Consider the following 55,278-nt stretch of genomic DNA (forward strand, 5'->3'; position numbering starts at 1 on the left):
TCGGCGGCGTTCGAGTCCTGCGAGGTGAGGCCGATCGGGTCGGACGCCGGGAAGGTGCCCTCGACGGCGGCGTCGACCAGCGTGTGGTCGGCCGTCGCGTAGTCGGCGAGGTCGTCCTCGAACTGCTCCTTCGCCTCGCTGAGCTCGATGCGGTCCTGCGGACGCTTGGGGCCGGCGATGGAGGGGACGACGGTGCCGAGGTCGAGCTCGAGGTACTCGCTGTACTTCGGCTCGCTGGACGGGTCGTGCCAGAGGCCCTGCTCCTTGGCGTACGCCTCGACGAGCGCGACCTGGTCCTCGCTGCGGCCGGTGAAGCGGAGGTAGTCGAGGGTGACGTCGTCGATCGGGAAGATCGCGGCGGTCGAGCCGAACTCGGGGCTCATGTTGCCGATGGTCGCGCGGTTGGCGAGCGGCACCTCGGCGACGCCCGCGCCGTAGAACTCGACGAACTTGCCGACGACACCGTGCTTGCGGAGCATCTGGGTGATCGTGAGGACGACGTCGGTCGCCGTGACGCCCGCGGGGATCGAGCCGGTCAGCTTGAAGCCGACCACCTTGGGGATGAGCATCGAGACGGGCTGGCCGAGCATGGCGGCCTCGGCCTCAATGCCGCCGACGCCCCAGCCGAGCACGCCGAGACCGTTGACCATCGTCGTGTGCGAGTCGGTGCCGACGAGCGTGTCGGGGTAGGCCTGCAGCGCACCGCGGACCTCGCGGGTGTAGACGACGCGGGCCAGGTACTCGATGTTGACCTGGTGGACGATGCCCGTGCCCGGCGGGACGACCTTGAAGTCGTCGAAGGCGGTCTGGCCCCAGCGGAGGAACTGGTACCGCTCGCCGTTGCGCTGGTACTCGATCTCGACGTTGCGCTCGAAGGCGTCGGGCTGGCCGAACAGGTCGGCGATGACGGAGTGGTCGATGACGAGCTCGGCCGGGGCGAGGGGGTTGATCCGCGTCGGGTCGCCGCCCAGCTCGCCGACCGCCTCGCGCATGGTGGCGAGGTCGACGATGCAGGGGACGCCGGTGAAGTCCTGCATCACGACGCGCGCCGGAGTGAACTGAATCTCGGTGTCGGGCTCGGCCGACGGGTCCCAGGAGCCGAGGGCGCGGATGTGCTCGGCCGTGATGTTCGCGCCGTCCTCGGTGCGCAGCAGGTTCTCGAGGAGGATCTTCAGGCTGTACGGCAGTGCCTGGTGGCCCTCGACCTTGTCGAGCCGGTAGATCTCGTAGTCGGTCCCGCCGACGGAGAGGCTGTCTTTCGCCCCGAAGCTGTTCACCGTGGACATCTCGTCCTCCTCCTCGCGGGCGGCGATCCCGCCCAGGGTCGATTGTCGTCCCGCCGACCTCCCGGTGCCACCCGCGCCAGCGGGAACCCTCCGAGGAGATATCTCGACGTCGAGATAAACCTACCTCAGGACGGCTGCTGCTCCCGCCCCGGCGCGTCGTGCTTGGCGGGGAACGCGGCGCGCACGATGAGCCAGGACACGACGAGCAGCGGGGCGAAGAGCGGGATGCCCATGATCAGCTTGAAGGTGCCGAGCAGCTCGACCTGGCCCGAGTAGTAGAGCGGGACCTGGACGATCAGCCGGAGGGCGAAGAGGCCGACCCAGAGCAGCGTGAGCGCCTGCATCGCGACGAACTTGCGCCGGTCCTTCCGCCACGCGGTCCCCTCCCCCTCGAGGTAGCCGACCGCGACGCCGATGAGGGGCCAGCCCACCAGCACGGACACGAGGAGGACGCCGCCGTACGCGGCGTTCTGGATGAGGCCGAACACGAAGTTGTCCTCGGCGCGGCCGGTGAGGAGCGCGAGGGCGGCGGAGGCGAGGGTCGCCACCAGGCCGCCGACGGCGGGCGAGACGGGGCTGCGCTGTGCGACCCGGAGCACCACGAACACGACCGCGATCGCGACCGACACGCCGAGCGCGATCGGCAGGGACGACGTCGTCGCGAACAGCACGACGAACGCGATGCCCGGGACGAGCGCCTCGAGGATGCCCCGGATGCCGCCCATCGCGCCGAGGAGGGTGGCGCTCGTGATCGGCTGGTCGGCACGGTCGAATCCGGCGCGGCGCGCGGCCGCGGCCATCGCGTCCTGCACGCCGGGCGTGCGCTCCTCGTCCGCCATCAGACGCCGCTGAGCGGCGTGCCGACCGACGGGCCCGCGGCCTGCGCCGGCACGTGCAACGGGATGAGGTCCCGGGGCGGCATCGGGGTGGAGCCGCGGACGACGACGACGCTGCGGAAGAGGTCCTCGATCGCGCCCGCCGCCTCCGGGTTCACGGCGCCCTCGCCGGCGATCACGCCGCGGAGGAACCAGCGCGGGCCGTCGACGCCGATGAACCGGGCGAGCCGCGTGGTCGGCGCCTGGCCGGGCCCGGCGACGACCGGGATCTCCGCGAGCAGCTCGGGGCCGAACGGGCCGGCCGCCTCGCGGGTGGTGCCGCCCTGACGGCGGATCTGGTCCGCGATCTGCGCGCGGATCTCGTGCCACAGGCCGGCCGAGCGCGGCGCCGCGAACGGCTGCACCTGGAGCGTGGAGCCGGCGTAGTCGAGTCCGACGGCGACGACCCGCTTCGTGCCCTCCTCGACCTCGAGGCGCAGGTGGAGTCCCTCCCGCGGCACGATCTTCACCCCGCCGAGGTCGACGTACGGGCGCACCGCGTTCGCCTCGCTCACGTCGAACGGGCCGTTGATCGCCCGGTCGTCGGGTGCCGACTTCGGCTGGGAGAGGTCACCGGAGGTGTCGCTCACGAATGCAGTCCTTCCTTGCCGGCTGCCGCCGGCGTCCCGTAGCCCGTCGAGCCGAAGCCGCCCTCGCCGCGGGCGGTGCCGGGCAGAGAGTCGACCGGCACGAACCGGACCGGGGGCACCGGGAGCACGACGAGCTGGGCGATGCGGTCCCCCGCAGTCACCCGGTACTCCTCGGTCCGGTCGGTGTTGAGCAGGGTCACGCGGATCTCGCCGCGGTAGCCCGCGTCCACGGTTCCCGGGCTGTTGACGATGGTGATGCCGTGCCGAGCGGCGAGCCCGCTGCGCGGCACGACGAAAGCGGCGTAGCCCTGCGGGAGGGCGATCGCGACGCCGGTGCCGACGGTGGCCCGCTCCCCCGGGCCGAGGACCACGTCCTCGGTGGAGACGAGGTCGGCGCCCGCGTCCCCGGGGTGCGCGTAGGCGGGGATCCTGTCCCCGGTGATCAGCACCGGCACGCTCTCGGGCACGGGACGAGGCTAGTCGATCAGGTCTGGTGGAATGAGGTGTGACCTACCGAGAACGGCTCTGGCCCGCCCCGTGGATGTACCTCGCGACCGCACTGCTCATCCCGGGAGCACTGCTCGTGTTCGTGCCCGTCTCCCTGACGGCGGGGATCATCTGCGCCGTGATCCTGTTCGGCGGCGCGGTGCTCGGCCTGCTCCTGTGGAGCCCGGTGCTCGAGGTGCGGGACGGCGTGTTCCGCGTCGGATCCGCGCGGATCCCCCTCGAGCACGTCGGCCCGGCGGAGGGCTTCCGGGGCCCGGACGCGACCGCGGCCCGCGGAGTCGATCTCGACGCCCGGGCCTGGCTCTGCCTCCGCGGCTGGGTCGACCCCGTCGTCCGCGTGCCGATCACGGACCCGCGCGACCCGGCGCCCTACTGGCTCGTGTCGACGCGGCGCCCCGAGGAGCTCGTCGCGGCCCTCGGCGCCGGCCGCTAGTCCCCTACTCCCCCACGAAAGCAGAAACCCCGCCTGGAAAGCAGAAACCCCGCCTGCCACTCGCGTGGCGGCGGGGTTCTCGTGTTCGCTTCGCGAACTCTCATCCGCGATTCAGGCGTTGCACTCCAGGCACACGGGGCCGAGCTTGGTCTCGTGGTCGAGCTGCGAACGGTGCTTCACGAGGAAGCACGACATGCAGGTGAACTCGTCCGCCTGCGGGGGCAGCACGACGACGTCCAGATCGAGGTCCGAGAGGTCGGCGCCCGGGAGATCGAAGCTGCCGGGGTTGTCGGCGTCCTCGACGTCGATGACCGCGGACAGCTTGTCCGGGACCCGCTCCTTCAGGGCTTCGATCGACTCGGAGTCGTCGTCGGTCTTGCGAGGGGCGTCGTAATCGGTCGCCATTCCCATCCACTTCTTCGCTATCCGCCGTGATTGGCGGCGACAGTCTGATCGATCGCACTTCCGATTGCAAACCGTGGGGCGCGAGCGGAAGCCGACACCATTTCAACTCGCGGCACGCCCCACCTATTCCAGGGCAAACGCCCCAGCGGGTGCGATCCTGAAGGCTCTGAACGGAGGCGAATCGGCATGAAAACCCTGAAGGCCGTCGCCGTCGAGAACGGCGCCATCGTGGCGACCGGCGAGGACGGCAATGAGTTCCGTATCCACCTCGACGACGAGCTCCGCGCCAAGCTGCGCGGCACCCCCACGAGCTCGATCCCGACGACCCGTCGCTCGAGCCCGCGGGAGATCCAGACCTACATCCGCGGAGGCATGTCGGCGGAGCAGGTGGCGAAGTTCACCGGCGCTCCGATCGACTACATCGAGCGCTACGAGGGCCCCATCCTGGCCGAGCGCCAGTACATGGTGGAGTCCGCCCTCGGCGTGCCGGTCCTGACCGGCCAGCCCGCCGACGACGTGGACGGCCAGCCGCCCACGTTCGGCACGGTGCTCGAGGAGCGACTCGCCCAGCTGAACGCGAGCGGGTCCCGCTGGGCGAGCTGGAAGGAGCCGGAGGGCGGCTGGATCGTGAAGCTCAACTTCACGGCAGACGGCATCGACCACGACGCCCGCTGGTCCTTCGACGCGAAGAAGCTGCACCTCGCACCGCTGAACGGCGAGGCGGTCGCGCTGTCGCAGCAGAACGAGATCGGCACATCGCTGCTCCCCCGCCTCCGGGCGGTGGCGCCCGAGTCGCCGGACACGTCGCGCTTCGACTCGGGCGCGTTCGAGCTGCCCCCCGAGGACGTCGGCATGCCGGACCCGGTGGTGCACGTCGAGCAGACGCCCACCGGCCGCATCCGCGTGCAGGCGCCGCGCACCGGCACGATCGGCGTCATCCGGGAGGAGCCGCCCGCCGCGCCCACGCCGGCGGACACGAGCGACCTCCTCGAGGCGCTGCGCCGCCGCCGCGGCGAGCGTGAGGCGGCCACCTACGAGGAGGAGCCGCCGCGCACTCCGACGACCGGCACCGTGCGCGTGCTCGAGCGTGTGCGCACCGAGCAGCGGTCGGAGCAGCGGCCCGAGAACCGCGCCGAGCAGGTCGAGACCACCGAGGTGCGTCCGGTCAAGCCGCAGACCGGTCCGGTCCCGACGCGGGGCCGCCGCGGCCGCACGTCGATGCCGTCATGGGACGAGATCGTGTTCGGGGCCCGCCCCGAGGACGACTCCAACCCGGCCTAGCGACGACCTAGGCCGGGAAGCGGAGCAGCGGCACCCGGGTCTCCTCGGGCGTCCACGAGCCGTGCTGGCCGATCATCGCGCGAGCGCCGACCGTCGCGGTGCGGCTGTCGTAGTAGGCCACGGACCCGCGGGCGGCGACCAGGATGTCGCCGATCCGCGGGGCCACCTCAGCGTCGACGGCCGCCCCGAACCAGCCCTCGGCGATCGCCTCGTCGCGTCCGCGGACCCAGGCGCGCTCGCCCTCAGCGGCGCGCCAGCGGTCGAGCAGCGCCGCCCGCTCCACGTCCGGCAGGTCCGGCTCGAAGTAGAGGTGCAGCATCCGGGGCTCCCCGCCCACGTGCCGGACGCCGTCGACGAGCTCGCGGCGTTCGTCGATGAGCACGTGGCGCGACCCGGGCACGTCGACGATGCCATGGTCCGCGGTGACGAGCAGGGCGTTGCCCTTGCCGAGGCGAGGAAGGGCCGCGGTGAGCGCGCCGTCGATCTCCTCGAGCGCGGCCGTCCAGCGGTCCGACTGCCAGCCCTCCGCGTGCGCGGCCTGGTCCGCCTCGGGAATGTAGAGGTAGACGAGCGTTCCCGGCGCCTCGCGCGCAGCCTCGAGGGCGACGTCGAACCGCTCCCCGATCTCGTCGGCGGGCCGGTAGTCGCCGCCGCGGAGGGTCGCCGCGGTGAAGCCGGACGACCGGTACTTCTTCGCGCCGACCGCCACGCCGCGGACCGTCCCACTCTCGAAAATCGTCGGACGGCGCTGCCAGACGAGCGGATCGACGCTGCCGCCCCAGCCGTTCAGCTGGTTGACCACGCGGTCGCCGGCCTCGTCGAGCACGGCGTAGCCGACGACGCCGTGCTGCCCGGGGTCCTCCCCCGTCATCAGGGTGGTCAGGGCCGCGGCCGTCGTGGTCGGCACCCCTGTCGTGATCACCGAGGACGAGGTGAGGGCTCCGGCGAGAGTGCGGGCGTGTCCCCGCCGCGACTTCAGCGCAGAAGCGCCGAGGCCGTCGACCACCACGACGATCACCGAGCGGGCGGCGGGAAGCCCGAGGGGGTTCTTCCTCCCCAGCAGGGCGGCGACACATCCGGGAAGAACCGCGCCGAGATGAGGGCCTGCGCCCGAGGTGGTCGGTACCATGAGGGACACCCGGGTCAGTCTGGCACAGCAGCCCTGACCGTCCCCGAGCCGACCCGACGGCTCCCAGCGCCCCTCCCGAGGGCGGACCGAGCGAACGGCAGAATCAGCATGCGACGAGATCGGCGGCAGCCGTGACCAGCACCGAGGTGCCCCCGAGCGGGGCCGAGCGGATCGAGGACGTCGACGTCTCCTCGGAGATGCAGGGGTCCTTCCTCGAGTACGCCTACTCGGTCATCTACTCCCGGGCGCTCCCGGACGCCCGCGACGGGTTGAAGCCCGTGCAGCGGCGCATCCTCTACATGATGAGCGAGATGGGCCTCCGCCCGGATCGTGGTCATGTGAAGAGCGCGCGCGTCGTCGGCGAGGTGATGGGCAAGCTGCACCCGCACGGCGACTCCGCCATCTACGACGCTCTCGTGCGCCTCGCGCAGCCCTTCACCATGCGCCTGCCCCTCATCGACGGGCACGGCAACTTCGGCTCACTCGACGACGGCCCCGCCGCCTCCCGCTACACGGAGGCGCGGCTCGCGCCCGCCGCGATGGCGATGGTCGAGGACCTGGACGAAGACGTCGTCGACTTCGTCCCCAACTACGACAACCAGCTCACCCAGCCGGAGGTGCTGCCCTCCGCGTTCCCGAACCTCCTCGTCAACGGAGCGAGCGGGATCGCGGTCGGCATGGCCACCAACATGCCGCCCCACAACCTCATCGAGGTCGTCGCCGGCGCCCGGCACCTGATCGACAACCCGGATGCCTCGCTCGAGGACATCATGCGGTTCATCCCCGGGCCCGACCTGCCCGCGGGCGGCACCATCTCGGGTCTCGACGGCATCCGCGACGCGTACGCCACCGGGCGGGGCACCTTCCGCACCCGGGCGCGCGTCTCGATCGAGAACCTCACCGCGCGCAAGGTCGGCCTGGTCGTCACCGAGCTGCCCTACCTCGTCGGGCCCGAGCGGGTCATCGAGAAGATCAAGGACGGCGTCAACGCCAAGAAGATCCAGGGCATCTCGGACGTCAACGATCTGACCGACCGCAAGAACGGCCTGCGGCTCGTCATCGGCATCAAGACCGGCTTCAGCCCCGAGGCGGTGCTCGAGCAGCTGTACCGGCTCACGCCCCTCGAGGAGTCGATGGGCATCAACAACGTTGCGCTCGTCGACGGCGGGCCCCGCACCCTCGGGCTCCTCGAGCTGCTCCGCGTCTACGTCGGCCACCGCGTCGAGGTGGTCACCCGGCGCACCCGCTATCGCCTCGACCGCCGGCGGGAGCGCCTGCACCTCGTCGAGGGCCTCCTCGTCGCGATCCTCGACATCGACGAGGTGATCCAGGTCATCCGGTCGAGCGACGACAGCGAACAGGCGCGCACCCGCCTCATCGACGTCTTCGACCTCGACCAGATCCAGGCCGAGTACATCCTCGAGCTGCGCCTGCGCCGCCTGACCCGGTTCTCCCGGATCGAGCTCGAGGCGGAGCGCGACGCCCTCCGCGAGGAGATCGCGTACCTCGAGGCGCTGCTCGGCAGCGAGCAGCGCATCCGCGAGGTCGTCAGCGAGGAGCTGGAGGCCACCGCGGAGAAGTACGGCACGCCGCGGCGCACCCTCCTCACCGAGGCGCCGCCGTCACTGGCCGGCAGCGCGCGCGGCAAGAAGGCCGCCGCCTCCCTCGAGATCGCCGACGTGCCGTGCGTCGTCGCCCTGTCGACCACGGGCCGTGCCGTCCGCATCGACGTGCCGGACGGCGCCGAGCTCGCGCGCCCCACCCGCCGCAGCAAGCACGACGCCCTGCTCTCGCAGGTCGCCGGCACCAGCCGCGGCGAGCTCGGGGCGCTGACGAGCGCGGGCCGCGTCATCCGGTTCACGCCCGTCGACCTGCCGTCGGTGCCCGCGAACTCGATCCAGCTGGGCGCGGGCGCCCGCATCCGCGACTACCTCGCGCTCGGGAAGGGCGAGAAGGTCGTCGCGCTGGTGTCGCTGACATCGGACCAGCCGATCGCCCTCGGCACGAAGGACGGCGTGGTCAAGCGCGTCGCGACCGGCGCCTACCCGAACCGCCCCGACTTCGAGGTGATCGCCCTCAAGCCGGGCGACGAGGTGATCGGCGCCACCCAGTGCTCCGACGACGCCGAGCTCGTGTTCGTGAGCTCGGAGGCGCAGCTGCTGCACTTCGCCGCGTCCCTCGTCCGCCCCCAGGGCGCGGCGGCCGGCGGCATGGCGGGCATCAACCTGGGCCAGGGCGCGCGCGTCGTCTTCTTCGGCGCCGTCGCGAAGCCGGAGCACGCGGTGGTCGCCACCATCTCGACCGGAGCCGCCACCCTGGAAGGCACCGATCCCGGCCGCGCCAAGGTGTCGCTCTTCGTCGACTTCCCGGCGAAGGGCCGCGCGACCGGCGGAGTCCGCGCCCACTCGTTCCTCAAGGGCGAGGACAGCCTCGCCCTCGCCTGGGTCGGCACCGATCCGGCCCTCGCCGTCGGTCCCGACGGCTCGGCGCGCACGCTGCCCGAGCTCGGCGCGCGCCGGGACGCCTCCGGCACTCCGCTCGAGGGCCTCATCGGCTCGATCGGCTCCGCGCTCGGCGCCTGATCCGGCAACAGCCGCGACATCCGGCAACCGTTCCCGGTTGCCGGATGTCGTATCGGCGTCTCCGCCTCTGGCAGGACTTTCTGCTGTCGGCAGGACATTGCGCCGCAGAAACTCCTGCTGACCGCAGAAAGTCCTGCCGACGGCGGAGGCTGAGAGCCGGCGGGGTCAGGACATGGCGGGCTGCGGCCGACGGGAGCTCGCCCCCAGCCGCTCGGTGAACCAGTCGCGGGCCAGGGCTGCGACCTGGTCGAGCGCGCCCGGCTCCTCGAACAGGTGCGTCGCGTTGGGGACGACCTCGAGAGCCGCCTCCCCCGCCAGCGCATCCCGGGCGCTCCGGTTGAGCCCCAGCACCTCCGGGTCGCGGCCGCCGACGATGAGCAGCACGGGGCAGCGGACGTAGCCGAGTCGCTCGCCCGCGAGGTCCGGGCGCCCGCCGCGCGAGACGACGGCCGCGATCGTCGGGTCCGCCGCGGCGGCGCACAGGGCGGCGCCCGCACCTGTGCTGGCCCCGAAGTAGCCGATCGCCGCGCCCGCTGCGTCCGGGCGGCGGCGCACCCAGGCCGTCGCCGCCTGCAGCCGCTGCGAGAGCATCGGGACGTCGAACACGGCGTGCCGGTCGCCCTCCTCGGCGGGCGTCAGCAGGTCGAGAAGGAGGGTGCCGATGCCGGCGCGCTCGAGCACCGACGCGACCATCCGGTTCCGCGGGCTGGTGCGGCCGGAGCCGCTGCCGCGCGCGAACACCACGACAGCACGGGCGCCGGCGGGCAGCCGGAAGCGCCCCCGCAGCACGACGTGCCCGGCCGGGATGAGGACGTCCTCGCCGCCTTCCGGGTCCTCACCGGCGCTCACGGGCGCCGCCCGCTCGAGCAGTTCGCGGACCTCGTCCTCGCCGACGTCCGGATAGTCCCGGTAGGCGTCCCGCACCTCGGCGAGCTCCTTCGGCACCTCCAGGCTGACGGTCTCGTCCGCGCTGTGCACGAGCCGCAGCCCTTCTGGTGTCGCGATCGGAACGGCGAGCACGACGCGCGCCGCGCCCATCCCCCGCGCCATCGCGCAGGCGGCCTCGGCGCTGACACCGCTCGTCAGGCCGTCGTCGACGACGATCACCGTGCGGCCTGCTATGTCGAGGTGCGGCCGGCCGCCGCGCAGGCGCACGGTGTGGTCGGCGAGAACGGCTCGCTCGCGGCGGGTCGCGAGGGCCAGGTCGAGCGGGGTGACGAGCTCGCGGAGGAACACGGGCGAGTTGAGCACGCGGGTGCCGTCCTCCGCGATCGCGCCCATGGCGACTTCCGGGTGACGCGGCACCCGGAGGCGCCGGGTGACGGCCACGTCGAGCGGCGCGCCGAGAGCCCGCGCGATCTCGGCGGCGACGGGCACTCCTCCCATCGAGAGTCCCAGAACCAGGGGGTTCTCGCCGGCGAGCTTCTCGAGCTCTCGGGCGAGCCGGCGGCCGGCGTCGTTGCGGTCAGCGAAGCGCGCGGCGCGCGACAGGTCCTGCATGCATCCTCCTGGGGGTCCGTTCCAGGCTCACCGAGGATTCGTCGGTTCTCCGGGACGAAGGTCCCGCGTTGCGGCATGCGTCGCCGGCCGGTCGCCTACTCCACGGGTGCGGGCAGCGGCGCGATCCGAAGCGTCCGGGCGACGTGCGCCGCGAACTTGGCGACCGACTTGGTGGTCGAGTCGACCTTCTCGGGCGTCTCCTCGAGGTCCTTGTAGTCGACGCTGCCCATCGCCTCGCCGTTCCAGTAGGTGACGCCCTGGGCGGGGATGGTGAAGCCGATGTCGTTGAGCGCCTGGAACAGCTCGGCCGTGATCTGGTGCGCCCCGTCCTCATTGCCGACGATGGCGGCGACGGCGACCTTGTCGAACATCGAGGGCCGGCCCAGGTCGTCCTTCTCGGACAGCTCGGCGTCGAGCCGCTCGAGCACCCGCTGGGCGACGCTCGTCATGTGGCCCATCCACGTCGGCGTCGCGATCACGAGGATGTCGGCCGCCTGCACCTTCTCGCGGATGGCGGGCCACTCGTCGCCGTCCCCCATGTCCGCCTCGACTCCGGGCTTGACGTCGTGATCGACGACGCGAACGGTGGTGCCGGCCACCCCCTCCGCGGCGAGGGCGGCCATGAGCTGGCCGCCGAGCAGGTCACTGCTCGACTCGGCGGGCGAGGGCTTGAGCGTGCACACGAGGCAGACGGCGGTGAGGTTCGGCTCCATGGGTTTCCTTCCTGTTCTCTGCCACTTTTCCGGACTCGGCTCCGGAAGCGGCTGGGAGCCGGCAGGGGGTTGACGCGCGCACCATTGCAGGGCGGTTGAATCAGCCACCGCCGTCCACCCGGACTACGGCCCGGCTGGAAGACTCGCCGACGGAGGTCACCGGATGAAGACGATAGGGCTGATCGGCGGCATGAGCTGGGAGAGCAGCAGCGAGTACTACCGGCTCGTCAACGAACTGGTGCGCGAGCGGGTGGGAGGCCTCTCCTCAGCGAGGTGCGTGCTCTACTCGGTCGACTTCGCGGAGGTCGAGGCGATGCAGTCCGAGGGCCGGTGGGATGAGGCGGGCCGGCTCCTGGCGGACGTCGCGCGCAGCCTCGAGTCGGCCGGCGCCGACTTCCTCGTGCTCTGCACCAACACGATGCACAAGGTGGCCTCCGCGATCGAGGATGCGGTCGCCGTTCCTCTGCTGCATCTCGGCGACACCACTGCCCGCGCCGTGCTCGCGGAGGGGGTGACGAAGGTCGGCCTGCTGGGCACGGCCTTCACGATGGAGCAGTCGTTCTACCGCGACCGCCTGTCATCGCACGGTCTCGAAGTCATCGTCCCCGAGGCCGAGGACCGTGAGCTCATCCACCGCGTGATCTACGAGGAGCTTTGCCTCGGCATCGTCCGCGAGGAGTCACGCGCCGCGTATCAGGGCGTCGTCGACCGGCTCGTGGAACGGGGCGCCGAGGGCGTCATCCTCGGCTGCACGGAGATCGAGCTGCTCCTACGGCAGGAGGACGTCGCCGTCCCGGCCTTCCCGACCACGCGCCTGCACTCCGAGGCCGCAGTGGCGGCCGCGCTGGCGTCAACCGCCGGCTGACGCGGCGGCCTCTCGTCCCCACCGCCGGGACGCGGCTGCGCTCGGCGCCTCTCAGCCGTGGACGGTCTGATGCTCCGGCCCGCTTCGCCGCGGCACTCCGGCAGCGGCGTACACGTCGATCTCGTCGAGGGTTTCGCGCTCGAGCAGCGCGGCCGCGATCGCGTCCAGCTGGCTGCGATGCTCGCGGATGAGCCGACGGGCGTCCACGTAGCACTCCTCGATCAGCCGGCGAACCTCTTCGTCGACCTTCGCCAGCATCAGGTCCGAGACTCCCGCCGCGCGCGGGTCGCCCTCGCGTGGCAGCACGGAGACCGGCCCGACGGTCTCGGACATCCCCCAGCGTCCCACCATGCCGCGCGCGACCCCGGTCGCCGTCTCCAGGTCGTTCTCGGCGCCGGTCGTGACCGCTTTCAGGACCTCCGCTTCGGCCGCCATGCCTCCGAGCGCCCCGATGATCCGGCCCCGCAGGTAGGAGGCCTCGTACCCATACCGGTCCGTGTCCGGCGTGGAGAGCGTCACACCGAGTGCTCGCCCGCGCGGAATGATCGAGACCTTGCGCACGGGGTCCGCTCCCGGCTGCAGGATGCCGAGCAGCGCGTGGCCGGCCTCGTGATAGGCCGTCCGCCGACGCTCCTCTTCGGGCATGACGATGGTCCGGGCGGTCCCCAGCTGGATCTTCTCCAGCGCGTCGAGCAGGTCACGCTGGAGGATCTGGGGCTGCCCGCGCCGGGCGGCGGCGAAAGCCGCCTCGTTCACCAGGTTGGCGAGCTCAGCCCCGGTCATGCCCGGCGTTGCGCTGGCGAGGCGGCCGAGATCGACGTCGCGCCCGAGCGGCTTGCCCCGGGTGTGCACGGCCAGGATCTGCTCTCGGCCCCTCTGATCGGGCGCGTGCACCGTGATCGTGCGATCGAAGCGTCCAGGACGAAGCAGGGCGGGGTCGAGCACGTCCGGACGGTTGGTGGCGGCGAGAACGACTACCCCTTCCGAACCCGAGAAGCCGTCCATCTCGGTCAGGATCTGGTTCAGGGTCTGCTCTCGCTCGTCGTGACCGCCGACGGCACGGGCACCGCCACGCGCCCGTCCGATGGTGTCGATCTCGTCGATGAAGATGATCGCCGGCGCCACCTTGCGGGCCTCGCCGAACAGCTCGCGCACGCGGCTCGCTCCCACGCCGACGATCATCTCGATGAACTCGGATGCGCTGGCCGAGAAGAAGGGGACGCCCGCCTCGCCCGCAGTCGCCCGGGCGAGCAGTGTCTTGCCGGTTCCCGGAGGGCCGGCGAGGAGGATCCCCTTCGGCGCGCGCGCACCGAGGCGCCGGTACTTGTCCGGGTCCTTGAGGAAGTCGACCACTTCGGCGATCTCCGCCTCGACCTCGTCGATCCCGGCCACATCGCCGAAGGTGACGCGGACACTCTCCGGATCCACCGGCTTCCTCCGGCCGCCTCCGCCGAACAGGGCGCCCATCCCCTGCTGGCGGCGGAGCATCCACCAGTAGAAGCCGATGAGCAGCAGGATCGGCCCGAGCGACAGCAGGAGGTTCCAGAACAGGCCTCGCTCCTGAAGGACGGGCGTCGCGCGGACTGTGGATCCATTGGCCGCCAACTCGGCGAGGAGGTCGTCCTGGGCGAAGGTCGGGCGCTCGGTCGTGAAGCTGGAGTATGTTCCCCCGCTGTCGCCGGGCAGGGGCGCCTCGTTGCGCAGCACTCCCTGGATCGAATCTCCACGGGAGAACACCTCCTCCACGTTGTTGCGCTCCACCTGCCGCGTGAACTCGGTGTACGGGACAGCGGGAGCGCCGGCCATCGTGTCCTGCGCGGTGAACAGCCCGAAGGTCAGGAAGTACGCCAAGCCCACCCAGAGCGCGGTCAGCCACCAGTTCGGCCGCTTCGGCGGCGTCTCCTTCGTCGGCTGGAGACCCTCGGTCCGCCACGGCCGCCCCTGTGGGTCCGGCTGCTCACCTTCGCGGCCCTCCGGCGGCCGCCGCTCGCCGGAGCTCGTATCGCTGCTCACCTCTGTCCGCCTCCTACGCAACGGAAGTGCCGATGGCAGGATTCTAGGAAGGCGTCAGCACGGGATGCGAAGCCTCTGGTCCCCTCGGGACCGCCGGTCAGGCGTCGATCTTGTCGCGGTCGAGGTCCCGTGAGCCGTCGATGATGAACTCCTTGCGGGGCGCGACGTCGTTGCCCATGAGCAGCTCGAAGACCCGCTCGGCCGCAGCGGCGTCGGAGACCCGCACCCGGCGGAGCATCCGGTGGCGCTTGTCCATCGTGGTGAGCGCGAGCTGGTCCGCGTCCATCTCGCCCAGCCCCTTGTAGCGCTGGATCGGGTCGACGTAGCTGCGCTTCTCGCGCTTCAGCTGTGCGAGCAGCCCCTGGAGCTCCTGCTCCGAGTAGGTGTAGATCGTCTCGTTCGGCTTGCTGCCCGGGTTCTTCACCACGACGCGGTGCAGCGGCGGAACGGCGGCGAACACGCGGCCCTCCTCGATGAGCGGGCGCATGTAGCGGAAGAACAGGGTCAGCAGCAGGGTGCGGATGTGCGCGCCGTCCACGTCGGCGTCGCTCATCAGGATCACCTTCCCGTAGCGGGCGAGGTCGAGGTCGAAGGTGCGGCCGGACCCCGCGCCGATCACCTGGATGATCGAGGCGCACTCGCTGTTGCTCAGCATGTCGCTGATCGACGCCTTCTGGACGTTGAGGATCTTGCCTCGAATGGGCAGCAGCGCCTGGTACTCGCTGTCGCGGGCGAGCTTGGCCGTGCCGAGCGCGGAGTCGCCCTCGACGATGAACAACTCGCTGTTGCCGACGTCGTTGCTGCGACAGTCGACGAGCTTCGCCGGCAGCGAGGAGGACTCGAGCGCGTTCTTGCGGCGCTGCGTCTCCTTGTGGGTGCGAGCGGAGATGCGCGCCTTCATCTCGGAGACGACCTTGTCGAGGAGCATCGACGCCTGGGTCTTGTCCTCGCGCTTCGTGGAGGAGAACTTCTCGCCGAGCGTCTTCGCCACCACCGACGAGACGATGCCGCGCACGGCGGGGGTGCCGAGGACCTCCTTGGTCTGGCCCTCGAACTGCGGCTCGGGCAGCCGGACGGTGAGCACCGCGGTCAGACCGGCGAGGACGTCGTCCTTCTCGATCTTCTCGTTCGCACCGACCTTCAGCTTGCGCGCGTTCTGCTCGATCTGGGTGCGCAGCACCTTCAGCAGGCCCTGCTCGAAGCCGGCCTGGTGCGAGCCGCCCTTCGGCGTCGCGATGATGTTGACGTAGCTCCGGAACGTGGTGTCGTAGCCGATGCCCCAGCGGAGCGCGAGGTCGACCTGGCACTCGCGGTCGACCTCCGTCGGCACCATGTGGCCGTTCTCCTGCAGCACCGGCACCGTCTCGGTGAACGTGCCGGTGCCGGTGAGGCGCCACGTGTCGGTGACCGCTCCGTCGGGGGCGAGGAAGTCGACGAACTCGCCGATGCCGCCCTCGTAGCGGAAGCTCTCGGTGGCCGGCTCCCCGCCGCGCTCGTCCTGGATGGCGATGCCGAGGCCCGGCACGAGGAAGGCCGTCTGCCGAGCGCGTGCGACCAGGTCCTCGAGTGAGAAGGTGGCGTCGCGGGAGAAGATCTGCCGGTCGGCCCAGTAACGGACTCGGGTGCCGGTGACGCCCTTCGCGACCTTGCCCACGACCCGTAGCTCGCTGCCGGAGACGAACGGGGTGAAGGCGGCGTCGGGCGACGGTGCGCCCTTGTCGGCGAAGGTGCCCGGTTCGCCGCGGTGGAAGGACATGGCGTAGGTCTTGCCGTTGCGGTCGACCTCGACGTCGAGACGCTCGGAGAGGGCGTTGACGACGGAGGCGCCGACGCCGTGCAGTCCGCCGGACGCCGCGTAGGAGCCGCTGCCGAACTTGCCGCCCGCATGCAGCTTGGTGAAGACGACCTCGACGCCCGTCAGGCCGGTCTTCGGCTCGGTGTCGACCGGGATGCCGCGGGCGCGGTCGCGCACCTCGACGCTGCCGTCGGAGTGCAGCACGACGTCGATCGAGTCGCCGTGACCCGCGAGAGCCTCGTCGACCGAGTTGTCGATGATCTCCCACAGGCAGTGCATGAGACCGCGGGAGTCGGTCGACCCGATGTACATGCCGGGACGCTTGCGGACGGCCTCCAGCCCTTCGAGGACGGAGAGATGCCGAGCCGAGTAATCCTGTGCCACCTGGCCAGGGTAAGCGGCGGTTCCGACACTCCCGGTCAGGTGGGAGGCGCGGCGGCGGTATCGGGCGACCGCGGCCGGGCGCAGGGAGCGGGACCGCAGCCCCGGTCGCGCCCCGTTCGCGGGCTGGACGCCGGGGCGAACAGCGAGGAGGATCCTCTCCGCACCGCGAAAAGTCGATCCTGTAACGATCTCGTACGCGCACAGCGAAACGGTGCGAGGCTGTGACCGAGAGCGGAACAACACCGTGCTTTCATTGTTGAACCCAGTGACGCACCGGACACTCAAGGAGCAGCACACATGTCGAACATCACGTCAGACGCCCTGGAAGCTCCTTCGTACGAACTGACCGCGCTCGACCGCTGCGACAGCTGCGGGGCGCAGGCCTACATCCGGGTGGAGCTGGGCAGCGGCGAGCTGCTGTTCTGCGCCCACCACGGCAAGAAGTACCAGGAGAAGCTTTCGAGCGTCGCCCGCAGCTGGCACGACGAGTCGAGCCGACTCACTCAGGACAACAAGTCCTGATCCCCCTTCAGCTTCGCATCGAGCCGTCCGCACCGCGGGCGGCTCGATGCGGTTAAGGGCCTGCTTCCATCCACCACCCGGTCATCGAGGAGCGGGTCGAAGGCCGGCGTCTCAAGCGCCGGGTGCTGCGACCTCTGCCCGGCGGCGGGTCAGCAGGCGGCGCTCCACCTCGTTGTCGGTGAGGGCCAGCGCCGCCTCGTACGCAGCGACCGCCTCGCCATTGCGCCCCAGGCGGCGCAGCAGGTCGGCCCGCACCGAGTGGTAGGGCGCATACCCCGGTGCCGGCGCCGCATCCATGAGCGCGAGTCCCGCCGCCGCGCCGTCGACCTCCGCGACGGCGACCGCGCGGTTGAGCTCGACGACGGCACTCGGGGCGAGTACGCGCAGGAGGTCGTAGAGCTGGACGATCTGCCGCCAGTCGGTCGCCTCCGCGGAGGGCGCGGTGCTGTGCACGGCCGCGATCGCCGCCTGCACCTGGTACGGGCCCGGCCGGCCGCGGCGCAGGCACTCGCGCACGATCGACTGCCCCTCGACGATCCCCGCCCTGGTCCAGAGCGAGCGGTCCTGGTCTGCGAGCGGCACGAGATCGCCGTGCGGCCCCGACCGCGCCGGCCGGCGGGCGTCGGTGAGGAGGAGCAGGGCGAGCAGGCCCTGCGCCTCCGGCTCATCGGGCATCAGGCGCACCACGAGCCGCGCCAGGCGGATGGCCTCGCGGCACAGCTCCTCCCGGACGAGCCGCTCCCCCGAGGTCGCCAGGTAGCCCTCGTTGAAGATCAGGTAGATCACCGCGAGCACGCCGCCCAGTCGGTCGGGCAGGTCCGCGTCCTCGGGCACCCGGTACGGGATGTTGGCGGCGCGGATCTTCGACTTGGCGCGCACGATCCGCTGAGCCATCGTCGGCTCGGGAACGAGGAACGCCCGGGCGATCTCCGGGGTGGTGAGGCCGCCCAGCAGCCGGAGGGTGAGCGCCACCTGGGCGGGGCGCGCGAGCGCCGGATGGCAGCAGGTGAACAGCAGCCGGAGTCGCTCATCGGCCACGGCGCCCTCCTCGGGGATCTCGTCGTCCGCCTGGATGGACCGGAGCAGCTCGGCCTCGGCCTCCTTGCCCGTCCCGGCCGCCTCACGACGGAGGCGGTCGATGCCGCGGTTGCGCGCGGTCGTGAGGATCCAGCCCGCAGGGCTGGGCGGCAGCCCGTCCACCGGCCAGCGGCGGAGGGCGACCGTGAACGCGTCCTGCACGGCGTCCTCGGCGAGGTCGAGGTCGCGAAAGATCCGGGTCAGCACGGCGACAGCGCGGCCGTACTCCTCCCGGAAGACGCGCTCGACCTCGCCGGAAGCGCTCACGGCAGGGAGCTGAAGGCGAGCGGCCGCACCTCGACGGGAAGGCCGGTGACCTCGGTGACCCGGCGGCCCCACCGCAGGGCCCCGTCGAGGTCGTCCGCGCGGATCACCCAGAGACCGCCGATGAACTCCTTCGCCTCCACGTAGGGGCCGTCCGTGATGAGGGCATCATGCCCCTCGCGCGGCCGGACCACGGTGGACGTCTCGGGCTGGTGCAGCCCGCCCGTGAAGAGGAACGCCCCTGAGGCGTCCATCTCGCTGTTCAGCTCGCCGAGCTTGCGCATCACCGGCTCCAGGAACTCGGGCGGCGGGACCTCGCCGACCGGCTGGATCAGGTTGAGCAGGTACTGGGTCATGGTGTTCTCCTCGTCCTCGGCCGGACCTTCCCGGCTCTCACCGTCTATACGAACGACGACCACTGAAATCGACACGACCGCGGAGAGATCTTTTTCGGGTGCCGATAGTCTGCCCGGGAATCCCCCTCCCCTTCCGACGGCGGCGAAGGCTCCGTGAACAGCACATCCATCAGCTCTGCGCTCGCCTCGAGCTCCGTCGGCGAGGGGCTCGACGGCGTGCTGGAAGCGGCGGGCGCTGTGGCGTTCTACCTCGTGGTCTGGGGGCTCGTGTTCGCCGGCACAGCCCTGTTCGTCGGCGCGTTCGTGCCGTTCGTGACGGGCGACTCGCTGCTCTTCGCGGCCGGGATCCTGACCGCCGGGTCGGAGGTGCTCGACATCCGGATCCTCGCGATCGGCGTCGCGATCGCCGCCTTCGCCGGCGACCAGGTCGGCTTCTGGCTGGGCCGCAGGCTGGGCCGCCCCTACCTCGACAGCCGGGGCGGCCCGCGGGTGCAGCGGGCGGTCGCCCGGACCGAGCGGTTCTACACCCTCTTCGGCTGGTGGTCGGTCGTCATCGCCCGGTACGTGCCTTGGGCGCGCGTCTTCATCCCGGTCATCGCGGGCGTCGGACGCATGCCGGCCCTCCGCTTCGCGAGCGCGAACCTCGTCGGCGCGCTCAGCTGGGGCGTCGCCATCACCGTCCTCGGCTACTTCGCGGCGACGTCGCCCCAGGTCCGCCCGATCGCGTACGGCATCGCTGCGGCCGCCATCCTCGCCTCCGTGATCGCCGGCGTCCGCGCCTGGCGGCGGGATCGAGCGGCTCGGGTCGCCGCGGCGGGGGCGGCGGCCTCCTGACGGCTCGCGCCCCCGTAGCGCCCCATCCGGGGGCTTGGCAAGCAGGCGACAGGGCTCCCGCTTCGCCATAGTCTGAGCAATCCACCCGCCGGAAGTGGTCGGGATCTTCTGCGCCCTGCAGGGGGCGACCACGAAGGGAGATCGCTTTGACACCAGCGGACAGCCGACCGATCGAGATCATCGGCGCCTTCGAGAGCACCTACATGCCCTCGCACGACCGGGACATCTTCGAGACGACCGAGCACGACGTCCGCTGGCGCGAGGATCTGGCACTGCTCGCCCAGAGCGGGGTGAAGAGACTCCGCTACCCGATCCGGTGGCACCGCATCGAGGCCACACCCGGGCACTTCGACTGGAGCGAGACAGACGAGATCCTCGCCCACCTCCGCGCGATCGGAATGCGCCCGATCGTCGACCTGGTGCATCACACCAGCTACCCGGCATGGATCACCGACGGTTTCGCCGACGACCGCTTCCCCTCCGCCTACCTGCGCTACGCCGAGGCGTTCGCGCGGCGCTACCCCGACGTCGAGGAGTACACACTCTTCAACGAGCCGTTCTCGACCCTGTTCCTCAGCGGTCACGAGGCGATCTGGCCGCCCTATCGGTCGGGGCTCGACGGCTTCGTCGACCTGCTCGCGAACGTCCTGCCCGCGATGGCCCAGGCGAGCCGCCTCTACCGCGAGCTGCTGCCGAATGCGCGGCACGTCTGGGTGGACACCTGCGAGCACCACACCGGCACCGATGAGAGCGGGCGCGGCTACGCCGAGTACGCGAACGAGCGGCGCTTCCTCGTGATCGACGCCTTCCTCGGGCGCGGCTACGACCGCGAGAGCATCCTCGGCCGGGAGCTCACCGCGGTCGGCGGCGAGCGGCTGCAGGGCATCGAGCCCGGCGTGGTCGACGTGCTCGGTCTCGACTACTACGCGCACTGCCAGTGGAGCTTCGGGGAGGGCGGCGGCTCAGCCCCGAGCCCGAACCCGCTCCCCCTGGCCGATCAGATCGAGCAGTACTGGCAGCGCTACGGCGTCCCCTGCATGATCACCGAGACGAACGTCCGCGGTCACACCACCGACCGCGCCACCTGGCTCAAGTACGTGCTCGAACAGTGCGAGACGGCGCGCGACCGCGGCGTCCCGCTGGAGGGACTCTGCTGGTTCCCGTTCATCGACTCCACCGACTGGGATTCGCTCCTCTATCGCTGTGAGGGCAACGTCGATCCGGTCGGCGTGTACTGGCTCGACGAGACGCTGACCCGGCACGGGTCCGTCATGTCGGACTCGTACGCGTCCGCCGCGCGCGGCGTGCCCTCCTCACGACTGCCCGCCTTCGAGTTCGCCGAGCCGGTCGCAACCCGGCTGCGCGGCTACCTGCCGCAGATGGCGCACTGGAACTGGCAGCCGGGCCCTCCGGGCAACCGCGGCCACAACCTTCCCCTGACAACACGAACCATGGAATTGAGGGTCGTCGATGCGAACTGAACTGATCGTCCTCTCGCACCTGCGCTGGGACTGGGTGTGGCAGCGCCCCCAGCAGATCGTCTCGCGCCTCAGTACCAATCCCTTCCGGCGAACCTGGTTCGTCGAGGAGCCGATGACGCCGGCAGGGGTCGAAGTCCCGGAGAACCGTCTCGCCTCCGAGGAGGTGGACGGGATCACCCGTGTGTGGCTGGAGATCCCGGAGCAGGGCCGCCACGTCGGCTTCTTCGACGAGGTCCTCCCCGACTACATCGCCCAGCTCCCGGAGCTCGTGGGACCGCCCCAGGGCGAGCGGGTGGTGTGGATCTACACGCCGCTCGCGCTCGAGGCGGCGCTCGCTCTGCAGCCGACCACGCTGGTCTACGACGTGATGGACGACCTCGCCGCCTTCAAGGACGCCGCTCCCGAGCTGGTCGTCCGGCAGCGTCAGGCCCTCCGCCGCGCGGACGTCGTGTTCGCCGGCGGCCGCTCGCTGCACCGCTCGGTCGTGAAGCAGGGCCGGACGGACGCCCACCTCATCCCGAGCGGCGTCTCCACCAGCGATTACGAGGACGCGGCGCTGCACCGGAAGCCGAACACGGGCCGGCCCGCCGCCGGGTACGTGGGGGTGCTGGACGAGCGGCTCGATCTCGAGCTCATCGCCGAGCTGGCCGCGGCCGCACCCGAGTGGGACATCCGCATGATCGGCCCGGTCATCAAGATCGACCCGGCGACCCTGCCGCAGGCGCCGAACATCCACTACTACGGCATGCAGCCCTACTCGGCGCTGCCCGGCCACATGGCCGAGCTGGACGTCGCGCTCATGCCGTTCGCCCTCAACGAGGCGACCCGGTCGATCAGCCCCACGAAGACGCTCGAGTACCTGGCCGCGGGCCTGCCGATCGTGTCGACCAGGGTCCCCGACGTGGTGTCGGACTTCGGGCACGTCGTCGACCTGCAGGACGACGCGCTCGGCTTCGCGGCCGCCTGCGAGCGGCTCCGCGGCCGCGCCGGCGCCGCCGTCACCCGCAAGGTGCGCCAGCTCCTCGACCGCCACGACTGGAACGGCATCGCTGCGGGCATGGAGGAGCAGCTGTTCACCCGCTCCGGGATCCCCACTGTGCCCGCGGCGGAGGAGGCCGCCGAGGCCACGGCGTAGGCGTCGATCTCTCGCGACCACGAAGAGGCGGGCACCGGATCCGGTGCCCGCCTCTCCTGCTCATTGATGGCCCTACGGACAGTGAGCTGAATCTTCTCAGGCGCTGTGGACGCTCAGCTCGTCGTCCTGCGACGAGAGAGCCGCGGAGGGAAGGTCCTCCTGCACGCCCGGCTCTACCTCGATTTCCTCAACCGACCGCATACGAGGCGGAGCAGCAGCCCACGACTTGAGTCGTTGCCCGATGTCGGCGTAGCTCGTGTCGACCGCCTGAAGTAGCGAATCGATGAAACCACCGCGGCCGACTCCTCGCTTGCCGCCCATCGAGTGGATCTGCGCAATTCGGAAGGAGCGAAGCTCCTTGGTGGGGTCGGAAACTAGTTTCGCGGGATTCTCGCGGACGTCACGCAGGAGCTCCGCCGCTCCCCCACGCACACGCGCGGCATACGCCTCGACGCGAAGACTCTCAGGGGCATCCTTCAGCTGCCTCAGGAGCCAGTTGACCCTGGTCGTCGCGCGTCCTTCCTTCGGCGCTTCCACATCGAAGGAGCAGGTGAGCCGAGACGCCCGAAGGTCCGCCTCGATCGACAGCGGTGACACAGCGTTCGGGATTCGAATGGCGGCTCTCATGCATCCCTCGTTGACGAGCGAAGCAACGAGAGAGGCATTTCGGACGGCAGGATCAGCGGCTTCCTGACGAGTCAGGGCGGGCGTGACCTCGGTTCCGAGTCGACGACCGAGTTGAAGACACGCGAATCGAATCAGAGCGTCGAATCGCGCGACAACTTCGCTGGCAGCCTTGTCGTTTCCCCGCAGGGTTCCTGCAGTCACGGCATCTCGGACTGCAACCCAGTTCGGCCCCATGTCATCGAAGGACAGCGCACCCGACCTGGGGTGCTCGAGGTAGCGAATCAGCTCCCCGAGAATCCAAGCCTGATCGGGGTCCGCCACTCCTCGGTACTCCTTCTGCATGACCGCCTGGGTCACCACCTCGGTCCAGGACCAGTGGTGTAGGGCCACCTTCCGAAGCTTCCGCTTGTCGACAACGGTCGGGTGGAGCCCTGTGGCCGCCGGGATCTCGTTCGAGATGGTGATGAGCGCGTCGAAGCCGTGCTCGCGAGCAACATCGAGGTAGTTCTCGAGTTGCTCCGCGGCCAGCTGATTGGTGCCGGTCTTGACCTCCACCAGGGCCGTCCAAGTCTTGGCACCACGGCGTGCGCGGATAAGGCCGTCCGGGAACACCTTCTTGTCGCCGAGAGCGAAGGGCACCTCGATGAAGGTTTCAAGATGACCCGCCGGCGCGCCGAGAGGCCCGGTCAGGGTACGCCCGAACTCTCGCACAGAAGACATAACCGCGAGCAGAGCTGACGTGGCACGACGCTCCTGCTCCTCCGCCCCGTTGATTCCCGACGTCGGGATAAGGCGCGCTGCATTCCACGCGCTTTCTTCTGACAACTTCGTCCCCCCAAAATGATTGCGCAAGGCTAATCACGCTATATCAGCGGCTGCGGTGCGGTTGGTATTCGACATACGAAGAACCGAGCGGTCCGGCCCCCAGTTCAGGTGCCGAGGGGACGACAGATCTCCGCGATGCACCAAGAGGCGGGCACCGATCCGGTGCCCGCCTCTTGTGCGGTCCTGGTGTCGCGCCGCGTCAGTGGGTGCCGGCCTCCCGGCGCTCGTCGATCGTCGGGATGGGACCGGTCATGTGGTAGCCGGTGTTGCGGCGGTGGAAGAACGTGACCGCCCACAGGATGATCCCGAGCGCGAGAAGCGCACCCGCGATCCCGTACTGCTCGATCGGCCGGCCAGACGTCCAGGGCAGCACGAGGTAGAGGCACACGATGACGCCGATGACCGGCAGGAACGTCGGGGTGGTGAAGTGGTCGTGTCCCACCGGCTGCCGGCGGAGGACGAGCACCGACGCGTTGACGACCCCGAACACGGCGAGGAGCAGCAGCGACGTGGTGCCGCCGAGCAGGAGCGCGACCGGGCCCTGCGGGTCGAGCGAGAGGTAGGTGATGAGCGCGAGCGCGATGGCCGTGGTGAAGACGATCGCCGCCCACGGCGTCCTGCGTCCGGGCAGGACCTTCGACAGGAACGGCGGGAGCACCACCTGGCGGCTCATCCCGTAGAGCAGGCGGCTCGCCATCATCATGTTGAGCAGGGCCGTGTTCGCCACCGCGAAGAGCGAGATGAACGGCAGCAGCGTGTTGATCGGGAAGCCCGGCGCCGCGGTCTGCACCACCGTCACGAGCGGGGTGTCGTTGCCGGCCAGCTCACCGACGGGCACCAGCGCCACGGCGACGATCGAGACGAGCACGTACACGAGACCCGTGATGCCGAGGCCGGTCAGCATGATGCGCGGGAAGATGCGGCTCGGATCCTTCGTCTCCTCCGCCATGTTGACGGAGTCCTCGAAGCCCACCATCGCGAAGAACGCGAGCGAGGTGGCGGTGCTGACCGCGAGGATCACGTTCTTCTCCTCGGGCGTCTCGAAGGCGACCACCCGCGACCAGTCCGCCTGGCCGCCGAAGATCGCGAACATGCCGATCAGGATCACGAGCAGCAGGCCCGACAGCTCGATGCAGGTGAGCAGCACGTTGAGGCCGACGCTCTCGGCGACGCCACGGAGGTTCACCGCCGCGATCAGCAGGATGAAGACGATCGCGATGAGCAGCCGCGTCCCCTGCGCCTCGCCCAGCCCGAACCCGATCATGAAGTTGCTGGCGAATGCGCCGGACGCTGCAGAGGCGGAGGTGATGCCGGAGGACATCACGGTGAAGGCGACGAGGAACGTGACGAAATGGATGCCGAACGCCTTGTGCGCGTACAGCGCGGCGCCGGCCGCCTGCGGGTACTTGGTCACAAGCTCCAGGTAGGAGCAGGCGGTGATGAGCGCGACGGTGAAGGCGATGATGAACGGCAGCCACGCCGCCCCGCCGACCTCGGCGGCGACCTGACCGGTGAGGGCGTAGATCCCGGTGCCGAGGATGTCGCCGATGATGAAGAGGAGCAGGAGCTTCGGACCGAGCACCCTCTTCAACTCGTGGGTGCCCTGCACCGGCTTGTCGCTGACGGCCATCTCGATCCCCTTACGGCTTGAGTGCTCCCGCCTTGTCGGCGCGTGCGTGCCCTGATCCGGACGCGCCCACAGTCTGCTCTCAGCCCTTCGCGGTACGCGAGCCCCCGTCGTCGGCTTGACTCCGCACCCGCGGATGCCTTAACAGCAAGCTCTCAGTTCTGCAGCACGACGCCGTCGACGTAGAGCCACCGGTCGCCGTCGCGGCGGAACCGGCTGCGCTCGTGCAGCAGACCGGCCCCCTCCTCCGTCCGGTAGGAAGCGCGGAACTCGACGACGCCCTCCGTGTCGTCCTGTCCGCCGCGGGCAGTGTCGACGATCTGGAGCCGGCGCCAGGTGATGCCGTCGTCGAGGTCGAGCGGTTCCGGCCGCGTCCCCGGATCCCAGGTCCGGCTCACGTGCTCGACCAGGCCGAGCGCGTAGGCGCTGAAGCGCGACCGCATCAGCTGCACCGCCGTCGGGGCCGACGCGCCGTCGTGGAAAGGGCGGCAGCAGTCGTCGTACGGCAGGCGGCTGCCGCAGGGGCACGAGGCGCGTTCGGACACCCGCTCATCCTGCCGGTGTCCGGACCTCCACCGAGTCGAGGATCACCGGCGTCCCCACCCGCAGCGTGTTCTGGATCTCGGCGAGACCGTCGGTGCGGCGCAGCAGCTCACGAACGACGTCGGTCTCGGCCGGGGAGGTCACGACCACCCGGTACGTGATGCCGTGCGCCGGATCCCCGGGCCCGCCGAACTCGCCCTCGACGGTGACCTCGACCGCGTCGATGGGGATGCCGGCGGCGGCGGCTTCGCGGTACACGTCGTTCCCGTAGCAGGTGGCGAGGGCGAGGAAGAGCAGCTCTCCCCCGTTCACCGCCGAGCCCCGTCCCTCTGATCTCGGCGGGATCGGCACCTCCCGGTCCCGCCCCTGCGTGCTGACGGTCGCGGTGTGCCCCTCGAGACTGTTGCGGATGCCGGCGGTGATGCGCATCGTGCTCCCCTCCTCGGATCCCCGTCATGATGGCCATCTGCCCGCGCCCCAGCCAGGGCTGCTCGTCACACCGCTGCCTCGCGCCGTCGAGGCGGGACGGATGCGTCGCCGCCCACCCCGCAGTGGCCCCAACTGAAGAGCGCGGGGATGACAGGGGGACGCTCCCCTAGAGGCGGCGCCACGGGCGGGCGTAGCTTGTGCGGCCATCGGGCGGCTCCCGATGCCGCCGGAACCCGATGAAAGGGACGATCCATGCGGAGAAGAGGACTGGCCGCCGTGGCGGCGGGGCTCATGCTGACCGGGCTCTCGCTCACCGCCGCACAGTCGGCGATCGCGGCGCCTGTCGCCGGCTGCGGCGCCGGACACGACCTGCGAACGGTGGAGCAGGCGATCGCCGTGATCGACTGGCGCATCTACACGACGGCCGAGCGCGAGCAGATCGAGGACGAGCTGTCCACGGTGGTGGACGCCAACGGCGACGGCTACCTCTGCGTCAAGCAGTTCCGGCCGAGCCAGGGCTCCGACAAGCACTGGGGCGCCGAGGGCTACGTCGTGACGGGACTCTCGGACAACAGGGCGAAGGGGCGCGCCTAGCGCGTGCAGCGCGCGGCCTCCTACCCCCGGGGGATCACGTCGGGAGGAGGTCCGCCCTGCACCGGAGGAGCCGGCGATGCGCTGCCGGCGGGGGCGAGCAGGCGGAGCACCATACGCCCCTCCCAGGGCCTTCCGACACCGCGTCGACAGGCCGTAGCGGCACCGGTACCGTCGCCGCATGGTGTCCGCCTCCTCCCCTGCCCGTGCGTCAGCAGCGAAGCCTCCGTCGAAGGCGTCCGGTCTGCTCTACGGACTCGGCTTCGGCGGCTTCATCGACGGGATCGTCCTGCACCAGATCCTGCAGTGGCACCACATGGTGAGCGACGTGCACGAGTTCCCTCCTGACACGCTCGCCGGACTCGAGGTGAACACGCTCGCCGACGGCTTCTTCCACATCGTCACGTGGCTGTTCGTGCTCGCCGGCTCGATCACGACCCTGGTCGCGTGGCGGCAGGGCCGGCTCGCCCCGAACTGGAGCTTCCACTTCGGGCTCGTGCTCGCCGGCTGGGGCATCTTCAACCTCGTCGAGGGCCTGATCAACCACCAGATCCTCGGTGTCCACCACGTGCGGGACGACCTCGGCGGCCCGCTCTCGTGGGACATCGGCTTCCTCGTGTTCGGCGTCCTGCTGATCGCCGGCGGCTGGCTGCTGCATCGGCGGGGACTGCGCGTGCTCGAGCGGCGCGCGGCCCGCGCCTAGCGTCTCCTGCGGGGCGTGCGGACACGCGCCACCCCGCACACCGTCGCGAGTCGTCCTCAGCACCCGCGCTCTCTGCAGGCCCGGCGCCGACCCGGCGACTCTTGCGCGTTCACGACGATGCGCCAGAATGAGCCGCCTCAGCGAGGAGACCCGGATGACGAAGAAGAAGCAGAAGAGCACGAAGAGCTCGAAGAGCTCGAAGGGGAAGGGCCCGGGCAAGGGCCTCGTCGCGAAGGCCGAGCGGAAGGCGCAGGAGCTCACCGACCGGCTCGAGAAGGTGCGCCGCAAGGCGGAGGCCCGCATCGAGGACGCCCGCCAGGCGATTCGCAAGGCCCAGAAGCGGGCGGAGAAGGCGAGCGCGGCAGCCGAGGAGGCCCGCAGCCGCTACAGCGGGGCAGCCGAGACGGCCCCGCTCACCGACGTCGCGCCGCCTGCCGTGACCACCCTGGCGGATGTACCCGCCGACGCCGAGCCGGCGGCCGGCCCCGACTATGTCGGGCGGGCCGCCTCCGACGGCAACGGCAACGGCGACGAGGCGGCTGCGGCCACCGAAGCCCCCGTCGACCACGGGAACGAGGCCGCCTCGACCGCGGAGGCCGTCGACGACGAAACGACGGACACGACCGGGAGCGATCAGCCGTCGGCCGCTTCCGACGCCCGGAACGGCCGGGCATCCGCTGCCTCCAGCGCGGGGAACGGACAGGCCGAGACGCCCAGCGACGGCCAGGCCGCCGCGACCCCGTCCGAGGCCCTGACGCCTCCTCTGCCCGCGCCGGACTCGGACGGCAGACCGAGCGCCGCGTGGACGACGGCACAGCTGCGGGCGCTCGCGAAGCAGCGCGGCATCTCCGGCTACTCCTCCAAGACGAAGCAGCAGCTCATCGAGGCGCTGACGCGCTGAGGCGCCGAGGGCGGCGCCCCCGTCCCGGCGCGAACGGCGCTCCCCTGCGGTCTAGGGTTTTCACGATGGCTCAGGAACCGCGCGAGGCATGGACGCCCGCCCACGGCACGACCACACCCGACATGTCGCTCTGCCGCATGCTGTTCGACCGGTCGACGCGCGACCCGGACGGCGTCTACGCGGAGCGCCGGACCGAGGACGGCACCTTCGAGCCGGTGACGGTCGGGCAGTTCCTCCGCGACGTCGTCGCCGCTGCCCGCGGACTGATCGCGCTCGGCGTCCAGCCGGGCGACCGGGTGGGCATCATGGCCGGCACCCGCTACGAGTGGTCGGTCGCCGACTTCGCCATCCTGTACGCGGGCGGAGTCTCGGTGCCCATCTACCAGACCTCCTCCGCCGAGCAGGTGCGGTGGATCGTCGCCGACTCCGGGGTCCGGATCGTTCTCGCCGAGACGCCCGCGATGGGCGCGACGGTCGGCGCCCTCATCGGTGAGGGCGAGCTGCAGCGGGTCCTCGTGATCGACGACGGCGGGCTGGACGAGCTGCGGGCCGCCGGCCAGCACGTGTCCACCGCCGAGGTCAAGGAGCGGGCATCCGCCGCCCACCTCGAGACGCTCGCGACGATCGTCTACACGTCCGGGACGACGGGACGGCCGAAGGGCGTCGAGCTGACGCACGGCAACTTCCTCGTGCACATCGTGAACGGTGCCGACGACCCCAATCTCGGTCCCGTCGTGTCGGGACCGGAGACGCGGACGCTGCTGTTCCTGCCCCTCTCCCACGTCTTCGGCCGGTTCATCGCACTGCTGTGCGTCTACTCGGGCACCGTGCTCGGCTATGCGCCGAGCACGAAGACCCTGGTCGGCGACCTGCAGGCGTTCCGCCCGACCTGGCTGCTCGCCGTGCCGCGCGTGTTCGAGACGCTCTACAACTCGGCCGAGCTGCTCACCGGCGGCGGCGCGAAGCTGACGCTGTTCCGCTGGGCGGCGAAGGTGTCGCAGGCGTACTCCCGCTCCCTCGACACCGGTGGCCCGTCCGCGGTGCTCAAGGCCAGGCACGCGCTCGCCGACCGCCTCGTGCTCCAGCGCATCCGCGCCGTCATGGGCGGCCAGGCGACGTACGCGATCTCGGGCGGCGCGCCCCTCGCGGTCTGGCTCGGCCACTTCTACCGCGGTCTCGGCATGACCGTCATGGAGGGCTACGGCCTCACCGAGCTGGCCGCGCCGACCGCGGTCAACCGCCCCGGCCTCATCAAGATCGGAAGTGTCGGCGCCCCGTACCCCGGCACCGGGGTCCGCATCGCGGAGGACGGCGAGATCCTCGTGCAGGGGCCGAACGTGTTCCGCGCCTACCGGAACGATCCCGATGGCACCGCGGCCGCGTTCCGCGACGGGTGGTTCCTCACCGGCGACTACGGCCGCCTCGACGAGGACGGCTACCTGCACATCACCGGCCGCAAGAAGGAGATCATCGTCACCGCCGGCGGCAAGAACGTGCAGCCGGCCGCGCTGGAGAACGCGCTGCGGGCGCATCCGATCATCTCCGAGGTCGTCGTGATCGGCGACGACAAGCCGTTCATCGCCGCGCTCATCGCCCTCGACCCCGCGATGCTGCCGGGCTGGCTGAAGAGCAGAGGGCTGCCGGAGCTGACGGTCGCCGAGGCGGCGGAGCATCCGATCGTGCGCGGCGAGCTCGACAAGGCGGTGTCGGCGGCGAACGAGTCGGTGTCGCGGGCGGAGTCGATCCGCAGCTACGCGGTCCTACCCCGGGAGCTGACCGAGGAGCAGGGCGAGCTGTCGGCGTCGCTCAAGGTGCGGCGGAAGATCGTGCTCGAGCACTTCGCGAAGCAGGTCGACGGCATCTATGGCTGAGTTCCAGATGGAGCGGGTTCCCTGGGACGACGAGCGGGCGGTCGCGCTGCGGCGGCTGATGGGCCGGGACATGGCGGACCGCTACGGCCTGCACGACGAGCCCGCCGAGCTGAGCGAGAAGCGGTCGCAGGCACTCGCCGTGGACCCCGACCGGGTGCGTGCGACCCTCCTCGCTGTGCTGCCCGACGGGACCGCCGCCGGCCACATCGCCCTTCGCCGCCTCCACGACGACTGGGAGGTGAAGCGCCTCATCGTGACCGAGGGCGCCCGGCGCCTCGGCATCGGCCGCACCCTCCTCGAGGAGGCGGAGCGGATCGCACGCGACGGCGGCGCCCACCGCGTCATCCTGCAGACGGGTGAGAAGCAGCCGGAGGCGGTCGCCATGTACCGGCGGCTCGGCTACTCCCCCATCCCGGTGTACGAGCCGTACGTCGAGACGATGCCGCACTCGCTCTGCTTCGAGAAGGTCTTTCCCTCCTGAAGCGGCGGCGCGCCGGATTCAGGCGCTCTCGGCGGGGGTCCTGCTGATGTACACCACCTCGATGGCCCACTCCGCGTCCTGGTCGGCCGTGATGTAGAGCTGCGGCAGGTCGGGCAGGGCGAACTCGTTCCAGACCTCGGAGCCGACCCCGGCCTCGGTGCAGCTGGAGCGCGGGTTCTCGACCGGGTCGGTGCCCCAGGCGAACTCACCCGGGCTGAGGCAGGTGAAGCGGACGGCGAGGGCCGTCGCCTCCTCGGGCGGTGCCTGGATCGCGACGGTGCCGGAGCCTATACCGCGCTCCTCGATCACCGACGACACGATCGTCGCCGGATCCTCGGGGGCCTGCCGCGCCTGACCGCCGAGCAGCGCGAGCGCTGACGAGAAGCCGGCGCCCAGCACGAGCGCGAGCACCGCGACCCATGCGATGGGCCGGACCCACCGACGCTGCCGTGGCCGGAACTCCTCGTCCACGTCGTCGCGGCGGGCCAGCTCGTCCGGTTCGCCGTCCATGTCTCTCCTCCGTCAGGCGGGTCAGCGCCCAGTGTCGCATCGATTACGCGACTACCGTGGGAAACGGCCGATTCTCCGGCCACGAGAGTGAGCAGGACCGCAATGGCAGACCAGGAGGGCCGCGTCGCGGTCTACATCGACTTCGACAACATCGTCATCTCCCGCTACGACCAGCTGAACGGCAACGGCGCCTGGCGCAACGACAACGCCCGCCGGGTCGAGCCCGACAAGCGCGGGGAGACGGTCGCCCGGAAGCTCGCCGAGGCGGAGATCGACATCGGCGCGATCCTCGACTATGCGTCGTCCTTCGGCACCGTCGCGCTCAGCCGCGCGTACGCGGACTGGTCGATCCCGGTCAACGCCGCCTACCGGAAGCAGCTCGTCAACCGGGCGGTCGACCTCACCCAGCTGTTCCCCGTCACCAAGGCGTTCAAGAACGGCGCCGACATCCGGCTCTCCGTGGACGTGCTCGAGGACCTGTTCCGCCTGCCCGACCTGACCCACGTCGTGATCGTGGCCGGCGACTCCGACTACATCGCCCTCGCGCAGCGCTGCAAGCGCCTCGCCCGCTTCGTGGTCGGCATCGGCGTCTCCGGCCGGACCAGTCCGGCGCTCATCGCGGCGTGCGACGAGTTCCAAATGTACGACGCCATCCCCGGCGCGGGCGGCGAGCCCGAGCGGGAGGACCCCGAGGACGAGGCCCCGGTGGCCGCGGTCGTCGAGCGCCCCGCCCCTGTCTTCTCGGGTCCCGGTGTGCCGGCCTTCCTGCCGCCCGCCGAGATCCCCGCGGAGAACGTCGAGGCGGAGGAGACGGCGCCCGCCCCCGCCATGTCGGAGCGCGCGGCGACGCGCCTCCTCGTTCGCGCTCTCGAGCTGCTCGCGGCGAAGGACGACGAGGAGTGGCGCAACGCCGCCTCCGTCAAGTCGCAGATCCGGCGCCTCGACCCGTCGTTCAACGAGCGCACCCTCGGCTACAAGACGTTCACCGACTTCGTGAAGTCGCGCAACAGCCTCGTCCAGGTGAAGACCGCGGGCAACGAGCGCCTCGTCAAGCTCCGCTGAGGCGGCCGCCGCCGGACGCCCTCCTGCCGTCAGCAGGACTTTCTGCCCTCAGCAGGACTTTCTGCCCTCAGCAGGACATCCGGCGCCGAAAAGGCCTGCTGAGTGCAGATAGTCCTGCTGAGGAATGTGGTCAGGACGCCCGCAGAGCGGCCGAGAGCACGGCGACGTCTTCGTCGTCGAGCGGCAGCAGGCCGCGGCGCAGCTGGTAGCCCCAGTTCGGCGACGCCGTCAGGCGGAGGCGGTCCTTCACATCCGCCAGAGGCACCGGTGTGACGTCGGCGTAGTCCATGCGGCGGCGGTAGGGGCGGAAGTCGCCCTCGTCCGCCTGCCAGATCTCCTCGTCCGCGACCGTGCCGAGCGCGGTGAACCGGCGCAGCGGCACCTTGTCGCCGAGGCTCTCCACCGGCGAGTAGTAGATGAGGGTGTCGCCCCGGCGCAGGTGCGCGAGCCCCGCGCGCCGGCCGTGTCCGATCTGAGCGATGCCGAGACCGACGCCCCGGCGCACGTGCTCGGCGGACACCACTCCGAGCCAGCCGGTCATGTCCGCTTCCTCGCCGTCACGCGGCCAGGATCGACCCGCGCCGGGGGGATTCCCGCGCGCCGCGCCGGGATGCCGGCGGAGTGCGGGGCCCGAATCGGGCAGCTGGGGAGGTTGCGGGCCCTACCCGCGGAGTGCAGGACACCGGGCAGTACTCGCCGGCGCCGCCGTCGGGCCGGTCGTCGGCGCGCTCATCGGCCTCGTCGGCTATCCGCTCGCGTTCGCCGTCGTGGCGCTCGCGCCCGTCGCGGCGACGCCGCTCATCCCCCGCCCCGAGGACGAGCTCGATCGGCTGTGAGACGACCTCCGGCGCCGGCCCTACTCCGGCAGCAGCCCCGAGGTGACCAGACGGGCGTGCACGTCGCCGCCGACCAGCCAGGCGGCTGCATCCGGCGGCAGCATCCGGCCGTCGAGCGGTGCGGAGGCGAGCACGACCTTCCCGTCCGGCAGCGGAACGGGGCGCTCCCCCATCGCCACCGCGACGACCGCTCCCCCGTCCCGCTCGCAGAGCAGAAGGCCGTCCTCGCGGAGATCCCACGTCGCCGCCTCATCGGCCACGAACGCTCCCGCCGCGAGCAGAGCACGGCGGATGCGTGTCGCTCGGCGGAACAGGGCGAGCGTCGAGTCGGATGCGCTGTCCTGGGCCTCGACGGCGTGCTCCCCCCAGCCCTCGGGCTGCGGCAGCCACGGCGGCGCTGCGACCTCAGCCGGGGAGAAGCCGTGAGCCCCCTCCGCGCGCGACGTCCACGGCAGGGGCACCCGGACACCGTCGCGGGACACTCCACCGCGGAACCACATCGGATCGAGGCGCTCCGAGACCGGCACATCCACCTCGGGGAGCGCAAGCTCCTGCCCCTGGAACACGTAGGCGCCTCCGGGGAAGCCGAGCAGCGCGACGAGGCCTGCTCGGGCACGTGCGACACCCCGCTCGCCCCCGCCGAAACGAGAAGCGGAGCGGACCAGGTCGTGGTTCTCGAGTGCCCAGGTCGGGGACGAGCCGTAGGTGCGGCGCACGCTCTCGAGCTCCCGGCCGACCCGGACCCACTCCTCCGGCTGCCAGCCGAGGCGGACGAAGGCGAACGCGAACGTCTGGTGCATCTCATCGGGCCGGGTGTACCGGCCTGCCCTCTCGGGCTCGAGGTTCACCTCGCCGACGAGCAGCCGCGGCGGGTCGTACTCCTCGGCGATCCGCCGCCACCGCCGGTACACGTCGTGGACGGGCTCCTGGTCCATGACGAGGGGATTGCTGCGCAGCCCGTCGATGACCGTCGGCACAACGGGCGAGTCCGGGAGGCCTTCCGCCTTGTAGAGGCCGTGGGCCACATCGATGCGGACACCGTCCGCGCCGCGCTCGAACCAGAACCGGAGGACGCCCTCGAAATAGTCGCCGACCGCCGGGTTCCGCCAGTTCCAGTCCGGCTGCGCCGGCGAGAACAGGTGGAGGTACCACAGCTCCCGAGACCCCGGCACTCGGCTCCAGGCCGGTCCGCCGAACACACTGATCCAGTTGTTGGGCGGGCCTCCGTCGGCTCCGCCCTCCGCGAAGTGGAACAGATCCCATGCATCGGAGCCGGGGCCCTCCGCCACCGCCTTGCGGAACAGCGGGTGCTCGATCGACGTGTGGTTCGGCACGAGGTCGATGAGCACCTTCACTCCGGACGCGTGCGCCGCAGCCAGCAGCTCGTCGAAGTCCGCGAGGGTGCCGAACATGGGGTCGACGTCGCAGTAGTCGGCGATGTCGTAGCCCTGGTCGACCTGGGGCGAGACCTGGAAGGGCGTCAGCCAGATGCCGTCCACGCCCAGCGACGCGATGTACGGCATCCGCTCGACGATGCCGCGCAGGTCACCGACGCCGTTGCCGCTCGAGTCCGCGAACGACCGCGGATACACCTCGTAGATGACGGAGCTGGTCCACCAGGCGCCGTCCGAGCTCACTTGGTCGCCCCGGAGGTGAGCCCCTCCACGATCCGGCGCTGGAAGAACAGGATCACGATGACGAGAGGGATCGTGACGATCACGCCGGCCGCCATCTGCTGCCCGTAAGGAGCTTCGAACTCGCTCGCGCCGGTGAACTTCGAGATCGCCACCGTCGCCGTCTGGACGGCCGGGTCGTTGACCATCGACAGCGCGATGATGAACTCGTTCCAGCTGTGGATGAAGGTCAGGATCGCGGTCGTGAACACCCCCGGGGCGGCGAGCGGCAGCAGGATCTTCCGGAACGCCTGCCACTTGGTGGCGCCGTCGATCATCGCCGCCTCCTCCAGGTCGTACGGCAGCTGCTTCATGAACGTCGTGAGGTTCCACACCGCGAGCGGGATGGCGAAGGACAGGCTCGGCACGATCATCGCCTGGTAGGTGTTGATCCAGCCGATGTCCGAGAACAGCCGGAGCAGCGGCACGACCACCGAGATCCCGGGGAACATCGAGGTGGCGATGACGATGGCGAGGATCGCGGACTTGAACCGGAAGTTGAGCCGGGAGATCGCGTAGGCGGCGAAGATGCCGAGCGCGAGAGCCAGCGTGGTCGTGGTCGTCGCCACGATGAGGCTGTTGAGCAGGGCCCGGCCGAAGTTCGACGAGCCGGAGAAGACCTGGGCGTAGGACTCGAGCGACCAGGTCGTCGGCAGCAGCGAGTTGTCGAAGATGTCGCTCGTGCGGCGGAGACTGGAGACGATCATCCAGTAGAAGGGCGCGAGGCAGTAGAGCGCGATCACGATGATCGCGAGTACACGGCCGATCGGCCCGAGCCGGCTGCGGCGTCGTGGACGCGCGGTCCGGGGCGCCGCGACCGCCGGGCGAGCGGCTACTGACGTGGCCGTCATCGGGAGACTCCCTTCGCGGCGGCCGGTCGGGCCTTCCGCTGCTTGCGCTCCGCGCCGCTGCCGACCACGTCGGCGCCGAGGAGCTTGATGAACACGAACGCGATCGCCGCCACGTAGAGCAGCAGGATGATCGAGAACGCGGAGGCGGTTCCGTACTCGAGCTGATTGGACGATTCCCAGGCGAGGATCGACAGCGTCTCCACCGACTCCTTGCGGGGACCGATGAGCACGAACGGGAGGTCGAACATCCGCAGGGAGTCGAGCATTCGGAAGAGCACAGCGACGAGCAGCGCGGGACGCACCATCGGCAGCGTGATCGACCAGAACTGCTTCCAGGCATTCGCGCCGTCGAGCTTCGCGGCCTCGTAGACCTCCTCGGGGATGATCTGCATGCCGGCGAGCACGAGCAGGCCGATGAACGGGGCGGTCTTCCAGACCTCGGCGGTGATGACCGCCACCTGGGATGCGAAGCCCTCCGCCGTCCACAGCACCTGGGTGCCGGTGAGCGTGTTGACGATCCCGTTCGACTGGAAGACCCAGCGCCAGAGCAGGCCGGACACGGCGGTCGGGATCGCCCAGGGGACGAGCACGGCGGCGCGCAGGAAACCGCGGCCGCGGAACGCGCGGTTCATGGCGACGGCGAAGGCGACGCCGATGACCGTCTCGAGCGCCACCGAGACGAAGGTGAAGAAGCTCGTGTTCCACAGGGCGTTGTAGAACCGGCCGGATTCAGAGCCGGCGAAGATGTCGAGGTAGTTGCGGAGCCCGACGAAGACGTCGCCTTCGACGACGAAACCCTGCTCGTCGAGGCCCGACTCCGCGCTGAAGAGCGACTGATAGACGGCCGAGAGCAGCGGATAGAGGATGACGAGCGCCAGCACCAGGAAGGTGGGCGAGAGCAGGAGGGACGCGGTCCGGCCCTCGTTGGGCGTCGTCGAGCGCCCGCGTGGCGTCTTGAGCGTCGGCACGATCGGGGCTGCCGTCATGGTTGGTCCTTGCTGGGGTGATTCCGGTCGCGGAAGGAGAGCTGGGAAGTAGGGGCGGTGGCCGCCGCCCGAAGACGGCGGCCACCCGGGTGTTCAGCTAGCCGACGATCTCTTCGAGAGAGGCCTGCAGGTCCGCGAGCGCGTCCTCGGGGCTCTTGTCGCCGGAGATGGCGGAGTACACCTCGTCCTGGATGGCCGCGGTGGTCTCGCCGTACTGCACGACCTTGGGCCGAGGAGCGGCGTTCTCGAGCGAGCTGAGGAGCGTCGGCAGGTAGGGGTACTTCGCCACCACTGCCTCGTCCTCGAAGAACGAGCCGTAGACCGGGGCGCGGGAGCTCAGCTCGAGGCGGGACTCCTCCTGCTCCTGGCCGGTAAAGAACTGGATGAACTCCAGCGCGGTCGCCTTGTTCTCGGCGAAGCTCGAGATCGCGATGTTGCGACCGCCGAGGGTCGAGACGCCCGGGCCGTCCTCGCCGGGGATCGGCGAGACGCCGAACTTGCCGGCGACGGCGCTGGATCCGTCCGTCTTGCTCAGCGCGTTGAAGATGTACGGCCAGTTCCGGAGGAAGACGAGCTTGCCCTCCTGGAACGCCTGACGGCCCTGCTCCTCCTGGAAGGTGATGGCGTCCTGCGGGATCATGCCGCTGTCGAAGCCGTCCACGAGGAACTCGAGGGCGGTGAGCGCCTCCGGGGTGTCGACGTCGGGCTGCCCGTCCTCGGTGAAGAGGGAGCCGCCGGCGGAGGCGACGGCCTCGCTGAAGTTGACGGTCAGACCCTCGTTCTTGTCGAACTGCCCGGCGTAGCAGGACATCCCGGCCGCCTCGGGCAGCGCGAGCACCTTGTCGCAGGCGGCCTGCAGGTCGGCCCAGGTCTCGGGCGCCTCCGTGACGCCGGCCGCGGTGAGCAGGTCGGTCCTCGAGTAGAGCAGAGCGCCGTCGGTGTAGTAGGGAGCGGCGAAGAGCTGGTCCGCGTAGGTCGCCGCGTCGACCGTCGCCGGGATCAGCTCGTCGGTCGGGAGAGCGTCCTCGGGCAGAGGCACGATCCACCGGTTGGCGGCGAACTCGCTGGTCCAGACCACGTCCAGATTGAGCACGGTGTAGGCGTCGCCCTTGATCTGGGCGTTCTGCACCATCTGCTGGCGCTGCTGGTCCGCGTCGAGCGGCAGCTCGACCCACGTCACCTGCTCGTCCGGGTGCTCGGCGTTCCAGGCGTCCACCGACGTCTGAGCGGCCCCCGATGCGTCAGGGCTGCTGACGTAGGTGATCGGTCCGCGACCGCTCAGCTCCTCGGTCGCCGCCGGGGTGCTGCCGCCGCCGGTGCTGCCGCTGCCGCTCGCGCAGGCGGTGAGCGACATGGTGGCGGTGGCGAGAAGGGCCGCACCGACGATCAGTCGGCGCTTCTGGCGTCCTTGCCTCATGGTTCCTCTTTTCTTGGTGGTGGGCATGGTGGGGTCGGGGAAGTCGGAGGACGCCGCGAGTCAGTCGCGACGAGGGCGGGAGGTACTGCCGCGCTCGATGAGGCGGTGGGGCAGGATCTTCGACCGGCCGGTGCCGTCCAGGAGGCTCTGCACCGCGAGCTCCCCCATCCGCTCGAGGGGCTGCGCCACCGTGCTGAGCGCCGGATGCACGTGCCGCGACGTCCGCGTGTTGTCGAAGCCGAGCACCGAGACGTCCTCCGGAACCCGTCGTCCGCGCCGCTGCAGCTCGTTGACGACGGCAGCGCCCATCTCGTCGCTCAGCGCGAAGACAGCGGTGAGGTCGGGGTCGCGCTCCAGCAGCCGGCCGAGCGCCGGCGGGGCGCTGTCGTAGAGCGAGTTGCCGCGTTCGAGGATCGGGGATGCTCCCGCCTCGCGCATGGCCCTCAGGTAGCCGCGCTCGCGAGGGGCGTTGACGAGCACCGAGCCGACGTCGCCCGCGAGCAGGCCGATGCGGCGGTGCCCGAGACGGAGGAGGTGCACGGTGGCGTCGTAGGCGGCCTTCTCGTCGTCGATCGCGAGGCTCGGGAAGGTCGCGCCGTCGCGGATCGCGACGGAGATGAGCGGCACGCGCCCGGCGACACGACGCATCTCGGGTGTGATCGCCGCGGAGATGAGCACGACGCCGGCAGCACGGAAGGTCTTGAGCGAGCGCAGGTAGCCGAGCGCGTACTCGGACCCGGCGCCGGTGCGGCCGAGGACGACGGAGTAGCCCTGCTGCCGCGCGGCGCTCTCGACGCCGCTCATGACCTCGGAGGCCAGCGCGTCGGAGACGGCCGGGGCCAGGACGCCCATCACGGAGCTCTGCATCGTCTTCAGCCCACGGGCGAGGGTGTCCGGCTCGTAGCCCAGCTGCTCCACCGCCTCGCGGACGCGCTCCTCCGTCGCCGACGAGAACCCCGGAAGTCCGTTGACCACGCGGGAGACTGTGGCGGGCGACACCCCGGCACGGCGGGCGACGTCACGGATGGTGGCCACGGCGTCCCCCCTTTGGGCTGTCGGCCCGGGGCCACCGGACCTTGCAAACGTTTGCGTAACTGAAGCGGAATGACTGTAAGCCAGCGCCTCCCGCCGTGCGCAAACGTTTACTAAACGGGGGTGTCGCTCTCGGAAGCGGGCGTCCTCGTGCTCGTCCCGGCAGCACCCGTCGTCAGGGCGAGCTGCTCACTGCTCCGCCTGCGGCGGGGTGAGGGGCTTCCGCATCTCCAGCTCCCGCGTCCGCGGGTCGAGGGGGTAGGGCCGGCTCCGGCCCGTCTCGACGAACCCGCGCTTCCGGTAGGCGGCGATCGCGCGCGGGTTCTCCTCGTTGACCTCGAGCAGGAGTCCGCTCCCCCGCGGCCGCGCCCACTCCTCGATCCGGGCGAGCAGGGCGTCCGTCACCCCGGCATCGGCGCCTCGGGCGTGTGGCGCGACGTAGACGGCGACCAGCCAGGGGTCGCCGCCGTCGCCGAGCACGAGCGCGGTCATCGACCCCACCCATCGGCCCTGCTCGGTGATGGCGACGACGGTGATCGACGTGTCCGTCAGCCCCTTCCTGGCCCGGTCGCGCCAGAACTCGTCGGGATGCGCCTCCGCCTGCTCGAGGGTCTCGAGGTAGGCGAGCGGAGTGTCGGCGAGCATCTCCAGGCGCAGCGCCCGGGCCTCGCGCCAGTCGTCCTCGACGATCGGCCGGACGGTGACGCGAAGCATGCCCCGACGCTAGCGAAACGGCGGACGTGGTGCGGGCCGGCAGGGCGAGGCGGGTCAGTCGAGGTAGCCGAGCGCGAGCGACTCCCGGTAGCCCGCGAGGTCGAACGTCCACACGTTCGTTCGGATGCGATGGCCCGGCGGATACTCGGAGTCCTCCTCGCCGCGGAAGGAGAAGCCGACCCTCTGGCAGATCGCGTTGGACGCGGCGTTGTCCACGCGCGGATTGGCGACGAGCAGCGGGCGGTCGCCGTGCTCGGCGGCGTCACGCACCAGCAGGCGGAGCGCGTCGGTCGCGTAGCCCTGCCCCTGATGCCGGGTGAGGATCGACCAGCCCGCCTCCTGCACCGGCTGGTCGTGCCACTCCGAGAGCCACCAGCCGATGATCCCGACCGCGGGATCGGCCGGGGAGGCGATGCGGAACATGCGGGCTTTCCCCTCGCGCATGAGGCGCTGGTACTTCTCGTGTCGCCGCTGCAGCGCCTCGTCCGACTCCGGGCCGCCGAGGTAGGTCATCATCTCGGGCGCGTTCTGCTCGACGAGGAGCGGGAAGTCGTCCCCGGTGTAGGGGAACAGCGTCACTGCCATGGTGCGAACCTACGGGCTGAGGTGCGGCAGGGGAACGCCGTCCCGCCCGCCCACGTCTATTGCCTGGGCGTAGCAAATCAAGGAGAAATTCATCCTGAACGGCCCCGATCCCCATGGGCGCCCACGATCGGCTCCGATTCTCCTTGATTCGTCACCGACCCGGATCAGGAGCGGGAGGACGCCGCCGAGGCTCGGTAGGCGCGGGTGAGGTAGTCCTCGAAGGTGCGGGTGCCGTACGGCTCCCCCGGCACCAGGTTGGCGCTCGCATCGAGCGCGGCGAACAGCCGGCCGGGCAGTCGCAGCGGGACGATCCGCCGCTTCGTCCCGGTCGCCACACGCCACCGCTCGGCCAGCTCAGGTGCGAAGCGCACCTCGGGGCCGCCGACGTCCGCCGCCCGGCCCACGGGCGCTGCGGTCGCGAGGTCGGCGAGCCGCACGGCGAGGTCCTCCTCCGCGATGGGCTGCAGGCGGACCGACGGGACGATCAGGACCGGCAGCCGCCGCTGAGCCGACAGGAGGCGATCGACGAACGAGTGGAACTGCGTCGCACGCTGGACGGTGTGCGGCAGGCCGGATTCCTCCACGATCCGCTCGATCGCCAGCCGCTGGCGGTAGAAGCCGAACGGGATGCGGTCGATCCCGACGATCGAGATGAGCACGAAGTGCCCCACCCCCGCCTCGCGGGCGGCCTCGGTCAGCCTGCGGGCGATGGCCAGATCCCGTCCACTGTCCGTCGTGGCCGTGTGGACCACCACGTCGACGCCCCGCAGCGCCTCCGCCAGCCCGGCCCCCGTCGTCAGGTCGGCCGCGACGCGGTCCGGCCCCGTTGTGCGGCTGAGCCCGCGCACGTCGAGTCCCCGCCGCTGGAGCTCCTCGAAGGTCGGCCGGCCCAGGTGTCCGGTGGATCCTGCGACGAGGTATGTGGTCATGGCTATCCTTTCCCGCGGCACGGTGTCCGCTCCTGTCTATCCGGACAGGGCAGCGACCCGGAACGTGACAGGAGGCGAGTCGCGGTGAGCACGAGCGCGATCGACGAGGCCGGACAGCGCACCTTCGAGCAGGTGCGCCCGCGCCTGTTCGGCATCGCGTACCGCATGCTCGGCACCGCCGCCGAGGCGGAGGACGTCGTGCAGAGCGCGTGGCTGCGGTGGCAGGGCGCCGACCGCGACGCCGTCCGCGAGCCGGCCGCCTTCCTCGCGACAACGGTGACCCGGCTCGCGCTCAACGAGCTCGACTCGGCGCGTGCCCGCCGCGAGGTGTACGTGGGACCGTGGCTGCCGGAGCCGGTGTCGACCGCCGAGGACCCCGCGCTCGGCGCGGAGCGCGGGGAGGCTCTCGAACTCGCCGTCGTCCTGCTGCTCGAGCGCCTCTCCCCCGCGGAGCGCGCCGCCTACGTGCTGCACGAGGCGTTCGGCTATCCGTTCCGGCAGGTCGCCGAGGTGCTCGAGGTGAGCGAGGCGAACGCGCGCCAGCTTGCGAGCCGCGCCCGGACCCGCCTCGAGCAGGACCGAGGTCGCCGCGCCGACCCCGCCCAGCGCGCGCGGCTGTTCGAGGCGTTTCTCATGGCGGCACGCGCCGGCGACCTCGAGCGGCTGGAGGCGGTGCTCACGGCGGACGTCGTGTCGATGTCCGACGGCGGCGGCGTCGTGCAGGCCGCTCGCAAGCCGGTGCAGGGTCGCGACCACGTGGCGCGGTTCGTGCTCGGCGTGCTCGAGAAATTCAGTCAGGGCGACGACTTCGAGCTGGCCGAGCTCAACGGTCAGCCAGCAGTGCTTGCGATCCGCGACGGCAGGGTGCGCGGCGTCGTCACCATGGACGCGTCGCCCGAGGGCATCGACCGGCTCATGTTCGTGATCAACCCGGACAAGCTCGCACGGCTCACGCCGGTGGCCGCCTGAGAAGGGCTGTCACATCAGGCGGCGCAGCCCGGTCCCAGTCAGCGAACCGGAAGGACCCGTCATGACTCTGCTGCTCCGCCTCTGCCTCGCCGTGCTGTTCCTCACCGAGCTGGTCGTCGGCGCCTGGAACCAGTTCGCTCCCGCGAGCTTCTACCGCGACTTCCCCACCGTCGACCTCACCCCGCCGTTCAGCGAGCACTACGCCCGGGACTTCGGCGGCGCCACCCTCGGCATCGCGCTGCTGCTCGGCATCGCGATGGTCGCTCCCCGCATCGAGTTCGCCCTGCCCGCGCTGCTCGCGTACGAGGTGTTCTCGATCCCGCACTTCGTCTTCCATCTGGCGCACCTCGAGCACGCGACGCCATCGGAGGCGGTCGGGCTGACGCTCTCGAACGGCGCCGTCGCGCTCGTCGGGCTGATCGGTATCGCGCTCGTCGTCGCTCGGCATGCCCGATCCCGGCGCACGACGGCCGGGTCGACGGCGGAGGCGACCAGGCTGCCGGACGCGACCACGCTGCCGTCGGCTTCGGCCCGCTGACCAATCGACGGACGCGCCGGCGCCCGAGGCATCGATGTGTGTCGACGTCGGGCTTCCGCCCAGCCGACGCCGACGGCCCCGGCCGCGCGAGCGACCGGGGCCGTGGGATGGCGTCAGCGGGACGCCGCCGCGGTGGGGATCAGTTTCCGGCGTCGACGAAGGTGGCGTCCCGCACATCGTCCACGGTCGGCTCTGTGGTGATGACGCCCTGCTCGAACAGGAGGTCGATCGTCCCCTGCCAGACCTCGTCGGTCATCGTGCCGAGGCCGTTCTCCTCGGTGTCCTCGCTCGTGAAGGTGTCGTCGATGTCGGCTTGGAGCTGCTCGGTGTAGAGCGCGACGTTGTCCGACAGCTCCGGGTTGGAGTCGGCGAGGATCTGCGCCGCCTCCTCCGGGTTGTCGATCGTGTACTCGAGCGCCTTGAGATAGGCGTTCGTGAAGCGCTGCACGAGGTCGGGGTTGCTCTCGATCATCTCGTCGGTGGTGAAGATGCCAGTGCCGTAGACGTCGTAGCCGAAGTCGGAGCCGTGCAGGATGGAGAGCTCGCCGGCGGCCTTCTGCAGGATCGGGACCTCGGCGTCCGTGTAGCAGGGAACCGTGTCCACCTGATCGGTGACGAGGTAGCTCTCGTACGGCGGGGTGACGGTGAGCTCGGTGAGGTCGTCCTGGGAGAGGCCGTTCGCCGCGAGCAGCGCCTTGTAGAAGATGTAGGTGGAGCCGGAGGCCTGCACCCCGACCTTCAGGCCCTTCAGGTCGTCGGGCGTCTCGAGCGTGAACCGCTCCGCCTTGGTGCACATCGCGAGGGGCGAGTGCTGGTTCGTCGCGAGCAGCGCCTTCACCGGGATGTCCTGCGAACGCGCGACGACGAGAGTCGGCAGGTCGGAGACGCCGAAGTCGCCCTGCCCCTGCCCGACGAGGCGCAGGGTGTCACCCGAGCTCGTGCCCGTGAGGATGTCGTCGACGACGATCCCCTCGTCCGCGAAGAAGCCCTTCGCGTCGGCCACGAAGAGGGGCGAGTGCAGCCCTCGGGGCTGGTAGTCGAGCTGAATCGTGATGTGGTCGGCGTCGGCCGGGGCCTCGGAGCCGCCGGCCCCCGTTCCGGAACCTGAGCCGGAGCCCGACCCGCCGGCACAGCCGGCCAGCATCGTGACCGCGGCGGCTGCCGCGAGGACGGCGGTCTTCTTGAGATGGTGCATTGCTGTGTCTCCTTGACGAGGTGAGGTGGCGCTGCTGGGAGGGGGGTGGAGCCGGGTCAGGCGTCGGTGGCGGCGAGGTGCGGGAAGCGTCGGCGCATGACGAACTCGAGCAGGCCGACCAGGTAGTAGAGAACGAGGCCGAGCACCGAGACGACGATCAGCGCCGCGAACATCGACGCGGTGTCGAGCTGGGTCGACGCGAACTGGATCCGGTGTCCGAGTCCGGCCTGCGACCCCGAGAACTCGGCCACGACCGCTCCGATGACCGCGAGGGTGATTCCGATGCGGAGGCCGGCGAAGAGGTACGGCAGGGCGGTGGGGATCTGGATGCGCGCGAGGATCTGGTTGCGTGTCGAACCGACCGACTTCATGAGAAGCAGGAGGTCCTCGTCGACGCGTTTGAGGCCGAGCACCATGTTGATGGTGATCGGGAAGAACGCCATGACGACGATGAGCACGAGCTTCGGGGTCATGCTGTAGCCGAACCAGAGGATGAAGATCGGTGCCAGCGCGACCTTCGGCACCACCTGGAACAGGACGACGAGCGGATACACGGCCCGCTCCACCCAGGCGAACCGCACCACCAGCAGCGCGAGGACGATCCCCACCACGATGCTGATGAGGAACCCGAGCACGACCTCCGCGGTCGTGACCCAGGTGTCCTCGAGGAGCAGCTGCCACTTGGCGACGATCGTCGTGAGGATCTCGGTGGGCTTCGCGATGACGTAGCTCGACACTCCGAGCACGTTGACCGCGAGCTCCCAGAGCACGACGAGCGCGGCCGCGAAGAGCAGCGGCGGCCAGGCGCGGCCCCAAGTGCGGGCGAGAGACGGCCGCGCGGGCGCCTTCGTGCTCCCGAGCGCGCGGGCTTCGTTCAGTGCGGTCATGGGTCACACCCTCGCTTCCGGGCCGACCAGCTGCTCGCGCAGGTGGGTCGAGTAGGTCAGGAACTCGGAGGTGTCGAGCACTTCCGCCCGGCGCGGCCGGTCGAGCGCGATGGTCACCTCCTCGACGATGCGACCGGGGTCGCTCGCCATGACGTGGATGGTGTCCGAGAGGAACACCGCCTCCGAGATCGAGTGCGTGACGAACACGATCGTCTTGCCTGTGGCGGCCCAGATGCCGGCGAGCGTCTCGTTCATCGCGTCGCGGGTGATCGCGTCGAGGGCGCCGAACGGCTCGTCCATCAGCAGGATCTCGGGGTCCATGGCGAGCGCTCGGGCGATCGAGACGCGCTGCGCCATCCCGCCGGAGAGCTCGTGGGGCAGCCGGTCCGCCGCGTGCGTGAGGCCGACGAGCTCGAGCGCCCGGTCCGCCGCTCCGTCGCCGCGGGTCCCCTTCTTCGCGAGATCGCGCAGCATCGCCACGTTCTCGCGCGCGGTCTTCCACGGCAGCAGGGCCGGCCGTTGCAGGACGAGGCCGATGTCCTTCCGGGCGACGGCGTCGGCGGCCGTCGACTCGCCGATGTGCACCGATCCTTCCGTCGGCTGGAGGATCCCGCCGAGGATCTTGAGTAGAGTGCTCTTCCCGCAGCCGGAGGGCCCCAGCAGCGTGACGAAGCTGCCCGCCGCGATGTCGAGGTCGAGGCTCTCGAGGACCGTGGTCGATGCCCCGCGTCGGCTGAAGGTCATCCCGATGCCCCGCGCAGTGATTCCCGAAGACGCCATCTGGTGCGGCCTTCCCTTCGCCATTGCTCTCATATCCTGAGAACTGTTTCTCGCATGTGCATAGAGACTGCTCCCTATCGGCCCCGGTCTCAAGACCTCCGCGAGGGTTTCTCGGATCTGTAACGCGACCGAAACGGCATCGGCGGCACGGGAAACACGACGTTCACGTGGCGCGCCGCGGGAGCAGTCGGAGGCGCTAGCGTCCTTCGCAGCGCGATGGCCCGACCGATCCTCGGCGAAGGGAACCGCACCGGATGAGCACCGACGAGGCGCAGCAGTACATCGACGACATGGCCAGGGCGCGCGGCTACGTGCTCGACTACCACCGCGTCATGGCCAAGCAGGACTTCCCTGTCCTCAAGGCCGCGAACGCCCTGGTCAACGCCGCCTACCTCGAGCAGCGCTCTCTCGATCGCCGCACGAAGGAGCTCATCTTCATCGTCTCGCTCACGGTGATGCGCGCCTCCCTTCCGCACATCGAGAGCCACATCAGGGTGGCGCTCGACCTCGGCGTGTCGCCCACCGAGATCCTCGAGGCGATCGAGATCGCCCTGCCGGAGGCGGGCGTCGTCGCGTTCCAGGTCGGCTTCGAGGCGTGGAAGAACGTCGTCGGCGCCGAGGGCCTGGAGCCCACCGTCGCCGCGCACGGCTCCACCGCACGCAGCACGGACGAGCCGACTGCCACCCCTGCCTAGACTGCGGTCCGTGGCCGACGACGCCGATCCCCGAGAGCCGCCGCCGGGTCCGCTGCGGACTCCGGATGGCCGGTACCTGATCGTGCGGGGCCGTCTGTGGCGCACCACGGACCCGACCCTCGACCCCGCCGAGCGCGACGCGCTCGTCGCCGAGCTGATGGCCGCGCGCCGAGAGAAGAAGGCCGGCCTCGTGAGCGGGGACACCGCCGACATCCGCACCGCTCGCGAGCGCGTCGACGCGGCGAAGCGCCGGCTGGGCGAGCGAGGGCCGGTCTGGTGGACCGACGGCGCACCCGACCTCAACCGAAGACTCGTGCAGAACACGCCCTACGCCGCCTGGTATGCGCAGCAGGAGGGCGCGGACGACAGCTGAGCCCGCCGCCGTGCCCGGCCGGCGCCGATCCTCCTTGTGCGCGGATCCCCTCGCGCGCCACCCCTTTGTCCCGCGAACCGGGAATCGGAAGGATCGGAGGGTGACCACTCCTCCGGATCGCCTCCTCGAGCTCGCTCGCACCTTCGACATCTCGACGTCGTACGACGACTGGCAGGGCCGCCACGTCGACGTGCCGGAGGCGACGATCGCCGGCATCCTCGCCGCGATGGGTGTCGACGCCGCAGCGCCGGACGCCCTCGAGTCCCGGCAGAGGGCGGTGTGGGGGCGCACGCTGCCCGCCTGCCTGGTCGTTCCCGAGGGGGAGGCGGCGGTCCTCGTCGCGCACATCGACGAGGGCACGGACCTCGACGTAGCCCTCGAGCTCGAGGACGGCGGCCGCCGTCCCCTTCCCCGGCGTGAGGGCGTGTCGGACACCCGCACCGTCGACGGACGCACGGTGAGCGGAGTGACCTACGACGTGCCGGCGGATCTGCCGACCGGCTACCACACCGTGCGGGCAGGCGACGAGGAGGGCGCCCTCATCGTCACCCCGCGCTGGCTCGGACTGCCGGAGAGCCTCGGCGACTCCCGCACCTGGGGCTTCGCCGCGCAGCTCTACAGCGCGCGCTCCCGCAGGTCGTGGGGCGTCGGCGACCTCGGTGACCTCACCGCTCTCGCCACCTGGTCGGCCGGCGAGCTCGGCGCCGGCTACGTCCTCGTGAACCCGCTGCACGCGGCCGAGCCCGTCCCGCCGATGGAGCCGTCGCCCTACCTGCCGTCCTCCCGCCGGTTCTTCAACCCGCTCTACATCCGCGTCGAGGACGTCCCCGAGTACGGGCAGCTCGACGACGAGGAGCGCGCCGGCGTCGACGCCCTCGGCCAAGAAGTGCACGAGGAGCTCGACGGGAAGGACGTCATCGACCGCGACGCGTCCTGGACGGCGAAGCGGGCCGCCCTCGAGCTGCTTAACCGGGCCCAGCGGACGCCGGAGCGCGAGGAGGCGTACCGCGCCTACCGCGAGCTGCACGGCGAGGCCCTGCGGCAGTTCGCCGCCTGGAACGTGATCGCCGTCGAGCACGGCAACGACTACCGGCAGTGGCCGGAGGACCTGCAGGAAGCAGGCGGCGACGCCGTCGCCGACCACATCGCCCAGCACGAGCAAGACCTCGACTTCGAGATGTGGCTGCAGTGGATCCTCGACGAGCAGCTGCAGCGGGCCCAGGCGCGGGCGGTCGAGGCCGGGATGCCGCTCGGCATCATGCACGACCTCGCCGTCGGCGTTCATCCGGGCGGCGCGGACGCGTGGCGGCTGCGTGACGCGTACGCCGTCGGGGTGCGGGTCGGCGCTCCGCCGGACCCGTTCAACCAGATGGGCCAGGACTGGCAGCAGCCGCCGTGGCGCCCGGACAAGCTCGAGGAGCTCGCGTACGCGCCGTTCCGCGACCTCATCCGCAACGTGCTCCGGCACGCGGGCGGGGTGCGGATCGACCACATCATCGGGCTGTTCCGGCTGTGGTGGGTTCCCGAGGGCGCCTCCCCCGCCGACGGCACCTACGTCCGCTACGACCACCGGGCGCTGATCGGCATCCTCGCCCTCGAGGCGCAGCGCGCGGGCGCCGTGGTCGTCGGCGAGGACCTCGGGGTCGTGGAGCCGTCCGCCCGCGAGTACCTCGCGAAGCGCGGCGTGCTCGGCACCTCGATCCTCTGGTTCGAGCGCGACGGCGAGGGGAACCCCCTGCCCGCCGAGAGGTGGCGCGAGCTGTGCCTCGCCTCCGTCACCACGCACGACCTGCCTCCGAGCGCCGGATACCTCGAGGGCGTGCATGTCGAGCTGCGCGACCGCCTCGGCCTGCTGACGCGGCCGGTCGCGGAGGAGAAGGCGGCCGACGAGAAGGATCGCGAGAGCTGGCTGGACGAGCTGCGCGGTCGGGGCCTCCTCGGCGAGGATGCCACGCTCGACGAGGAGGTGACCGCGCTCCACCGCTACCTCGCGCTCGCGCCGTCCCGCCTGCTCGGGGTCGCGCTCACGGATGCGGTCGGCGATCGGCGCACGCAGAATCAGCCGGGCACGCTCGACGAGTACCCGAACTGGCGGATCCCCCTGTCCGGCCCGGACGAGAAGCCGATCCTGCTCGAGGACGTGTTCCGGTCCGAGCGCGCCGCCGCGCTCGCAAAGGCGCTGACCGCGGACATCGACAGGGGCTGAGCGCGGACCGTCGTCAGGCGCCAGCCGGGACCCGGTCCTGCGGCGGCCGAGCCCGCCGACGGACACCCCAGAGCGCCCAGCCGGCGGCGAGCGGCGGGGCGAGGAACGGGGCCGCCGCCATCAGCACCACGCCGAACGTGACCGCGAAGGCGGCACCCGCAGCGACGGCGAGCAGCGCACGGACTCCCCTGCCGCCCGGGAGGGCCGCTCCGACGGTCAGGGCGCCCGCCACGGCGGTCACTCCCACCGACAGCATCAGGAGCTGCCACTGCCAGAACGAGTCCCCGAGCAGGCCGGCGACCGGCGCGGCGGCCGCGACGACGAGGGCGACGGCGACCAGCGCGGCGACCAGATGGATGAGCGCTCTGCGGCCGGGGTTCCGGGATGCGAGCACCAGGTCGAGGCTCAGCACGAGCGGGAGGGCGCAGAGGTTGCCTACCGCCATGCCGAGCTGCATCGTCTGCGTCGCGTCGAGGATCACGACGCCCCAGGTGCTTCCGGTGAGCGCCAGGGCGATCGCGAGGGCGCCGGCCGCCGCGGCGGACCAGGCGAGGGCGCGGGCGGGCACGACAGGGACCGGGCGCGGACGAGAGGCGACGGGAACCCCGCGCGCCGGCCGCTCGACCGGGAGCGCGCGCGGCCGAATCGCCAGGACCAGCAGAGCGAAGCTCGCGATGACGGTCGTCGCGGGAGCGAGCAGCGCGGCGCCGACGATGGGCGATCCGACGGCGCCGATCAGGAGCGCCAGCAGCCAGCGGGCGGATGGGACCCGGGGGCCGGGCAGCACCGCCGCGGTCAGCGCGGCGATCGCGGCCGCGCCGAGCACCCACGCCGCGACGGCCGTCAGCAGGGTGACGCGGGTGTGGGGAGCGGCATCGAAGCCTGCGTCGGCCGCGTCGAATCCGGCGGACCAGGACAGCGCCGCTCCGAGCGCGGAGGCGCACGCGAGGGCTGCCAGGGCCGCCACCCCTGCGGCCCGGCGCGGGGAGAGCACGGCGCGGCGGGCGAGCAGGGTGACGAGCGCGGCGACCGCGAGTGCGGGAGCGAGTCCGACGGTGGCGGCCGTGCCGACCCAGGCGAGCCCGGCGACCGACAGCTCGAGGGCGAAGAAGAGGGTCAGGGCGGCGCCGGCGATCGCGACGAGAGCCGCCGCGCCCGCGACGAGGGCCTCCGGGCGGGCTGGCGCGCGTGTGCTCATGGCCGAAGTGTGGCAGTCCCCGGTCCTGCCGGACCAGATGCGCGCCACGACGATATGAACGTGCCTCTTCGGTTGCCGCGCCCGCGTCAGGCGCGCTTCGAGCGCATGGCCCGGGTGTGGGTGAGCGCGGCGTCCGCCTTCAGCCGCTCGTACTCCTCGGAGCCGAGCGGATAGGCGGCGACTCGGCCGTCGGCGTCGTGGTGGGTTCCCCAGCCGTAGCGCTTGCCGAGGGGCGAGGAGCGCAGGCACGGCTGCCCCTTCGAGAAGAAGCGCTCGCGGGCGGCGTCGCGCTCCTCCGGTGAAATGCCGGCGCGCTCCGCGTAGACCTCGAAGATCACCTCGTCCGAGGTGAACTGGTAAGGGTGTCCGGCGATCAGGTCGTGGTGCATCCCGGCGACCGTCTTGGCGCCGGCTTTCGCCGGCGGCACCTCGCCCTCCGTCACCGGGCAGTCCTCGGCGACCTCGATGAAGGTGTCGAAGTAGTTGGTCGTGTGCATGCCGGGCTCCGATCCGCTCGCCGTGGTGGCTCCTCCGCCATCCTGATCGGCCGCGGAACGGCGGTATAGGAGAAAGCCGACGAGCGTCACCCCGCGCGACGGGCACACTGGGAGGGTGACCACCTCGGACGGCGCCGCCGAGCGACGGCTCCGCCGCGACGAGCGGACCGGAGTCCTCCACCCCGACAACCTCGAGCGCTACGGGGCCCGCTGGTTCGAGCCCTCCCCCGCCGTCGCCGAGGTCGTCGACCGGTACTGGCACGTGCACTGGCAGCTGCCGCCAGGCGAGGTCATCGCACAGCGGATCATCGACTCCCCGTCGGTCACCCTGTCGATCGAGACGGGCGAGGTGCCGGCCCCGCTCGTCGTCACCGGGGTGCAGGAGAAGGCGTGGATGCGCGAGATCCGTGGCAGCGGCTCCGCGTTCGGGATCCGGCTGACGCCGGCCGGCCTGCCGGCGCTCAGCGCCCTGCGGCCCGAGCAGCTGGCCGGGCGGACCGTTCCGCTGACGCCCGACCTGGACCGGGACCTGCACGCCCTGCTCTCCGGGGTCGCGGCGGCGGGCACGCCCGAGGCGCAGGCCGTGGCCGCCGACGAGGCGCTCGCGTCCCGGATCGCCGAGCGGCCCCTGGCGGCGGAGCCGCTCCTCGCCAACGCAGTCGTCGCCGAGCTGACCCGCCGCGTCCGCACCCGCACCGGGCCCGACCTCGCAGAGCGGTTCGGAGTCAGCGAGCGCACTGTGCAGCGCGCTCTTCGCTCGACCCTCGGCAAGGGTCCGAAGTGGGTGAGCCGGCGCATCCGCCTCCAGGAGGTGGCGCGGTTGCTCGCGAGCGAGCCCGAGGTCGACCTCGCGGTGCTGTCCGCCGAGCTCGGCTACACGGACCAGGCCCACCTCATCCGCGACTTCCGCGAGGTGGCCGGAACCACTCCCGGCACCTACCGCCGATCGCTGCAGGCCCTCGCGCGCCCGGTCGACTGATGCCCCGGCTCGCCGTCGACATCGACCCTGAGCTGACGTTCCTGCTGCCGCGCGGCCGGCGGCGGAGTCCCCTCGAGGTCGACGCCGGAGCCACCGACACCGCCGGCCACATCGTGCAGAGCCTCGGCATCCCGCTGACCGAGGTCGGGGAGCTCCGGCTGGACGACCGGCTCATCCCGCGTGCGGAGCAGCGCCGCGCGCCGATCGGAAGCGCAGCGCTGCTCGCCGTGCATCGGCGGCCGCGCCCCCAGCCGCACGCGGGTCGGTTCCTGCTCGACGTCCACCTCGCCGCGCTCGCCCGGCGGATGCGGCTGCTGGGGATCGACACCGCGTACGAGCCGGATGCGGACGACGGACGGCTCGCGGACTGGGCTGCCCGCGAGCAGCGGGTGCTCCTCACCCGGGACGTGGCGCTGCTCTCCCGCGCCGTGGTCCCGGACGGCGCGCTCCTGGTGCACGACGATGTCGCCGATCAGCTCGACGATGTGCTCGACCGATTCGCCCCCGCCCTCGCGCCGTGGACCCGCTGCCTCGTCTGCGGGGAGGCGCTCGGTGCGGTCGCCGCGGAGGACGTCGCGAGCGAGGTCGAGCCCGGGACGCTCCGCACGTATCGCGACTTCGCCCGCTGCACCGGCTGCGGGCGCGTCTACTGGCGCGGCGCGCACTCCCGTCGCCTCGAGGGGATCGTCGAGCACGCTCGAGACCGCGTGAGACGAAGCTCGACGGCCGAGGGCGGCGGCGAGGCGCTCGGCTGATTCGCCCCTTCCGTTCACGCGTCGGAAACCGACGGCGAGAAGAATCTCGGGCGGTCCACGTTCCGCAGCTCGACTCGTCACGACGAGGCGGGCTCGGAACGGAACCGGCAGGCGAGAACGAGGAACCGGAGGAAACATGGGCACCATCACGACGACCGACGGCACCGAGATCTTCTACAAGGACTGGGGCTCCGGCCAGCCCATCGTCTTCAGCCACGGCTGGCCGCTGTCCGCGGACGACTGGGACGCCCAGCTGCTGTTCTTCGTCCAGCACGGCTTCCGGGTCATCGCCCACGATCGGCGCGGGCACGGGCGGTCGACGCAGACGAGCGACGGGCACGACATGGACCACTACGCCGCTGACCTGGCGGCGCTCACCGAGCACCTCGACCTGCAGGACGCGATCCACGTCGGCCACTCGACGGGCGGCGGCGAGGTGGTGCACTACATCGCCCAGCACGGCGAGGCGCGGGTGGCGCGGGCTGTGCTGATCAGCGCGGTTCCGCCGATCATGGTGCAGACCGAGAGCAACCCCGGCGGGCTGCCGAAGTCGGTGTTCGACGACCTGCAGGCGCAGCTCGCGGCGAGCCGGACCGACTTTTACCGCGCGCTCCCGTCCGGCCCGTTCTACGGCTACAACCGCCCCGGGGTGGAGCCGTCCGAGGCGGTCATCGAGAACTGGTGGCGGCAGGGGATGATGGGCGGCGCCAAGGCGCACTACGACGGGATCGTCGCCTTCTCGCAGACCGACTTCACGGAGGACCTGAAGAAGATCACCGTGCCGGTCCTCGTGATGCACGGCGACGACGACCAGATCGTGCCCTACGAGGACTCCGCGCCGCTGTCCGCGAAGCTGCTGCAGAACGGCACGCTGAAGACGTACCCCGGCTTCCCGCACGGCATGCCCACCACGCAGGCGGAGACGATCAACGCCGACCTGCTGGAGTGGATCCGGTCCTGACACCGTCGCCGGCGGAGGCGGCGACGCGTCGTCCTCGCCTCCGCGCGGCGGTCAGGAGAGGTCGAGCCGGCGGGCGGTCGCCGCGTTGACGGCGTCCGCGACAGCATCCGCGCGGCCCGGCGCATAGGCGTCGATCGTGTCGCCCGCGATGGCGGCCACGAGCGCCATCGCGAACCGCGGATTGCGGGCGACCACCGGACCGTGCAGGTGCGTGCCGAAGAGGCTGCCCAGGCGGATGCCGTCGCTGCCGGTGCCGTTGCCCGCGCCCCGCACGACGCCGCCGAGCGGCGTCACCCCCTCGTCGAGCGTCAGGCCGCGCCCGTGGTTCTCGTACCCGAACAGGCGCCCCCAGGCCGAGTCGACCACGAGGTCGCCGGCCACGCGTCCCGGCAGGGCGGTCGCCTCGCCGGGCACCAGGCCGAGCCCGTCGATCGCGCCGTCGGGAAGCTCGACGCGGCGGCTCAGAAGCTCGACGCCGGTGCCGACGACGAGCAGCGGGACGTCCGCGGCGAGCCATCCGGTGAGCTGCCCGCGAAGCGTCGCGAGAGCGTCCCGGGTGCGCTCGAGGGCGGAGTCGACGCCGGAGCCGAGCACGACGGCCGCGGGCGAGAAGCCGGGCGCCGGGTCGCCCTCGGCGAGCGGCACGACCTCCGCGTCCGCTCCCGCCCACTCGAGGCGGCGGGCGAGGGCGAGCGCGTTCTCGCCGTCGCCGTTGACGTTGGTGAGCTCCGGGAAGAGCTGCAGGATGCGGTGCGTCATTGGGCGAGTCCCAGGTGGCTGCGGGTGCGGCGCATGGGGTCCGCGGTGAAAACGATGGTCTTCACGCCGCGCTCCGGTTCGGGCAGGGCGAGGAAGCGGTCGAGGGCCGCCGCCAGGTCGGGCTCGATCTCGTCGACCTGCACCCCCTGGTAGATCAGCTGGAGCGCCATCTCCTGCGCCTTCGACCCGGTGACGATCCGTGCCCGACCGATGCGGGACGCGTCGACCGGCCAGAAGTAGGACGGGTCGGCGACGTCCGACCCCATCGCCACCAACACCTGGTCGAGGCCCTCGTCGAGCTCGTCGACGTTCAGCTGGAAGCTGGCCGGATTCTGCACGAGCACGAACTCGACCTGCTTGCCCTGCACCGTGACGACCTCGCCGCGCCCGAAGACCGCGGGCATCGCCGAGATCGCGGCGACCGCCACGGCCGCGTCGAACCCGTCGCCGAGGAGCGATCGCGCAGCGGCGAGGGCCGCCGCGGCGTCGACGGCGTAGTGGATGCCCCTCGCCGGCAGTCCCACCTCGTGGATGGCGCCGTCGAACGCGATGGATGCCGAGCGGCCGGAGACACCCGTGACCATGGTGCCGCCGTCGAAGCGGGCGACCGTGGTCTCCGCGTAGCCGAGGCCCCGCGGGAGGGCGGCGAGGACCTGCTCGGAGACGCCGAAGAGCTCCACCGTGGGCGTGCCGGCGCCGCGCGGCGCTTGCGCGGGTCCGGGTCCGGCCTCGTCGAAGAGCGACTGGAGGGTGGAGGCGTCCGAGGCGTCCGAGGCGTCCGCATGGTGGTTCCGAGACGGCGCCTGCGGCGATTCCTCAACCTCGGGGGGCGCATCCGCCAGCCGCATGAGCATGGCGTCGTCGGCGTTGAGGATCAGCTTGTCCGTCGCGCGCGACGCGATCTGGCGCAGGTAGGCGAGCACCTTCTCGCTGTCGTGGAAGCGGTCGATCTGGTCGGTCATGACGTTCGTGAGCACGACCGTGCGCGCCTCGAACTGCGGCGAAAGGAGCGCACCGTGCCCCTCGTCCATCTCGAGGACCGCCATGTCCGCGTCGATGCGCCCGGTCAGCGACACCCGCTCCAGCAGCGCCGAGGTGAGGCCCTGGCTGATGTTCGCGGTCGACGGGTTGGTGAAGATCCGCTTGCCGTGCGCCTCGAGGACGGTGACCAGCATCTTCGTGGTGGTCGACTTGCCCGACGAGCCGGAGACGACGACGAGCCCCTCCGGGAAGTGCGACAGCACGGAGCCGAGGAAGCCGGGCGAG

General features: G+C 71.1%; 56 protein-coding genes (2 of these 56 running past the window's edge). 23 read left to right on the top strand and 33 right to left on the bottom strand.

Annotated features, from left to right (window positions below; all coding sequences use genetic code 11):
* From J3P36_RS02945 to dut, 4 genes are all read right to left on the bottom strand, one after another.
* Positions 1-1,286: the 5' portion of an aconitate hydratase gene (locus tag J3P36_RS02945; RefSeq protein WP_210505754.1), read on the bottom strand. It extends 1,567 nt beyond the left edge of the window; only the first 1,286 of its 2,853 coding nucleotides appear in the window; the start codon lies at positions 1,284-1,286; its stop codon lies beyond the left edge, outside the window.
* 125 nt (positions 1,287-1,411) lie between these two features.
* Positions 1,412-2,125 carry a DUF3159 domain-containing protein gene (locus tag J3P36_RS02950; protein WP_210505755.1) on the bottom strand — a complete coding sequence of 238 codons (714 nt, stop codon included), beginning with the start codon at positions 2,123-2,125 and terminating at the stop codon, positions 1,412-1,414.
* Positions 2,125-2,751 (bottom strand): DUF3710 domain-containing protein, encoded by a 627-nt coding sequence (locus J3P36_RS02955; RefSeq protein WP_210505756.1) that lies wholly within the window; start codon positions 2,749-2,751, stop codon positions 2,125-2,127. The genes J3P36_RS02950 and J3P36_RS02955 overlap by 1 nt, the downstream gene beginning before the upstream one ends.
* Positions 2,748-3,218: a dUTP diphosphatase gene (dut, locus tag J3P36_RS02960; protein ID WP_210505757.1), complete on the bottom strand. Its 471-nt coding sequence runs from the start codon at positions 3,216-3,218 to the stop codon at positions 2,748-2,750. Before dut ends, J3P36_RS02955 begins: the two co-directional genes overlap by 4 nt.
* A 38-nt stretch (positions 3,219-3,256) precedes the next feature.
* Here dut and J3P36_RS02965 point away from each other — a divergent pair, with 38 nt between their 5' ends.
* Complete coding sequence (locus J3P36_RS02965) at positions 3,257-3,691, top strand: DUF3093 domain-containing protein (protein WP_307806925.1); 435 nt, start codon at positions 3,257-3,259, stop codon at positions 3,689-3,691.
* A gap of 111 nt (positions 3,692-3,802) precedes the next feature.
* On the opposite strand, the gene J3P36_RS02970 is transcribed toward J3P36_RS02965, so the two are convergent.
* Positions 3,803-4,096 carry a DUF4193 domain-containing protein gene (locus tag J3P36_RS02970; protein ID WP_210505758.1) on the bottom strand — a complete coding sequence of 98 codons (294 nt, stop codon included), beginning with the start codon at positions 4,094-4,096 and terminating at the stop codon, positions 3,803-3,805.
* 186 nt (positions 4,097-4,282) lie between these two features.
* Here J3P36_RS02970 and sepH point away from each other — a divergent pair, with 186 nt between their 5' ends.
* A complete protein-coding gene (sepH, locus tag J3P36_RS02975) occupies positions 4,283-5,377 on the top strand; it encodes a septation protein SepH (protein WP_210505759.1) in 1,095 nt (364 codons plus the stop codon).
* A gap of 7 nt (positions 5,378-5,384) precedes the next feature.
* Here the strand turns inward: sepH and J3P36_RS02980 are convergent, their stop codons facing one another.
* Positions 5,385-6,506 (bottom strand): alkaline phosphatase family protein, encoded by a 1,122-nt coding sequence (locus J3P36_RS02980; protein WP_210506575.1) that lies wholly within the window; start codon positions 6,504-6,506, stop codon positions 5,385-5,387.
* A gap of 131 nt (positions 6,507-6,637) precedes the next feature.
* Between J3P36_RS02980 and J3P36_RS02985 the strand changes: the two genes are divergently transcribed.
* Positions 6,638-9,088, top strand: a complete 2,451-nt coding sequence (locus J3P36_RS02985) for a DNA topoisomerase IV subunit A (RefSeq protein ID WP_307806926.1) — start codon at positions 6,638-6,640, stop codon at positions 9,086-9,088.
* Positions 9,089-9,253: 165 nt separating this feature from the next.
* On the opposite strand, the gene J3P36_RS02990 is transcribed toward J3P36_RS02985, so the two are convergent.
* Positions 9,254-10,588, bottom strand: a complete 1,335-nt coding sequence (locus tag J3P36_RS02990; RefSeq protein WP_210505760.1) for a phosphoribosyltransferase family protein — start codon at positions 10,586-10,588, stop codon at positions 9,254-9,256.
* Between the two features lie 95 nt (positions 10,589-10,683).
* Complete coding sequence (locus J3P36_RS02995) at positions 10,684-11,301, bottom strand: flavodoxin family protein (RefSeq protein ID WP_210505761.1); 618 nt, start codon at positions 11,299-11,301, stop codon at positions 10,684-10,686.
* A gap of 163 nt (positions 11,302-11,464) precedes the next feature.
* Between J3P36_RS02995 and J3P36_RS03000 the strand changes: the two genes are divergently transcribed.
* Positions 11,465-12,166, top strand: a complete 702-nt coding sequence (locus J3P36_RS03000; protein ID WP_210505762.1) for an aspartate/glutamate racemase family protein — start codon at positions 11,465-11,467, stop codon at positions 12,164-12,166.
* A 51-nt stretch (positions 12,167-12,217) separates the two neighbouring features.
* Here the strand turns inward: J3P36_RS03000 and ftsH are convergent, their stop codons facing one another.
* A complete protein-coding gene (gene ftsH / locus J3P36_RS03005) occupies positions 12,218-14,179 on the bottom strand; it encodes an ATP-dependent zinc metalloprotease FtsH (protein ID WP_307806927.1) in 1,962 nt (653 codons plus the stop codon).
* A 97-nt stretch (positions 14,180-14,276) separates the two neighbouring features.
* On the bottom strand, positions 14,277-16,358 hold the full coding sequence (locus tag J3P36_RS03010) for a type IIA DNA topoisomerase subunit B (RefSeq protein ID WP_210505764.1): 2,082 nt from the start codon (positions 16,356-16,358) through the stop codon (positions 14,277-14,279).
* 297 nt (positions 16,359-16,655) lie between these two features.
* Here J3P36_RS03010 and J3P36_RS03015 point away from each other — a divergent pair, with 297 nt between their 5' ends.
* Complete coding sequence (locus tag J3P36_RS03015) at positions 16,656-16,880, top strand: hypothetical protein (protein WP_210505765.1); 225 nt, start codon at positions 16,656-16,658, stop codon at positions 16,878-16,880.
* Between the two features lie 111 nt (positions 16,881-16,991).
* On the opposite strand, the gene J3P36_RS03020 is transcribed toward J3P36_RS03015, so the two are convergent.
* Both J3P36_RS03020 and J3P36_RS03025 read right to left on the bottom strand, forming a co-directional pair.
* Complete coding sequence (locus tag J3P36_RS03020) at positions 16,992-18,224, bottom strand: RNA polymerase sigma factor (protein WP_210505766.1); 1,233 nt, start codon at positions 18,222-18,224, stop codon at positions 16,992-16,994.
* On the bottom strand, positions 18,221-18,577 hold the full coding sequence (locus tag J3P36_RS03025; protein WP_210505767.1) for a YciI family protein: 357 nt from the start codon (positions 18,575-18,577) through the stop codon (positions 18,221-18,223). The genes J3P36_RS03020 and J3P36_RS03025 overlap by 4 nt, the downstream gene beginning before the upstream one ends.
* A 153-nt stretch (positions 18,578-18,730) precedes the next feature.
* Here J3P36_RS03025 and J3P36_RS03030 point away from each other — a divergent pair, with 153 nt between their 5' ends.
* The 3 genes from J3P36_RS03030 (at position 18,731) to J3P36_RS03040 (ending at position 22,027) form a co-directional block, all read left to right on the top strand.
* Positions 18,731-19,411, top strand: coding sequence for a DedA family protein (locus J3P36_RS03030; protein WP_307806928.1), 681 nt, complete (start codon positions 18,731-18,733; stop codon positions 19,409-19,411).
* A gap of 146 nt (positions 19,412-19,557) precedes the next feature.
* Positions 19,558-20,892: a family 1 glycosylhydrolase gene (locus tag J3P36_RS03035; protein WP_210505768.1), complete on the top strand. Its 1,335-nt coding sequence runs from the start codon at positions 19,558-19,560 to the stop codon at positions 20,890-20,892.
* Entirely contained in the window at positions 20,882-22,027 is a 1,146-nt protein-coding gene (locus J3P36_RS03040) for a glycosyltransferase (protein ID WP_210505769.1), read from the top strand. The genes J3P36_RS03035 and J3P36_RS03040 overlap by 11 nt, the downstream gene beginning before the upstream one ends.
* A 96-nt stretch (positions 22,028-22,123) precedes the next feature.
* On the opposite strand, the gene J3P36_RS03045 is transcribed toward J3P36_RS03040, so the two are convergent.
* From J3P36_RS03045 to J3P36_RS03060, 4 genes are all read right to left on the bottom strand, one after another.
* Positions 22,124-23,374 carry a hypothetical protein gene (locus tag J3P36_RS03045; protein WP_246854119.1) on the bottom strand — a complete coding sequence of 417 codons (1,251 nt, stop codon included), beginning with the start codon at positions 23,372-23,374 and terminating at the stop codon, positions 22,124-22,126.
* A 304-nt stretch (positions 23,375-23,678) separates the two neighbouring features.
* Positions 23,679-25,109, bottom strand: coding sequence for an APC family permease (locus J3P36_RS03050; protein WP_210505771.1), 1,431 nt, complete (start codon positions 25,107-25,109; stop codon positions 23,679-23,681).
* 152 nt (positions 25,110-25,261) lie between these two features.
* Positions 25,262-25,651, bottom strand: coding sequence for a YchJ family metal-binding protein (locus tag J3P36_RS03055; RefSeq protein ID WP_210505772.1), 390 nt, complete (start codon positions 25,649-25,651; stop codon positions 25,262-25,264).
* A gap of 4 nt (positions 25,652-25,655) precedes the next feature.
* Complete coding sequence (locus J3P36_RS03060) at positions 25,656-26,078, bottom strand: OsmC family protein (RefSeq protein ID WP_210505773.1); 423 nt, start codon at positions 26,076-26,078, stop codon at positions 25,656-25,658.
* Positions 26,079-26,330: 252 nt separating this feature from the next.
* Between J3P36_RS03060 and J3P36_RS03065 the strand changes: the two genes are divergently transcribed.
* The 5 genes from J3P36_RS03065 (at position 26,331) to J3P36_RS03085 (ending at position 30,625) form a co-directional block, all read left to right on the top strand.
* The gene (locus J3P36_RS03065; protein WP_210505774.1) at positions 26,331-26,672 is read left to right on the top strand and encodes a hypothetical protein; all 342 of its coding nucleotides are present in this window, start codon (positions 26,331-26,333) and stop codon (positions 26,670-26,672) included.
* Between the two features lie 178 nt (positions 26,673-26,850).
* A complete protein-coding gene (locus J3P36_RS03070) occupies positions 26,851-27,372 on the top strand; it encodes a DUF2243 domain-containing protein (RefSeq protein ID WP_210505775.1) in 522 nt (173 codons plus the stop codon).
* A 154-nt stretch (positions 27,373-27,526) separates the two neighbouring features.
* On the top strand, positions 27,527-28,273 hold the full coding sequence (locus tag J3P36_RS03075) for a Rho termination factor N-terminal domain-containing protein (protein ID WP_210505776.1): 747 nt from the start codon (positions 27,527-27,529) through the stop codon (positions 28,271-28,273).
* A 65-nt stretch (positions 28,274-28,338) separates the two neighbouring features.
* On the top strand, positions 28,339-30,144 hold the full coding sequence (locus tag J3P36_RS03080; RefSeq protein ID WP_246854120.1) for a long-chain fatty acid--CoA ligase: 1,806 nt from the start codon (positions 28,339-28,341) through the stop codon (positions 30,142-30,144).
* Positions 30,137-30,625, top strand: coding sequence for a GNAT family N-acetyltransferase (locus J3P36_RS03085; protein WP_210505777.1), 489 nt, complete (start codon positions 30,137-30,139; stop codon positions 30,623-30,625). The genes J3P36_RS03080 and J3P36_RS03085 overlap by 8 nt, the downstream gene beginning before the upstream one ends.
* Positions 30,626-30,643: 18 nt before the next feature.
* Here J3P36_RS03085 and J3P36_RS03090 read toward each other — a convergent pair whose 3' ends face one another.
* Complete coding sequence (locus J3P36_RS03090; RefSeq protein WP_210505778.1) at positions 30,644-31,135, bottom strand: hypothetical protein; 492 nt, start codon at positions 31,133-31,135, stop codon at positions 30,644-30,646.
* A gap of 102 nt (positions 31,136-31,237) precedes the next feature.
* Here J3P36_RS03090 and J3P36_RS03095 point away from each other — a divergent pair, with 102 nt between their 5' ends.
* Positions 31,238-32,197 carry an NYN domain-containing protein gene (locus J3P36_RS03095; protein WP_210505779.1) on the top strand — a complete coding sequence of 320 codons (960 nt, stop codon included), beginning with the start codon at positions 31,238-31,240 and terminating at the stop codon, positions 32,195-32,197.
* A 130-nt stretch (positions 32,198-32,327) separates the two neighbouring features.
* Here J3P36_RS03095 and J3P36_RS03100 read toward each other — a convergent pair whose 3' ends face one another.
* Positions 32,328-32,738, bottom strand: coding sequence for an EVE domain-containing protein (locus tag J3P36_RS03100; RefSeq protein ID WP_210505780.1), 411 nt, complete (start codon positions 32,736-32,738; stop codon positions 32,328-32,330).
* Between J3P36_RS03100 and J3P36_RS16180 the strand changes: the two genes are divergently transcribed.
* Positions 32,737-33,033 (top strand): hypothetical protein, encoded by a 297-nt coding sequence (locus J3P36_RS16180; protein ID WP_246854121.1) that lies wholly within the window; start codon positions 32,737-32,739, stop codon positions 33,031-33,033. The two genes, J3P36_RS03100 and J3P36_RS16180, sit on opposite strands and share 2 nt — an antisense overlap.
* Before the next feature lie 20 nt (positions 33,034-33,053).
* On the opposite strand, the gene J3P36_RS03110 is transcribed toward J3P36_RS16180, so the two are convergent.
* From J3P36_RS03110 to J3P36_RS03145, 8 genes are all read right to left on the bottom strand, one after another.
* The gene (locus J3P36_RS03110; RefSeq protein ID WP_210505781.1) at positions 33,054-34,670 is read right to left on the bottom strand and encodes an alpha-amylase family glycosyl hydrolase; all 1,617 of its coding nucleotides are present in this window, start codon (positions 34,668-34,670) and stop codon (positions 33,054-33,056) included.
* A complete protein-coding gene (locus J3P36_RS03115) occupies positions 34,667-35,557 on the bottom strand; it encodes a carbohydrate ABC transporter permease (RefSeq protein ID WP_210505782.1) in 891 nt (296 codons plus the stop codon). Before J3P36_RS03115 ends, J3P36_RS03110 begins: the two co-directional genes overlap by 4 nt.
* On the bottom strand, positions 35,554-36,543 hold the full coding sequence (locus J3P36_RS03120; protein WP_210505783.1) for a carbohydrate ABC transporter permease: 990 nt from the start codon (positions 36,541-36,543) through the stop codon (positions 35,554-35,556). Before J3P36_RS03120 ends, J3P36_RS03115 begins: the two co-directional genes overlap by 4 nt.
* A 97-nt stretch (positions 36,544-36,640) precedes the next feature.
* Positions 36,641-37,960 (bottom strand): ABC transporter substrate-binding protein, encoded by a 1,320-nt coding sequence (locus tag J3P36_RS03125; RefSeq protein ID WP_210505784.1) that lies wholly within the window; start codon positions 37,958-37,960, stop codon positions 36,641-36,643.
* A gap of 60 nt (positions 37,961-38,020) precedes the next feature.
* Positions 38,021-38,995 carry a LacI family DNA-binding transcriptional regulator gene (locus J3P36_RS03130; RefSeq protein WP_210505785.1) on the bottom strand — a complete coding sequence of 325 codons (975 nt, stop codon included), beginning with the start codon at positions 38,993-38,995 and terminating at the stop codon, positions 38,021-38,023.
* 186 nt (positions 38,996-39,181) lie between these two features.
* A complete protein-coding gene (locus J3P36_RS03135; RefSeq protein ID WP_210505786.1) occupies positions 39,182-39,706 on the bottom strand; it encodes an N-acetyltransferase in 525 nt (174 codons plus the stop codon).
* Between the two features lie 54 nt (positions 39,707-39,760).
* Positions 39,761-40,291: a GNAT family N-acetyltransferase gene (locus tag J3P36_RS03140; protein ID WP_210505787.1), complete on the bottom strand. Its 531-nt coding sequence runs from the start codon at positions 40,289-40,291 to the stop codon at positions 39,761-39,763.
* A gap of 164 nt (positions 40,292-40,455) precedes the next feature.
* Positions 40,456-41,220 carry an SDR family oxidoreductase gene (locus J3P36_RS03145; protein WP_210505788.1) on the bottom strand — a complete coding sequence of 255 codons (765 nt, stop codon included), beginning with the start codon at positions 41,218-41,220 and terminating at the stop codon, positions 40,456-40,458.
* Between the two features lie 84 nt (positions 41,221-41,304).
* On the opposite strand from J3P36_RS03145, the gene J3P36_RS03150 reads away from it, so the two are divergent.
* Both J3P36_RS03150 and J3P36_RS03155 read left to right on the top strand, forming a co-directional pair.
* Positions 41,305-42,189 carry an RNA polymerase sigma-70 factor gene (locus J3P36_RS03150; RefSeq protein ID WP_307806929.1) on the top strand — a complete coding sequence of 295 codons (885 nt, stop codon included), beginning with the start codon at positions 41,305-41,307 and terminating at the stop codon, positions 42,187-42,189.
* Positions 42,190-42,250: 61 nt separating this feature from the next.
* Positions 42,251-42,727, top strand: a complete 477-nt coding sequence (locus tag J3P36_RS03155; RefSeq protein ID WP_210505789.1) for a hypothetical protein — start codon at positions 42,251-42,253, stop codon at positions 42,725-42,727.
* Between the two features lie 139 nt (positions 42,728-42,866).
* Here the strand turns inward: J3P36_RS03155 and J3P36_RS03160 are convergent, their stop codons facing one another.
* The 3 genes from J3P36_RS03160 to J3P36_RS03170 are packed head-to-tail and all read right to left on the bottom strand — an operon-like array spanning position 42,867 to position 45,553.
* Positions 42,867-43,922: an ABC transporter substrate-binding protein gene (locus J3P36_RS03160; protein WP_210505790.1), complete on the bottom strand. Its 1,056-nt coding sequence runs from the start codon at positions 43,920-43,922 to the stop codon at positions 42,867-42,869.
* Between the two features lie 56 nt (positions 43,923-43,978).
* Positions 43,979-44,809, bottom strand: coding sequence for an ABC transporter permease (locus J3P36_RS03165; protein WP_210505791.1), 831 nt, complete (start codon positions 44,807-44,809; stop codon positions 43,979-43,981).
* 3 nt (positions 44,810-44,812) lie between these two features.
* Positions 44,813-45,553 carry an ABC transporter ATP-binding protein gene (locus J3P36_RS03170; protein WP_210505792.1) on the bottom strand — a complete coding sequence of 247 codons (741 nt, stop codon included), beginning with the start codon at positions 45,551-45,553 and terminating at the stop codon, positions 44,813-44,815.
* 290 nt (positions 45,554-45,843) lie between these two features.
* Here J3P36_RS03170 and J3P36_RS03175 point away from each other — a divergent pair, with 290 nt between their 5' ends.
* The 3 genes from J3P36_RS03175 (at position 45,844) to malQ (ending at position 48,863) form a co-directional block, all read left to right on the top strand.
* The gene (locus J3P36_RS03175) at positions 45,844-46,284 is read left to right on the top strand and encodes a carboxymuconolactone decarboxylase family protein (protein WP_210505793.1); all 441 of its coding nucleotides are present in this window, start codon (positions 45,844-45,846) and stop codon (positions 46,282-46,284) included.
* Positions 46,285-46,294: 10 nt separating this feature from the next.
* Positions 46,295-46,657, top strand: coding sequence for a hypothetical protein (locus J3P36_RS03180; protein ID WP_210505794.1), 363 nt, complete (start codon positions 46,295-46,297; stop codon positions 46,655-46,657).
* A gap of 100 nt (positions 46,658-46,757) precedes the next feature.
* Entirely contained in the window at positions 46,758-48,863 is a 2,106-nt protein-coding gene (malQ, locus tag J3P36_RS03185; RefSeq protein WP_307806930.1) for a 4-alpha-glucanotransferase, read from the top strand.
* Positions 48,864-48,876: 13 nt separating this feature from the next.
* On the opposite strand, the gene J3P36_RS03190 is transcribed toward malQ, so the two are convergent.
* Both J3P36_RS03190 and J3P36_RS03195 read right to left on the bottom strand, forming a co-directional pair.
* Positions 48,877-50,061: a hypothetical protein gene (locus J3P36_RS03190; protein WP_210505796.1), complete on the bottom strand. Its 1,185-nt coding sequence runs from the start codon at positions 50,059-50,061 to the stop codon at positions 48,877-48,879.
* An 86-nt stretch (positions 50,062-50,147) separates the two neighbouring features.
* A complete protein-coding gene (locus tag J3P36_RS03195; protein ID WP_210505797.1) occupies positions 50,148-50,558 on the bottom strand; it encodes a DUF6157 family protein in 411 nt (136 codons plus the stop codon).
* 115 nt (positions 50,559-50,673) lie between these two features.
* Between J3P36_RS03195 and J3P36_RS03200 the strand changes: the two genes are divergently transcribed.
* The 3 genes from J3P36_RS03200 to J3P36_RS03210 all read left to right on the top strand — a co-directional run bounded on the left by J3P36_RS03200 (position 50,674) and on the right by J3P36_RS03210 (position 53,253).
* Positions 50,674-51,537: an AraC family transcriptional regulator gene (locus J3P36_RS03200; RefSeq protein WP_210505798.1), complete on the top strand. Its 864-nt coding sequence runs from the start codon at positions 50,674-50,676 to the stop codon at positions 51,535-51,537.
* Complete coding sequence (locus J3P36_RS03205) at positions 51,537-52,292, top strand: Mut7-C RNAse domain-containing protein (protein ID WP_210505799.1); 756 nt, start codon at positions 51,537-51,539, stop codon at positions 52,290-52,292. Before J3P36_RS03200 ends, J3P36_RS03205 begins: the two co-directional genes overlap by 1 nt.
* A gap of 136 nt (positions 52,293-52,428) precedes the next feature.
* The gene (locus J3P36_RS03210) at positions 52,429-53,253 is read left to right on the top strand and encodes an alpha/beta fold hydrolase (protein WP_210505800.1); all 825 of its coding nucleotides are present in this window, start codon (positions 52,429-52,431) and stop codon (positions 53,251-53,253) included.
* Positions 53,254-53,304: 51 nt separating this feature from the next.
* Here J3P36_RS03210 and J3P36_RS03215 read toward each other — a convergent pair whose 3' ends face one another.
* Positions 53,305-54,012, bottom strand: a complete 708-nt coding sequence (locus tag J3P36_RS03215) for a glutamine amidotransferase (protein ID WP_210505801.1) — start codon at positions 54,010-54,012, stop codon at positions 53,305-53,307.
* On the bottom strand, positions 54,009-55,278 hold the 3' portion of the coding sequence (locus tag J3P36_RS03220; RefSeq protein ID WP_210505802.1) for a MurT ligase domain-containing protein. The gene runs 128 nt beyond the window's last position; the window shows 1,270 of its 1,398 coding nt (coding positions 129-1,398); the start codon falls outside the window, past its right edge; its stop codon occupies positions 54,009-54,011. The genes J3P36_RS03215 and J3P36_RS03220 overlap by 4 nt, the downstream gene beginning before the upstream one ends.

The organism is Naasia sp. SYSU D00057 (assembly GCF_017916505.1).
In the GTDB taxonomy this organism is placed as follows: Bacteria; Actinomycetota; Actinomycetes; order Actinomycetales; family Microbacteriaceae; genus Naasia.

Excerpts from the sequence above, each read along its gene's own strand:
- J3P36_RS03125 (WP_210505784.1), bottom strand. The coding sequence starts at position 37,960 with ATGAGGCAAGGACGCCAGAAGCGCCGACTGATCGTCGGTGCGGCCCTT.
- J3P36_RS03075 (WP_210505776.1), top strand. The coding sequence starts at position 27,527 with ATGACGAAGAAGAAGCAGAAGAGCACGAAGAGCTCGAAGAGCTCGAAG.
- J3P36_RS03175 (WP_210505793.1), top strand. The coding sequence starts at position 45,844 with ATGAGCACCGACGAGGCGCAGCAGTACATCGACGACATGGCCAGGGCG.
- J3P36_RS02950 (WP_210505755.1), bottom strand. The coding sequence starts at position 2,125 with ATGGCGGACGAGGAGCGCACGCCCGGCGTGCAGGACGCGATGGCCGCG.
- J3P36_RS03045 (WP_246854119.1), bottom strand. The coding sequence starts at position 23,374 with ATGTCTTCTGTGCGAGAGTTCGGGCGTACCCTGACCGGGCCTCTCGGC.
- J3P36_RS02995 (WP_210505761.1), bottom strand. The coding sequence starts at position 11,301 with ATGGAGCCGAACCTCACCGCCGTCTGCCTCGTGTGCACGCTCAAGCCC.
- J3P36_RS03145 (WP_210505788.1), bottom strand. The coding sequence starts at position 41,220 with ATGACCACATACCTCGTCGCAGGATCCACCGGACACCTGGGCCGGCCG.
- J3P36_RS03060 (WP_210505773.1), bottom strand. The coding sequence starts at position 26,078 with ATGCGCATCACCGCCGGCATCCGCAACAGTCTCGAGGGGCACACCGCG.
- J3P36_RS02980 (WP_210506575.1), bottom strand. The coding sequence starts at position 6,506 with ATGGTACCGACCACCTCGGGCGCAGGCCCTCATCTCGGCGCGGTTCTT.
- J3P36_RS03140 (WP_210505787.1), bottom strand. The coding sequence starts at position 40,291 with ATGGCAGTGACGCTGTTCCCCTACACCGGGGACGACTTCCCGCTCCTC.
- J3P36_RS03050 (WP_210505771.1), bottom strand. The coding sequence starts at position 25,109 with ATGGCCGTCAGCGACAAGCCGGTGCAGGGCACCCACGAGTTGAAGAGG.
- J3P36_RS03025 (WP_210505767.1), bottom strand. The coding sequence starts at position 18,577 with ATGACCCAGTACCTGCTCAACCTGATCCAGCCGGTCGGCGAGGTCCCG.
- J3P36_RS03000 (WP_210505762.1), top strand. The coding sequence starts at position 11,465 with ATGAAGACGATAGGGCTGATCGGCGGCATGAGCTGGGAGAGCAGCAGC.
- J3P36_RS03205 (WP_210505799.1), top strand. The coding sequence starts at position 51,537 with ATGCCCCGGCTCGCCGTCGACATCGACCCTGAGCTGACGTTCCTGCTG.
- J3P36_RS16180 (WP_246854121.1), top strand. The coding sequence starts at position 32,737 with ATGTCCGCTTCCTCGCCGTCACGCGGCCAGGATCGACCCGCGCCGGGG.
- J3P36_RS03070 (WP_210505775.1), top strand. The coding sequence starts at position 26,851 with ATGGTGTCCGCCTCCTCCCCTGCCCGTGCGTCAGCAGCGAAGCCTCCG.
- J3P36_RS03190 (WP_210505796.1), bottom strand. The coding sequence starts at position 50,061 with ATGAGCACACGCGCGCCAGCCCGCCCGGAGGCCCTCGTCGCGGGCGCG.
- J3P36_RS03085 (WP_210505777.1), top strand. The coding sequence starts at position 30,137 with ATGGCTGAGTTCCAGATGGAGCGGGTTCCCTGGGACGACGAGCGGGCG.
- J3P36_RS03165 (WP_210505791.1), bottom strand. The coding sequence starts at position 44,809 with ATGACCGCACTGAACGAAGCCCGCGCGCTCGGGAGCACGAAGGCGCCC.
- J3P36_RS03195 (WP_210505797.1), bottom strand. The coding sequence starts at position 50,558 with ATGCACACGACCAACTACTTCGACACCTTCATCGAGGTCGCCGAGGAC.
- J3P36_RS03090 (WP_210505778.1), bottom strand. The coding sequence starts at position 31,135 with ATGGACGGCGAACCGGACGAGCTGGCCCGCCGCGACGACGTGGACGAG.
- J3P36_RS02990 (WP_210505760.1), bottom strand. The coding sequence starts at position 10,588 with ATGCAGGACCTGTCGCGCGCCGCGCGCTTCGCTGACCGCAACGACGCC.
- J3P36_RS03120 (WP_210505783.1), bottom strand. The coding sequence starts at position 36,543 with ATGACGGCAGCCCCGATCGTGCCGACGCTCAAGACGCCACGCGGGCGC.
- J3P36_RS03115 (WP_210505782.1), bottom strand. The coding sequence starts at position 35,557 with ATGACGGCCACGTCAGTAGCCGCTCGCCCGGCGGTCGCGGCGCCCCGG.
- J3P36_RS03015 (WP_210505765.1), top strand. The coding sequence starts at position 16,656 with ATGTCGAACATCACGTCAGACGCCCTGGAAGCTCCTTCGTACGAACTG.
- J3P36_RS03210 (WP_210505800.1), top strand. The coding sequence starts at position 52,429 with ATGGGCACCATCACGACGACCGACGGCACCGAGATCTTCTACAAGGAC.
- J3P36_RS02970 (WP_210505758.1), bottom strand. The coding sequence starts at position 4,096 with ATGGCGACCGATTACGACGCCCCTCGCAAGACCGACGACGACTCCGAG.
- J3P36_RS03040 (WP_210505769.1), top strand. The coding sequence starts at position 20,882 with ATGCGAACTGAACTGATCGTCCTCTCGCACCTGCGCTGGGACTGGGTG.
- J3P36_RS03065 (WP_210505774.1), top strand. The coding sequence starts at position 26,331 with ATGCGGAGAAGAGGACTGGCCGCCGTGGCGGCGGGGCTCATGCTGACC.
- sepH (WP_210505759.1), top strand. The coding sequence starts at position 4,283 with ATGAAAACCCTGAAGGCCGTCGCCGTCGAGAACGGCGCCATCGTGGCG.
- J3P36_RS03095 (WP_210505779.1), top strand. The coding sequence starts at position 31,238 with ATGGCAGACCAGGAGGGCCGCGTCGCGGTCTACATCGACTTCGACAAC.
- J3P36_RS03155 (WP_210505789.1), top strand. The coding sequence starts at position 42,251 with ATGACTCTGCTGCTCCGCCTCTGCCTCGCCGTGCTGTTCCTCACCGAG.
- J3P36_RS03170 (WP_210505792.1), bottom strand. The coding sequence starts at position 45,553 with ATGACCTTCAGCCGACGCGGGGCATCGACCACGGTCCTCGAGAGCCTC.
- J3P36_RS03160 (WP_210505790.1), bottom strand. The coding sequence starts at position 43,922 with ATGCACCATCTCAAGAAGACCGCCGTCCTCGCGGCAGCCGCCGCGGTC.
- J3P36_RS03100 (WP_210505780.1), bottom strand. The coding sequence starts at position 32,738 with ATGACCGGCTGGCTCGGAGTGGTGTCCGCCGAGCACGTGCGCCGGGGC.
- J3P36_RS03215 (WP_210505801.1), bottom strand. The coding sequence starts at position 54,012 with ATGACGCACCGCATCCTGCAGCTCTTCCCGGAGCTCACCAACGTCAAC.
- J3P36_RS03080 (WP_246854120.1), top strand. The coding sequence starts at position 28,339 with ATGGCTCAGGAACCGCGCGAGGCATGGACGCCCGCCCACGGCACGACC.
- J3P36_RS03135 (WP_210505786.1), bottom strand. The coding sequence starts at position 39,706 with ATGCTTCGCGTCACCGTCCGGCCGATCGTCGAGGACGACTGGCGCGAG.